This is a genomic window from Bradyrhizobium sp. SRL28 (assembly GCF_018596315.1).
Classification (GTDB): domain Bacteria; phylum Pseudomonadota; class Alphaproteobacteria; order Rhizobiales; family Xanthobacteraceae; genus Bradyrhizobium.
Window position 1 is genome coordinate 1 of sequence record NZ_JAHEAG010000001.1, and the last position, 57,671, is coordinate 57,671.

Below are 57,671 nucleotides of genomic sequence, written 5' to 3' on the forward strand. Positions count from 1 at the left end.
AAATCGACGACGATCGCCTCGATGCGCTGACCAATGAATTTGCCGACCATACGGCACAGGAGACGATCGATCGGCGCGTCTACTTCAAGGAATTGTTCCGTCTGCAGGGTGAACTGGTAAAATTGCAGACCTGGGTGCAGCACCACAAGCTCAAGGTGGTGGTGATTTTCGAGGGGCGCGATTCCGCGGGCAAGGGCGGCGTCATCAAGCGCATCACCCAGAGGCTCAATCCGCGGATCTGCCACGTCGCGGCGCTTCCGGCGCCGAACGAGCGTGAGCGCACCCAATGGTATTTCCAGCGTTACGTTTCGCATTTGCCGGCCGGCGGCGAGATCGTGCTGTTCGACCGTAGCTGGTACAACCGCGCCGGCGTCGAGCGGGTGATGGGCTTCTGCACTGAAGACGAGGTCGAAGAATTCTTCCGGTCGGCGCCGGAATTCGAGCGTATGCTCGTGCGCTCCGGAATCATCCTCATCAAGTACTGGTTTTCCATCACGGACGAAGAGCAGTATTTGCGCTTCACGATGCGGATTCACGATCCGCTCAAGCAGTGGAAGCTCAGCCCGATGGATGTGGAATCGCGCAGCCGCTGGGAGCAATACACCAAGGCCAAGGAAGCGATGCTGGAGCGTACCCACATTCCGGAAGCGCCCTGGTACCTGGTCGAAGCCGACGACAAGAAGAAGGCACGGCTGAACTGCATCGCGCATCTGCTCGAGCAAATTCCCTACCAGGAAATCAAGCGCAAGCCGGTGGTACTGCCGCCGCGGGTACGCAACCCGGAATATAGCCGCGGGCCGATTCCACCCGAAATGTACGTGCCGGAGCGCTATTGAGCGGCGGACTGCGCGCGCCGGGGATACGGCTGACGACATACGGCTGCGCATTTCGGATGCCGCTGGAAATCTCGATCGCGACGAAGACGAGGCAACTACACGCATTTCAAGCCGCGGTTGAGAGAGAAAAAAATGAAGGCCCGCACTGGAGATACGGGCCTTCCTTGATGTGACCTCGCACTTCATGTGCGATCGAAGTTGAAGTGGCGTTGTGTGCTTTTACGCCGCCGCCAGCTTGTTCTCGACCAGCTTGATCCAGTATGAGGTGCCGTACACGATCGCCTCGTCGTTGAAGTCATAGGCGGGGTGATGGAGCCCTGCGCTGTCGCCGTTGCCGCAGAAGATGAAGGCGCCCGGCCGGGCCTCCAGCATGTAGGAGAAATCTTCCGCGCCCATCAGCGGCGGCATCTCGTGGACGTTCTGGGCGCCGGCCACTTCCCTGGCCACCTGCGTGGCAAAGTCGGTTTGCTCGGCATGGTTCTTGGTCACGGGATAGCCGCGCTCATAGACGAGATCGATCTTGGCGCCGGTCATCTTGGCTACGCCCTCGCACACCTCCCGGACCCGCTTCTCGACCAATTCGCGCACTTCCGGGGTCAGGGTGCGCACAGTGCCCCGGAGTTCGGCGGTCTGCGGAATCACGTTGCGGGCGTTGCCGGCGTGGAACTCGCAGATCGAGATCACGGCCGAGTCCAGGGGATCGAGGGTCCGCGAGACGATCGACTGCAGGGCGGTGATCACCTGCGAACCGACGAGCACGGAATCGATGCACTTGTTCGGGCGGGCGGCGTGCCCGCCGAGGCCCTCGATCTTGATGTCGATCGAGTCGGTCGCGGCCATGACGGGACCCGGTCGGATAGCAAAGGAGCCGACCGGAATCCCGGGGCCATTATGCATGCCGTAGACCTGCTCGATGCCGAACCGGTCCATCAGACCGTCCTTGATCATGGCGGCGGCACCCGCACCGCCCTCCTCGGCCGGCTGAAAGATCACGACCGCGTCGCCGGCGAAATTCCTGGTCTCGGCGAGGTATCGCGCTGCACCCAAAAGCATCGCGGTGTGGCCGTCATGGCCGCACGCGTGCATCAGGCCCGGCGTCTTGGAAGCGTGAGGCAGATTGGTCGCTTCCTCGATCGGCAGCGCGTCCATGTCGGCGCGAAGCCCGATCACCCTGATCTCGCCCTTGCCGGGCTGCTTGCCCTTGATGACGCCGACGACGCCGGTGCGGCCGAGGCCAGTGGTCACCTCGTCACAGCCGAATTCGCGCAGGCGGTCCGCCACGAATGCTGCAGTGCGATGGACGTCGTACAGCAATTCGGGATTTTCATGGATATCGCGGCGCCAGGCCTGAATATCGGGTTGCAGATCGGCGACGCGGTTGACGATGGGCATGGGATTTCTCTGGCCTCAAAGGTTGGAACGCTAGTGCTTCTGTAGCATGCAAGCCGCGGTCCACCCAGCACTCTGCCGCAGAGCCCCTATCCAACCGGGAGCTTGGCCGACCAGGGCTGGAAAGCCTGGCTAAGCCTTGGGGGGTCCCAAAAGTGAGGGGCCTGCACATTTGGGCGTGACCGGGGCATGAATTCATTAGCGCGAAGCCACAGCCGTATCGACGCGAGCTGGACGAAGACAAGGTAATTCGCCGCGAGCTTGTGTACCGCGCGTTGCGACGCGACGCCACTTGAGCTTGCTGAAGAAGCGTTCGAAGAGATTGCGAGCTCGATAGAGGACTGAAACAGGTCGGCTTGGCGGGATGTTAGCCCATGCTCCCTTGTTCAGAGCGAGTTCTCTGATCCAGTCAGCGTCATAGCCACGATCGGCAAGCATCGATCCTAACTTCAGGCGAGACAGAAGTTTGTCGGCTAATGACCATGGCTGTGCAAAAACGCGAAAGATCGAAACACGGCGAGAATTACATTCTTCAGTTTGTTCTCCATGAATGCGTTTGCGAGTTTGACCGCTAAGACGGCTTTGAACGAATAACTTCTACTATCGCCGCCGAGCGCCCTGGCGTTTTCACACAGCCTGGCCCCTTCGGCGACATTGAATGTGAGGGCGACCCGCCGTTGGAGTTAGCCGAGACGCGAGCGAAATGAGCTGTCTTGAGCTGCCCACAAGGCGTCATCAAAGATAAACGCAGGCATCCAGCAGACTGATGGGTACGTATTCTTTTATCATACGGAGAAAAACACTTCGATAACAATTCTGCCGAATTGAGGCCGATTGCCTGTCAGTTTTTGAAAGATCAGCAAACGTTTTGCGGAGTGTTCTCAAGATGTGCCCCCGCATCATGAACCCTTCGCAAAGATAACGATGAAATCTGCGGTCTGATTTATTCAATTTCGCTGTAAGTTGATTATGCTTTTCATCGGTCGAGATGCTGAGAAAGTCGATGCATAATTCTTCCGATCTGCACCGCCCTGTTTTCTTTTTTCCAGCGACCAACAGAACTAAAGCCGCGGTGGTGCAGCCCCACCACCTTAAAGTCCTTTCCTAGTAGCGGAGAGCCTGACGCGCCTCCGATGGTGTCACACTGGTGGCCGATATCTGTGTCGGGATAAGTGCCTTCCGCATTCAAAGTAGACACTGAGCACTGCTTACGAGCGATTTGCTTAGGCTCACCCGCCGGATGTTGGATTAGGTAGGCTTGTTCGCCCTGCTCAACGGTGCGATTGGTTAGCTCAAGCCAGCCGTATTTCTTACCTGGCTTCGATCTGAGCTTAACCAACGCGACATCGAGCGTTGCATCAAAATCTAGCAGCTCGACACAGTCGAACTGCTCTCCTTCGGCAAGGCCCGAATCAGTCAATTGATATCCGAAGATGGCGATGGCATTGTCAACGCAAGTCTCCCTTCGATCTATGCAATGATGATTGGTCAAAAACTTCTCATCACTGATGAGAAAGCCGCTGCACGTAAGAGACTTCCCGTTTGCGGAAAAGACTAGCTTTGCTACAGCCCCGCTAGGCATGAAAACTTGGGGCACATCCTTGTACTTGATGATTTCTTCGAGTTCAGGTGGATCATGTACTAGCGAGTATTTGACGGCGTGCTTCTCCTGAAATGCGATCTCGTCGATCCTAAAGCTTAAACCGATTGGCAAGCCTTCCGATTTAACCTCCAGATTGATGGTATCTCCCTTGACAACTGGCGACCAAAACGCCCCACGCGCAAAATCATACTTATTATACGCACGGACCCGCCGCATATTTCGATCGAGCACCGCTACCTCGAACTCCACGCTCGAATGATCTTTAATATCCGCGAAATGCACTCTCAAAAAGGTGGCAGTCGGCTTCACAAAAATAGCCTTCCACAAAAATGGTTCGGGAGCGCCACGGGGAGAAATTGCGAACGGCTCATTGACCTTTTCGGTGGTGCCCTCGGCAAGCGGCTGCTCTGCCCAGATAATCGAAGGCGTTCCTACCACCGCGATGATTACGAGAACAGCTAGTATGCTCCGTAACGACTTGCTCACCTATTTGACACTTGAGGTATAACGAACAATTTCGCTCGTCCGGACGGATTTGGGAACACCGCCAAGGATAAATGTCATTGTATCGGTGTCTTTATCTGGAACAAGATTGGTTTCACGAAGGAGGCGAGAGTCCGAACTTTTGTCTGCATTGAAATACACAGTGAAGACTTGTCGATTTTGATCGAAATGTACGGCACGAACAACTTCGACCGGCATCTGCACTACGCGTCCATTCTCGCGATCGCGAAACTTTGCCGTTGAACCGGCCTGAAAAAATCCGGCAACCGCTTTTCCGGCGTCTGCTGTGCTAAGTAGTAGGGAACCTGAGTCACCATCAAGCGTACATTTCGCGTTTAACCGTCCACCGAATAGTCGGTCACCCAGCGCGCCAACATGATCTGAACAATAAACGAGCCGGTTCTTAACTTCTTGTGGGCTGAGCTTTCTGTACTTTCGCATCAGCAGAGAAGCGACCGCGGCGACTTGGGGAGCAGCAAAGGAACTGCCTGACATTACCCCATATCTACCAAATGCCACGGTACTGAAGACATCTTCGCCAATCGCGGCAACATGGACGCGAGATCCATAGTTGGTCTGAAGTTTTCCGTTGGCTGCCGTGTAGAGTTTTGGAGAGTCGACACTCCTATTGAGTGCACCAACCACGATGACGTTTGGCAGATCAAAGCAGGTGGGGCGCTGATCGCAGATGTACGATACGTCTGTACCGTAATTTCCCGCTGCCATCACAAACAACGTTCTATCCTGTTGGCTAATGATCGCGCTCTGGACCGGATCTTGAATACCTCGCTGAGGGTCAAGCATGTATCCGAAACTGAGGTTCACTACCTCCGCATTGGCATTGGGCATTTTCTCGATGTTAGTGGCCAGAGCAATTAGCTCGGCAGGGTCCGACAGCTTAGAAAAGTCAACCTCGTACGAAATCAGGTTTGCGTAGGGGTTCAAGCCGAAATTGTGACCCGCTGGTAGCCTTCCGGCTATCAGTCCCGCGATGTGGGTTCCGTGATCGACATCTCCCGTTGTCGTCTGTTCGTTGCAACTGCCTGCCGCTGCGCTCTGACGCGTGCTGAGGTTATGGACTTGGAAGCGAGCCCCCTCGAAGGCGCAGTGGCTATTGTCGACCCAGCTGTCAAAAATGCCAACTGTCGCGCCCCTAAGCAGTGACGGATACTCCGCCAATGTACGGTATGGGAAGACGATAAGGTTGCTAATGTCCTTCTGATGTTTATCGAAATCTGTTGGAAACAATGCGCTGATTTTCGCTTGGGGAGGAGTTTCCGCTTGCCATCGAATACTATTGCTTGCACCTCCAATACTATTTGGTCGCAGATTCTTAATTACTGCAGATTTTTCCGGGATGCCCTGCACGCTAGTATCAGATCCAATAGTGGCTCCGATAGAGGCTCCGAAGTTCTTAACCTTGAATGAACCGTCGAACGATGGCGTAAGCTCTAGCGCCTGGCCAGGCCGGTCCTCTCTCACGGGAGGACCGGAATACACGCCTTCCTCGGCAGACGAAATGTCGACCGTTGCGCGGGCCGCCACGACAGGAAGCGAGAGATTGCCAGTGAAAGTCTTTGAGTCGTTAGTTAAGATCGCCTCGTCCAACTTTCGGTTGTATTTAAGGATACTTTGTCGGCATGCGGAATCATAGTCGATGCAACCGCCTAAAACCTCAGTCACCAAATAACTTATCGGCTGCTTTGGTCCAACGGGTACCGGTACCCATTTGGGAATCATGGTAAGCCGAATCGCGGGAAGCACCAAAGAATCTCCACGTTTCAGCTTCCAAAGAGTAGGCGACGCAATAAACCCAAAAGAACTTGATCCTGATGCGCGAAGCGTGTGGCTCCGCTGGCATATATTAGCGTTCAAGTCGCAAACTAAACTATCGATTGCTTCAGGAAATTCCGGTCCGACCAGGTTTCCATTGTCACGCAGCACTTCTTCAATGTTGTCAGATTGGGCGATTACGTTTCGCCGAAGCGAAAGTCTTCCCGTGGTATAAAGTGTTGAGTAAAGCTCTGAGAGCTCGCGTGCGAAATCGTGCGCGCTCGAACTCGCCGAGGTCCACAGAACCTTGTCATCATCGTCCTGGGGACGGTTGGCATTTCCCGCGTAGGCGGAACAGGCACTCAAGGTCACCGCAATGGCGATCGGTGCCAACGTGAGAAAGCTGCTTTGCTGCTTCATTTGCCTGCCCTCTTGTCGCAAGGCTCTGTCAAAACTTGGGGTCGTCCTGGCACTCCGGGGCCAGAGCCAATAGCCAATTCACATTGCCCTCGGACAACGATTAAAAGTATCAGCGCTGCGCGGAGCTTGTCGAGCCGCGCGCGAGCATATGTACTAAACTTGTAGCAACACTATATTGGAGAGTTGCAGAATCAAAGGGAAATATTCTAGGTTGTTGTGGAGGTTGAGCCCTATAGCGGGCACAGTCGATTGTTCGACGCCTCCTCCAATAACCGTAGCGTGGCATTGACTCACCGTTTTTCAAAGTCAGCCTTTCGTCAGGGAGCAAGCCCATGATCGCACGGCGTACATTTCTCGCTTCCGTCGCTGTTGCTACCGCAATGCGCGTGCCGTGGGCACGGGCCATGCCGACGTTATCCGAAGAGCAAATCAAGCTTATCGAGTGGATGGACGAAGCGACTGGCGTTGGCAAAGAGGTGGCGAGCGGTGTTTTGAGCGTCACTCGTTTTGCCGATGCCTTTTGGTACTTAAACAAGAGAATCGACTGGACACCTTCCCCCGGACAAACTTTGCCATCAGTGTCAGTTCCCGCGGGTTTTGTAACCGACTTTGCTAGTATCCCGCGTGCGCTATGGACCGCTCTACCCCGTGACGGTGATTACGTATGGGCCGCCATCGTCCACGATTACCTGTACTGGTATCAAACGACCACGAGGGAAATTGCTGACAGCGTGCTAAATGCGGCGATGATTGACTTTAAGATACCTGCGGCGAATCGCGTTGCGATCTACCAGGGCGTTCACTTGGGTGGCGAGTCTTCTTGGATTGGAAACTCCAAACTTAAGTATAACGGTGAGAAGCGTCTCCTGAAGCGCTTTCCGGAGAATCCAACGATATCTTGGGAGGACTGGAAGAAGGTACCCGATGTGTTCGCAGACTGACTCGGTCATAGATCAGAAGTCCTGCTACAAAATTCTCTGAGCTCTAAAGGGCAGGTAATCTCGGAAGAGTTCTTGCCACATTGGCCGAGACGATGGCTAAGAAGACTGCGTCCCGGTTTTGCCTCAGCGGGATTTGGCGGCGCTTGAAATGTCGGTGAACGGCCTCACGCCGCCAGCGTGTTCTCGACCAGCTTGATCCAGTAGGAGGTGCCGAACACGATCGCCTCGTCGTTGAAATTGTAGGCGGGGTGATGGAGCCCTGCGCTGTCGCCGTTGCCGCAGAAGATCAGCGCACCCGGCCGCTGCTCCAGCATGAAGGCGAAATCTTCACCAGCCATCAGCGGCGGCATCACATGCACATTGGCATCGCCGGCGATTTCGCGGGCTGCCCGCGTCGCGACATCCGTCTGCTCGATATGGTTGACCGTTACCGGATAGCCGCGATCGTAGGTCAGGTCGATCCTGGCGCCGGTGATCTGCGCCACGCCGGCGACGACCTCGCGGACCCGTCTTTCCACCATTTTCCGCACTTCACCGTTCAGGGTCCGGACGGTGCCCGCCAGCTCGGCGGTCTGCGGGATCACATTGCGGGCGTTGCCGGCGTGAAATTCGCACATCGAAATGACCGCCGATTCCAGCGGATCTACGCTGCGCGACACGATCGACTGCAGCGCCGTGATCAACTGCGCGCCGACCAGGACGGAATCGATGCATTTGTGCGGACGCGCGGCGTGACCGCCGAGCCCCTCGATCTTGATGACGACGGCATCGCCTGCGGCCATGATCGGACCGGGCCGAAGCGCGAACGCGCCGACCGGAATGCCCGGACCGTTATGCATGCCGTAGACCTGCTCGATACCGAAACGGTCCATCAGCCCGTCCTTGATCATCGCGACGGCACCCGCACCGCCCTCTTCCGCCGGCTGGAAAATCACGACCGCATCGCCGGCGAAATTGCGGGTCTCGGCGAGATAGCGCGCCGCACCCAGCAGCATGGCGGTGTGGCCGTCATGGCCGCAGGCGTGCATCAAACCCTTCGTCCTGGAAGCGTAAGGCAGATTGGTCGCTTCCTCGATCGGCAGCGCGTCCATATCCGCCCGCAGCCCGATGACCTTTACGTCACCCCTGCCGGCGGGCCTGTTGCCCTTGATGACGCCTACGACGCCGGTGCGGCCAAGACCGGTAACAACCTCGTCGCAGCCGAATTCCCGCAACCGGTCCGCCACCAATGCCGCCGTGCGGTGCACGTCGTAGAGCAGTTCCGGGTGTTCATGGATATCCCGGCGCCAGGCCTGGATGTCGGGCTGAAACTCGGCGACGCGGTTGACGATGGGCATGCGGAACAGGCTTTCCGGGTTGAACGCTTCTGTCCCTGTAGCATGCAAGGTGCGGTCCAACCAACGCACCCTGCCGCAGAGCCCCATCCCTGCACCTTGATGTGTCGGCTATGTCCCCGAACACCCGTCGGCTATGTCCCCGGGCTGAACACTTGTCCCGGCCATCCACGTCTGACTAATAAACGCCCAGGAAAGACGTGGATGCCCGGAACCAGTCCGGGCATGACGGCGTCAACGGGTGGAAACTGAGAGATGCCGAAACGGCTTGAAGGCGATTTCGACTATATCGTGGTTGGCGCAGGAACAGCCGGCTGCATCATGGCCAACCGGCTGTCGGCCGATCCGAAAAACCGCGTGCTGATCCTGGAGGCCGGCGGCAACGACAACTGGATCTGGTTTCACATCCCGGTCGGCTATCTCTTTGCGATCGGCAATCCCCGCTCGGACTGGATGTTCAAGACCGAGCCGGAGCCCGGGCTCAACGGGCGGGCGCTAGCCTATCCCCGTGGCAAGGTGATCGGCGGCTCCTCCGCTATCAACGCCATGATCTCGATGCGCGGACAGGCCGCCGATTACGATCACTGGCGGCAACTCGGCCTGACCGGCTGGAGCTATGACGACGTCAAGCCGCTGTTCAAGCGGCTGGAGGATCATTTCCTCGGCGAGAGCGAGCATCACGGCACCGGCGGCGGCTGGCGCATCGAGGCGCCGCGGCTGTCCTGGGCCATTCTCGACGCGGTCGGCGACGCTGCCGAGGAAATGGGCGTCAAGCGCATTCCGGATTTCAACACCGGCGACAACGAAGGCACGAGCTATTTCCACGTCAACCAGAAGCGTGGCCGCCGCTGGTCGTCCGCGCGCGGCTTCCTCAAGCCGGTGCTGAACCGCAGCAATTTGCGGCTGGAAAAGAACGTGCTGGTCGACCGCCTCATCATCGAGAATGGCCGCGCGGTCGGCGTGCGCTTCATCCAGGGCAATGAAGTGGTCGAGGCGCGCACCAAAGGCGAAGTCGTTTTGTGTGCGGGCTCAATCGGATCGACGCAGGTGTTGCATCGATCGGGCATCGGGCCATCAGACTGGCTGTCGCCGCTCGGCATCGATGTCGTGCTCGACAAGCAAGGCGTCGGGCGCAATTTGCAGGACCATCTGCAGCAGCGCGCGATCTACAAGGTCGAGGGTGTGCGTACGCTGAACGAGACCTACTGGTCGCTGATGCGGCGCGGCCTGATGGGGCTCGACTATGCCTTCCGCCGCCGCGGGCCGCTGACCATGGCGCCGTCGCAACTCGGCATCTTCACGCGCTCCGATCCGCATCGCGAGCGTGCCAACATCCAGTTCCATGTGCAGCCGCTGTCGCTCGACAAGTTCGGCGATCCCCTGCATCGTTTTCCCGCCATCACCGTGAGCGCCTGCAATCTGCAGCCGACCTCGCGCGGCACCGTGCGCGTCCGCTCGGCGAAGCCTGACGAGGCGCCGTCGATCGCGCCGAATTATCTCTCGACTCACGACGACCGCCAGGTGGCAGCCGATGCCATCCGCACCACGCGGCGGCTGATGAAGCAGAAACGGCTTGAGCGATATCGCCCGCAGGAATATTTGCCCGGCCCCAGCGTCGGCGACGACGACGTCTCGCTGGCCAAGGCCGCCGGCGATATCGGCACCACGATCTTCCATCCGGTGGGGACCGCGAAGATGGGGACGGCGAGCGATCCGCTTGCCGTCGTCGACGAGCGCCTGCGCTTCCACGGCATCGCGGGCTTGCGCGTGGCCGATGCTTCCGTGATGCCGACGATCACGTCGGGCAACACCAACACGCCGACGGCGATGATCGCGGAAAAGGGCGCGGCGATGATTCTGGAGGATGGGCGATAATCCCTCCCATGACGAACGCCAAACGGATTTCGGTCGGACCTGTCGGCGAACACATTGCGCTCGCCCGATGGGGCGAGGACGGCTCGGGCAAACCGCCCGCGCTGCTGTTGCACGGCACCGGCTTTGTCGCCGAGGTCTGGGATGAGGTCGCCCGTGAACTGGCGTCGCGTTACACCGTCTATGCGCTCGACCGCCGCGGCCATGGCGACAGTCACAAGCCGGCGGCCGACCGCTATCACTTCCAGGATTTCGCCGAGGATTTGTGTCGGGTGATCGAGGCGCTCGACCTGACGGATATATTTGGTATCGGCCACAGCGCAGGCGCCACCGATCTCCTGCTCGCGGCGAAACTTTTGCCCAAGCGCTTTTCGCGCCTGTTCGTGATGGAGCCGACCGTCATGGATCCGCGTGCGACCCGCGCCGATGGCGCCGGGTTGAGCGACAGGTCGACGGCTGCCGTGCAGAGCGTGCTGCGCCGCCAGGCCGAGTTCGACAGCGCCGAGACGGCGTTCCAGCGCTATCGCGCCGCGCCTGCGTTTGCGACATGGTCCGAGTCCTCGCTCTGGGCCTACATCCGGCATGGTTTTGCCCCTCTGAGGGACGGCCGGGTACGACTGCTCTGCACGCCTGAGATCGAGTCCGCCATTACTCTCCGGATTTGTGAGGCGATGGAGCAGGTCTACACCGGAGACGACCGCGGCAATCCTTTCGCATGGCTGACCGAGATCGACTGCCCCGTCTGCGTTGCGACGACCGAACAATCATGGCCGATCTATAAAATGATGGCGTCACGGGCCGTGGCGCTGATTCCGCAAGTCAGCGAATGGAGTTTTGCCGGGGTCGGTCACTGCGTCGGCCAAGAGGATCCAAAACTCCTGCTTGGTGCCCTGCAAATATTCGAAGCGAAAGACCGCTAGATCCTCCGGCTACAATTCTCCTGCTTCTTCTTGTCAGCGCTTTACGCGAGGCGTCCCCCTGGCTGAAATTTTCGCGTGCGTCCGCGCGGAAAGCGCAAGATCGTCGTTGGTGGCAAGCAACTCAAGGAAGGGAATGGTCGTCCTGACGACAATCCGATCCCGCCACTGATCGATCAGTTCGGCCAGCTCCGTTGTTTCCAGCGGATCGAGTTCATTGCGCATATGATAATATCCGACGAGGTAGAGTTTCGTCGCGGACACGCCGATGCTCTTTTGCACCAGCGCAAATGCATCTTCGTTCCGGATCTTCTGCGGGTAGACTGGAAAATAGATACGACCCGTGTTCCTGGTGCCCAGAAACGGCCCTTTTAGACAAACGGATATCGAACCTATTCGATCAAGCAAATCTTGAACCACCGCAGCGTAGCGATCGAGATCGGTCTCCGGAACGCCGCCTGCAAGCGTTGCATGCAACTGCAACCGGCGGCGTTCGCAGAGCTCCCACGCAATCTTTGGCGCGAAGCTCGATGACTTTATGGCCAACTCAAGCGCCTGAACCTGGTCGGATTCGAGAAAGGCATCCGCGGAAATTGGCATCACAAGCGCATAGCGCGTCTTCTCATAGGTGCCGTTTCGATAATCACGCCCGTCGACCTCGCTGATGACTGCGGGGTGCCCTGCATTCACGAGGGGAAGGTGCGCAAGCCGGTACCCTTCGTCGAAGACGACACGTTCGCCGGGCTGGAATGTCTTTCTCGCCGACCTATAGGCCATCATCTCGTCGTCGCAATAGGTTATGGGTGGCATATGTCTTTGCTCCGCCGTCGGATCACTCTTGCCGACTCCCATACAGCAGGAAAACTGCCGCGCCGCCATGTTTGCGGAGGATAGCGGTCGAAGGTTGGGAGTACGTGAGCGCTCCATCCAGTGCAGCCGCGCGGCTGTCTGGATATGCCCATGGCCGGAACGGTGTCGGTCGTCGTAGGCCGCGCTCTGAATATCGATGATCCCAGGCATGGCGAAGAGGCCCGTGCCGTGATTGCCGAGAACGGCGGGAGCGATAGCGCCCCCGCTGTTACGCGACAAGTATCAGCAAGTCCATTATCGCACTGTGCGACGATGCCGTGGCGTGACCGGCAGGCGATCCGGTGCCGGTACGGGCGAGCCATAATACGCATACGCGTTCGCCGAAGCGGGCGGGCGAACCGCATACCTGCCCGCGAGGACGTCCGCGTTGGGATGATAGAACGCGAAGGCGCCGGGCTCTTGTATCGCGGCCTGCGCGAACACCGGTGTTGCAATGGCCGTCGCAAGAAGCGCGGCCGCAATGGCTGGAATGAACTTCGTCATGGCGAGTATCCTTTCGTGGGACCTCATTCATGTGGGCGCGGCAAATGCGAAAGTTAGGCCGGTGCCTGCACCCATCACCGCGATGTGAGAAATCGCGTGCAATCCGTGCACGGCGCGAAGATTTTTCCTTCCGACGGGTTTGGAGAAGCACAGGCCTATCGCTGCCCGGCCTTTGACGAACTGTCTTTTCTCGGCCAAGCGTCTGGCTTGATCGCGGCGCTTTGCGCTTCTCGAACGCTGCTACGCTTGCGGGGGATAGCGCTCGAAGGTCGGCAGCTCGTGCGCGCTCTCAATCCAGTGCAGCCGCTCGGCTGTCTGGATATGCACCGTTGCGGGGACGGCGTTGGGGTCGTCGTAGGTCGCGCTCTGAATATCGATGACCCCGGGCAAGAAGTTCGCATTGGTGTAGAAGAGGCCCGTGCCGCAGTTGGCGCAAAACTGGCGGCGGCCATGTTCCGAGGACTCGTAGACCTTGGGCTGCCCCTTCGTCACCTTGACCGCATCCTCGGCATACATCGTCCAGCCGACAACCGGCGCGCCGGCGTGACGTCTGCAATCGGTGCAGTGACACAACGCATGAACGATGAGTTCGCCCTCGACCTGATAACGGATCGCGCCGCAATGACAGCCGCCAGTGATGTTGCTCATGATTTCCTCATTACGTCCGCTCGAAAGTAGCCCCGGATGAAGCGCAACGTAATCCGGGGATATATCTATCGGCCGGAGAGACACTCCCGGATTGCGCTTCGCTTCATCCGGGCTACGAGCTTGCGACTTACGCCGACTTGCGCACCGCGTTGTCGACCAGCGTCTTGCCGAGCGACCAGATCGCGCCGGGGACCTTGTGGCTGGCGGCGATGACGTCGTCGAACGACTTTTCGATCCAGCTGCAGTCTTCTTCCGTGATCACGAGCGGCGGCAGCAGCTTGATGGTGTGGCTGCCGTGGCCGGAGACCTGCGTCAGGATCTTGTGATCCTTGAACAGCGGCACGGTGATGAGCTGGCAGAACAGGCCCTTGTTGGCGGTCTCCAGCAGATTCCACGAAGCCTTCAGTTTCAGCGATTTCGGCGGACCGAACTCGATGCCGATCATCAATCCCTTGCCGCGCACTTCCTTCAGCAATTCATAGCCAGGCACCATGCGGGTCAGCGCGAGGCGCAGCTCGGCGCCGCGCTTGGCGGCCTGCTCGACCAGCTTTTCCTGCTTGATCACGTCGAGCGTCGCGATGCCGGCGGCCATCGCCAGATCATTCTTCGCAAAGGTCGAGCCGTGCACGACCGCGCGATCCATCTGGTTGAAGATCTTGTCGAAGATACTCTTGCGCGTCAGCAGCGCGCCGACCGGCACGTGACCACCTGACAGCGCCTTCGCCAGCAGCACCATGTCGGGCTCGACGTTCCAGTGCTCGACTGCGAGGAATTTTCCGGTGCGGCCGATGCCGGTCTGGATTTCGTCGGCGATGAAGATGGTGCCGTATTTCTTGCACAGCGCGGCCGCGCCCGGAAGGAATTCATCCGTGGGCAGGTTGACGCCCTTGCCCTGGATCGGCTCGACGATGAAGGCCGCGACCTGGCGCGACGACAGCGCCTGCTCGAGCGCGGCGAGATCGTTGAAAGGAATCTGCGTGCATCCCGGCAGCAGCGGCTCGAATCCGCTGCGGAAGTTCGCATCGTCCATCAGCGACAACGCGCCGTATGACAGGCCGTGGAAGGAATGGGAACAGGAGACGATGCCGGGACGGCCGGTCGCGCCGCGCGCGAACTTGATCGCCGCCTCGACGGTCTCGGCGCCGGAATTGGCAAAGAACACCTTGTCCAGATATGGCACATGTTCCAGCAGGCGTTCCGCCAGCACGCCCGCGAGCGTGGACACGTCAAGTTGAACGAGATTGGGAAAATTGCTGTCGAGCACGCTTTTGAGCGCCTCACGCAACGCCGGATGATTGCGGCCAATCGCAAAAACGCCAAATCCGCTCAGTAGATCGAGATAGCGGGCCCCGTCACGATCGAACAGGTATTGACCTTGACCCTTCTGAAAGCCCACATCGTAGCCGATGGTCTTCAGCACACGGACGAGTTGCTCGTTCAGGTGGCGCGCATGCATGGAACTTCGCTGCGCCTGCCGCTCTACAAACAGCCCGGAAACGTCTAGATATGAATCTGGCATTGGCTACATACGTCGGTTGATGGCCGTTTCGTCAACTGAAAACGCTAAATGCGGCGTTTTGACCCCCGCTTGGATCATCTACTTAAACATAGGTTCGGACCATGTTGCACTGCCCAAGAACGATCGCGCGTACAATAGTTTATTCGGGAATCTTTTTAGCCACAGGTGTTAATGCGGCGCTGGCCGCCGACCCCACCGGTGACTGGAAAGTGGCCGATGGTGTTGCCAACATCCGCGTCGCCCAATGCAGCGGTAACATGTGGGGCGTAGTCGCCTGGGAAAAGATGCCGGGCGGCAAGGACAAGAATAATCCGGACGCCGCAAAGCAGAGCCGGCCGACGCTTGGCATGCCGATTCTGATCGACATGAAGAAGAAGCCCGGCGTCGATGCCTGGGAAGGCCAAGTCTACAACGCCAAGGACGGACAGCTCTACAGCTCGACGATCAAGCCTGTCGGCACCGATCAGCTCGAGATTCAAGGCTGCGTGCTCGGCTTCCTGTGCGGCGGTGAAACCTGGACCCGTGTCGCGCCGCCGATTCCATCGAGCCCTGCCAACAGCATGGCCAAGGGCGCGCCGAAGGGTGCACCCGGCGCGGCGCCCAAGAGTACTGCATCGGGTGCTAACCCGACGACCGCGGCACCGGCTCCTGCGCCGGCGGCACCGAAGACCACAGGTGCAGCGAATCCCGCATCAGCCAGCCCTGCAACCGCGCCGAAGGCCGCGCCCGCTCAGAAGCAGGCGGCCGGCCAGCCCGCCGATATCGGCGATATCTGCCTACTCCCCGACATCGCGCGGTTTGCCCATTAGCGCGGGCTGGAACAGCAGCACCGCGGCCAGCGTGATGATGAACGACAGCGCCAGCAATTTGCCCATGCTGGCGGTGCCGGGATGACTGGATAGCCACAGGCTTCCGAATGCGGTCGCGGTCGTCAGCGCCGAGAAAAAGATCGCGCGCGTCAGGCTCGACTGCAGCAGGTTCGTTCTGCCCTCGCGCCAGGCGGTCACGTAATAGATCTTGAAGGCCACACCGACGCCGAGCAGCAGCGGCATCGCGACGATATTAGCGAAGTTGAGCGGCAGCCCGATCAGCACGCAGAGCTCCAGCGTCACAGCGCCCGCCACCAGTAGCGGCACCATCGTCATCAGCACGTCGGTAACCCGCCGCAGCGCCAGCCAGAGCAACAGGCTGATCACGACAAGCGCCCAGATGCCGGCGTGGATGAACGCCTTCACGATAGTGTCGCCGGATTTGAGAATCGACACCGGCCCGCCGATCGCATTCGGCTCGGCCGCCAGCACCGCATCGGCGAAGCGGCGAAGATTGTCGTTGTCGTTGGGATCGCCCTTCGGCAACGCCTCGACGCGGATCAATCCGTCCTTGGACTTCCAGCTATTCAACAGTTCCGGCGGCAGCGTCTTCAACGTTACAGGGCCTGCCTGCATCGTGTTCTTGAGCTGATCGAATACGATCTTGAGCGGGGAAACGAAAATGCTCTGCGCCTTGTCGCGCGTCGCCTGGTTGCTTCCGGCCAATTTCGAAAGCGCGTCCGCCAGCCTTCGTGAGGCAACCGCGCCCGGCCCCTTGCCGTCGCCCGCGGCCTTGCGCAGACTGGTGACCGAACTCTTCAGCGCCTCCACATTCTCTTCATCCGAGGGCGCCGCATCGACCGAATCGGGAGTGAGCGCAGGCCCCACCACCCTCGCCGCCTTCGCGATCAACTGCAGCTTTGCCGGCTGATCCTCGGGGACAAAACTGTCGATCGACATCACGCGCAGGACTTCCGGCAGCTTTTCCAGGCGCGCCTCGATCTTCTTCGCTTCCGCTTCCGAAGTGGTCAGCACGTTGATGGCGTTGGCGCCGGTGTTGGGGTCCTTGCGCAGATCGAGGAAGGTCGCGATCGATTCAGCCTTCGGATTGCGCAGGTTGATCGGGTTGAAGTCGAACTTCATGAAATAGAGCAGCGGCAGGCCGGCCACGACAAGCAGCAGCGTGCCAACGACGATGATGACGCGGTGCCGTTCGAGGAATTCGTCCACCGGCGCCAGAAACGCGTAACCGACAGGCTCGCTTTCGCCGGGCGGATGCAGCAGCTTCAGCATGGCAGGCAAGGACGTGATGCTGGTGAAGAATGCGATCATCATGCCGGCGCCGGCAATCTTGCCGAGCTCGGAAATGCCCTTGTAGTCGGTCGGCAGGAAACACAGGAAGCCGGCGGCGGTCGCCATCGCGGCGAGCGACAGCGGGACCGCGCAACGGCTGGCCGCGCTCTCCAGCGCCAGGGCCAGATCTTCGTTCTTGAACCGCTCGGAACGGTAGCGGACGCTGAACTGGATGCCGAAATCGACGCCGAGGCCGACGAACAGCACCGCGAAGGCGATCGACAGCAGGTTCAGCGATCCCACCATCATCAGGCCGACGGCGGTCGTGAGCGAAAGGCCGATGAACAGGTTCACGAACACCGCGAAGATGATCTTCGACGAGTGCAGCGCCATCCAGAGAATCACGAGGACGATGAGGACGGTTGCGACACCGTTGAGGATCGCACCCTCCTGCACGGTCGAATATTCCTCATTCGCGATCGGAACCGGGCCGGTCAGCCGCACCCGCGCGCCGTACTGGCCGGCAAAATTGAGATCGGCCGCGGCCTTCCGGATTGCGTCGGTCGCATCCTTGCCGGGTTCGAGTTCGCTGTAGTCGAGCTTCGGCTTGAACTCGATGAAGGCGCGGCGGTCGGCGTCGGTCAGAGGCTTGTCGCTGACCAGTTCGCGCCAGGAGAACGTCGCCGTCCCCTTGTTCACGATGTCCTCGACCGTCTGGCTGATCTGGTTGAAGGGCCGTTCGGTATTGTCGAGCTTGACCTGTCCGCGCTTGACGCCGGCAAGCCCGGTCTCCAGCGCGCCGGTCAGGCCGCGGATCGAGGGATCGCCGGCCATGATCTCGATCAGGGGGGCTGCGGCTTCGAGCTGGCCGGCGACCTTGCCGACTTCCTCCACCGGCAGGAACAGCAGGCCGTTCTTTTCGAAGAACTCGCCGGAACCCAGCGGCTGCACCGATTCGAAATGCTTGGTGTCGCCGGAAAGCTTTGTGAAGAGCGCCGTGCTCGCGGCACTGGCGAGTTCGGGCGTCGGCGCCTCGACCACGGCGAGAATCAGTTTTTCGCGGTCGAACGCCTGCTCGAACTGTTGGTCGCGCTTGCGCCAGTCGAGGTCGGGTGAAATCAGCGTGTTGATGTCGGTGTTGATGGCGAAATGCCGGGCGGCATAGAAGCTCGCTCCGATCGCCAGAAGCAGCGAGAGGACGACGACGAGAGTGGCAAACCGCGTACAGGTTCTGACAATGGCGACGACAATACTGGTCAGCACTTCGTTTCTTTCTAAATCTCAAGGAGAGCTGGGCGAAAACGCCCGCTGTCTAGCGGAGTTCCCGAAGCCGATCTAATGTTGTTTTGGTTACTTCCCCGACGGTTCAAACGAAGCCGCCAAAACGGATCGGAACAGGCGTTCGGGGCCGGTATAGCCCGTCCCTGTGGGCGATAAAGTGACGAACCGGTGAGGAGCGACGGTTCCTCGCAGCGCATTTTTGGTATTTAGTTACCCATTTCTTGGTAACCATTGCGCGATGCACCTTTTCCTGCCGCACAATTTTTGACACATAGTCCTGCGCTTCCATCTACTTGGGTGGGGATTACCTACGGGTTCCGGTCATGGTGCGGATATTGCAGATCCGGATGTGACCGGCTGCACGGAGACCTTCGGGTGAATTTGCGAATTCTGGACCTGGTGCAACAAGCGTATTGGACATCCCATGGAAGTGTATCTAGCGCAGCCCCGCGGATTTTGTGCGGGCGTCGTGCGCGCCATCGAAATCGTTGAGCGCGCGCTCCAGAAGTACGGTCCGCCGGTCTACGTCCGGCACGAGATCGTACATAACAAGTACGTGGTCGAAAGCCTCAAAGCCAAGGGCGCGATCTTCGTCGAGGACCTGTCCGAAGTTCCGCCACGGGCGGTAACCGTGTTCAGTGCCCACGGCGTGGCCCGCAGCGTCGAGGAAGAGGCCGCCGCCCGCGGCCTGCCCGTCCTCAATGCCACCTGCCCGCTGGTCACCAAGGTCCATAATCAGGGCAAGCGGTATATGTCCAAGGGCCGTACCCTGGTACTGATCGGGCATGCCGGCCATCCCGAGGTCGAGGGAACCATGGGCCAGGTTCCCGGGCCGGTTCTGCTGGTCCAGAACGTCGACGACGTGGCGGCCCTGCCCCTGCCGACCGACGCGCCGGTGGCCTATATCACCCAGACCACCCTCAGCGTGGACGACACAAAGGACATAATCGCCGCCCTTCAGGCCAAATTTACAGATATTCAAGGCCCCGACATCCGGGATATCTGCTATGCGACACAGAACCGCCAATCTGCGGTAAGGGATCTAAGTAAGCTGGTGGACGTCATTTTGGTGGTGGGGGCCGCCAATAGTTCCAACTCTAACAGGCTCCGCGAAATCGGCACCGAGGTCGGCGTCGCGAGTTATCTCATTGCCGACGGGAGCGAGTTGAACCCCGATTGGCTGAAGGATGCAAAAGCGGTCGGCATTACGGCGGGCGCATCGGCGCCCGAAGTTTTGGTCGACGACGTGATCGAGGCTTTGAGGCGTATCGGACCCGTCAAGGTATCGGTGCTTCCCGGCCGGGAGGAGAACATCGAGTTCCGGCTTCCGGCCGAACTGACTGCGGGCTGATCCACTTCACGATTCCAAGTCTGGGCTCCCAGCCCAGACCCAAGTCCAGAAAGAAAATCTCTCAATGGCAATACCGTTTTTCAAGGAACTGAGTATCGGCGGCTATCTGATCAAGCAGAAGCTGCTTGGCCGGAAGCGCTATCCGCTCGTGCTGATGCTGGAGCCGTTGTTCCGCTGCAACCTCGCCTGTGTCGGCTGCGGCAAGATCGACTATCCCGACGCGATCCTCAACCGCCGCATGTCGGCGCAGGAATGCTGGGACGCCGCCGACGAATGCGGCGCGCCGATGGTGGCGATTCCCGGCGGCGAACCCTTGATCCACAAGGAGATCGGCGAAATCGTGCGCGGCCTCGTGGCGCGCAAGAAGTTCGTCTCGCTGTGCACCAACGCACTGCTACTGGAGAAGAAGCTCGATCTGTTCGAGCCCTCACCCTATCTGTTCTTCTCGGTGCATCTCGACGGATTGAAGGACCACCACGACAAGGCTGTGTCGCAGAAGGGCGTGTTCGACCGCGCCGTTTCCGCGATCAAGGCCGCGAAAGCGCGTGGCTTCACCGTCAACGTCAACGCCACGATCTTCGACGGCCATCCGGCGGAAGAAATCGCCAAGTTCCTCGACCTCACGACCGAACTCGGTGTCGGCGTCTCGATGTCGCCCGGCTACGCCTATGAGCGCGCACCGGACCAGGAGCACTTCCTCAACCGCACCAAGACCAAGAAGCTGTTCCGCGACGTGTTCGCGCTCGGCAAGGGCAAGAAGTGGAACTTCATGCATTCCGGCCTGTTCCTGGACTTCCTGGCCGGCAACCAGAGCTACGAATGCACGCCGTGGGGCATGCCGGCCCGCAACATCTTCGGCTGGCAAAAACCCTGCTATCTGCTCGGCGAAGGTTACACCAAGACCTTCAAGGAACTGATGGAGACCACGGACTGGGACACCTACGGCACCGGCAAGTACGAGAAGTGCGCCGACTGCATGGCGCATTGCGGCTATGAGCCGACGGCTGCCAACGCCGCGCTGGTCAATCCGTTGAAGGCGATGTGGGTCGCGCTGCGCGGCGTCCGCACCACGGGTCCGATGGCGCCCGAAATCGATCTCTCCAAGCAGCGCCCGGCGCAGTACATCTTCTCGGCCGAGGTGCAGAAGCGCCTGTCCGAAATCCGCCGCGACGAGGCCGCCGCTGCCGCGGCCAAGCAGCAACAGAAAGCTTCCACCGCCGCCTGAGCGGGATGGCGATAAAAGATTAGGGCCTCGGTTCTTTGGGAACCGAGGCCCTTTCTTTTTTGTTTGACGCCCTTCGAAAATCCCGAAGCCGGGTGCCCCTGCGGATATCAGATCGCCGCGGTGGCGAGCCCCTCTTCACCGTGCAGGAAGCCGCGGCAGCCGCGCAGGGAGCGCAGCGCGCGATTGAAATCGAGTCCCGTGGAGACCAGCGCGCGCAGCGAGGTGGGATTGCGCGCCACCCCGCGCAGAACCTTGCCGAGGTCGATGTCGCCATTCGGCTTGATGGCGCTCTTGGCCAGCGCCGGAAGCGCCCGGCTGGCGGGATCGGAGATGACCCGCAGCGCCGCGAACGGCAAGCCGGCCTCAGCCGCATAGGCTGCGGCAATATGGCTTTCCATATCGACCGCTGCCGCGCCCGTCTCCGAATGCAGCGCGGCCTTGCAGGCGGTCGCCGCAATCACCTGTTCGACGCCGGCCAGGCCACCGCGGACCACGCGCCGGCGGCGAAGTGCCGCACGGGCGATCAACTCTTCATTCAACGCCAGACCAGCCAGAAAACGGGTGTCGCCGGCCATAACCTCGGTCGCTACCACTACGTCGCCCGATTTCAGCGACGGATCGAGCCCGCCGGCGACGCCGAACGAGATGACGCCCCTGAAAGTGGTAGAATCCAGTGTTGCCAGCAACGCGCGCAATTGCTGCGGGTCGCTCGAACTGCAGATCACGATCATGCCTGGCCCGGCCGCGATGCGGGCCTCCTGCACCAATCCTGTTACGATCAAAACCGGCCGCGGATCATTCAAATTACGATCAACCAGATTGTCCGCAGTCGCGGCGGCCCCCGCCCCCAAAATCACATCCCGACCCCTACCACCCTGCTGTTGGTGCTTTTCAGATTCCGATACCGCGCCAGCGCCCAGAGCGGAAAGAACTTCGAGTAGCCATGATACCGCAAATAAAACACCCGCGGAAAGCCCGTAGCCGTGTAACGCGCCTCGTCCCAAAGCCCTTTCTCCGTCTGTGTGGCTTTTAGGTACTCCACCCCTCGCACGACCGCGGGGCTCTCGACCTCGCCGGCCGCCATCAATCCAAGCAAGGCCCATGCCGTTTGCGAGGAGGTCGACGGGGCTTTCTCATATCCCTTGTAATCGAGTCGGTAGCTGACGGCGTCCTCGCCCCAGCCGCCATCCTGGTTCTGGATCGATGCCAGCCAGTCCGCCGCCTTTCGAATCATCGGATCCTGATGGTCCACCCCTGCGGCATTTAGCGCACAGAGCACCGACCAAGTTCCGTAGACGTAGTTGAGGCCCCAGCGGCCGTACCATGACCCTTCCGCGAGCTGGGTGCGGCGCAGATAGGCGATCCCGTCCGCAACCGCCTTGTTGGTCTCGGCAGTCTCGCCGAGCTGCGCCAGCATCGAGATGCAGCGCGCGGTGACGTCCTCGGTCGGCGGATCGAGCAGCGCGCCGTGATCGGAGAACGGAATGTTGTTGAGGTAGTATTCGAGGTTGTTGACGTCGAAGGCGGCCCAGCCGCCATCGCGGCTCTGCAGGCCCTCGATCCACTCGCGGCCGCGCGAGATCGCCTCGTCGTATTCCTTGCTGCCGGACGCCCGGCGCGCGCGGTCCATCGCCATCACCACCACGGCGGTATCGTCGAGGTCGGGATAATGCGCATTGTTGTACTGGAACGCCCAGCCGCCCGGACGGACATCGGGAGCCTTCGCCGCCCAGTCGCCTTTGAGGTCGAGCACCTGCCTCGGCTTCAGCCAGTCGAGGCCTTGCTCCATCTTCTTGATCGTATCTTCGCCGCCAGCTTCCGCCAGCGCGTGGCAGGTCAGCGCGGTGTCCCACACCGGAGAGACACAAGGCTGGCAATAGGCCTCGTGCTCGCCGATCACCAAGAGCTTGTCGATGCCTCTGCGGGTGATCGCACGCGGCGGAAAATCCGGTCCCTTGCCGAGCGCCTCATACATCATGACGATGTTGGCCATCGGCGGATAGATCGCGCCCATGCCGTCTTCGCCGTTGAGCCGCTCCTCGGTGAACGCGAGCGCGGCATCGATCGCGCGCTGGCGCAGCTTCTTCGGAAACAACGGCTCGATGACCCGCAGGATCTTGTCCAGCGTGCTGAACAGCGTGAACCAGCCCCAGCTCTGATGCGGCGCCTTCGGCGTCATCCCGACCGACTTGGGATCCTGCAGGAACAGCTCGTCGATGCCGACGCCCCTCGGATTCTTCGCCAAAGGCTTCAACGCCGCCATCACCATCAGCGGCACGATCGTGGTGCGCGCCCAGTAGGAAATCTTGTTGAGATGGAACGGCGACCAGGTCGGCAGCAGCATGATCTCGATCGGCAGCACCGGCACCGCGCGCCAGCTCAGCACACCGTAGAAAGCGAGCAGGAAGCGCGTGAAAACGTTGACGCGGGCAGCGCCGCCGTGGCTGCGGATCGCCTCGCGCGCGCGCACCATGTGGGGCGCATCGACGGAATCGCCGATCATCTTCAGCGCGAAATAGGATTTGACGCTGGCGCTCATGTCGAACGGGCCGTCCTGCACCAAGGGCCAGCCGCCATGATTGCCTTGCGTTCGGCGCAGATAGTTCGCGATCTTGGCTTCGAGTTCGCTATCGACGGGCTCGGCGAGATAGTGCCGCAGCAGGACATATTCCGACGGTATCGTGCTGTCGGCTTCCAGTTCGAACACAAAGTGTCCGTCAGATTGCCGATAGCCGAGCAGCGCTTCGGTCGCCGAGGAGATGCTCTTCTCCAGCGCGACGTGGTCGACTGTCGCGACGGGTTCGCCTGCAATTGTTTTGTCGATGGAAAGCATATCGCTAGCATCCCTCTATTCGCGCGCGGGCTCTGTGAAGCCGGTCACGCAACTCCTGTAGGCCTCAAGGCCTCGCCAGGACCAGATCGGCGGCGCGGTCGCCCGACCGTATCGATCCTTCGATGGTTGCCGGCAAACCGGTATCAGTCCAGTCGCCGGCGAGAAACAGGTTTTTGAATGATGTCACCGCCCCCGGGCGCAGCGCGTTCTGCTCCGGCGTGGCCTCGAACGTGGCGCGGCGCTCGCGCACGATCTGCCAGGGCGGCAGCGGCAGATCGCCCTGCAGGCCCGCGGCCTTGCAGACATCCCGCCAGATCGCCAGCGCGAGTTCTTCGCGCGGCATGTCGACGAGGCGGTCGCCATTGCTGATGGTGACAGACAGCCGCTGCGGGAATGCGAACAGCCACTCCACGAGGCCGCCGACGACGCCGAGGATCGGCGCGGCATCTTTCGGCGGATCGAAGCGGAAATGCGCATTGACGATGGCGCGGAATTTCGAGGGCGTCTTCAGGCCCGGCAACAGCGCCGCCGCCGGGCGCGGCGGCACCGCGAGCACCACGACGTCGTCGGGGCCGAGCGCAATCGTGTCGCTGCCGAATTTCAGCTCGCCGACGGCGTTGCCTGTCGTCGCGAATTCGCGCAGCTCATGGCCGAGCTGGATCGAGGCACCCCTGTCCTGCAACAGCTTGATCGCCGGGTCGACCAGAACCGCGCTGAGCCCGTCGCGCGCGATCAGCGGCCGGCAGGCCTGTCCGCCCGCCAGCAGCGTTTCCCGCACGATCGCACCGGCAAGACCCGCCGAACCTTCGGGCGGATCGACGTTGAGCGCGGCCAACAGCAGCGGCTGCACCAGCCGATCGTACAGCGTGCCTTTGCAGGGGATCGTGTCGCCGACCAGCTTGCCGGTGCCTGCCCAGACCAGCGGCGCCAATGCGAGATAATCGAGCAGCTTGGTATCGGGGACACGGCGCGCCTCGTCGAACACCCATAGCGGCAATTTGCCGTCGCCGAGATCGAGCTGCCAGCGCTGGCCGGTTGAGATGTCGACGAAGGGAAACTGCGCCAGCTTCGGCCCGACCAGCCCCGCCTCGGTGCCGATCGATCTGGCGTAGGCCAGCGCATGGCGATTGCCCGACAACAACAGATGGTTGCCGTTGTCGATGGTGAGATTGGTGGCGGCGTCGAAATAGGACCGGCAACGCCCACCGATCTGCTGCGTGGCCTCGTGGACGTGCACCCGGTAATTGGCGTTGGCCAGCCGTACGGCCGCCGAGAGGCCGGAAACGCCGGCGCCGATGATATGAGCGTTTTTCTGCATCAGATGATCGCGTAACGGAGAAGGATGGCAATCTTCGCCCATTTGTGGACGCGGACCGGCTCGCGCGGGGCGGCAAAGCCCCGGGCCAGCAACAAGTCCAGTATCGCGCGGTAATATTTCGACATGATCCGCGGTGCGCGCACCACGCGCCGCGAATTGCGCTTCATGATCTCGTCGGCCTTTTCGAAATGCTTTTTCGCCCGCTCGGCCAGCGGCAGGCATACTTTAGGAAGTGCGCGATCGGCGATCACCTTCTGCGGATTGTCGCTGGTAATGCCGGCGAGCAGCAGACTTTCGCGCGGCAGATAGAGGCGGCCGAGGCCGGCGTCTTCGTCGATGTCACGCAGGATGTTGGTCAATTGCAGCGCGCGGCCGAGATGGTGGGCAAGCAGGATGCCGTCTTCCTCGGGCATGCCGAACACCCTGACCGACAGACGCCCGACGGCGCTGGCAACGCGATCGCAATAGAGATCGAGCGTGGCAAGATCCGGCGCGCGGATGTCCTGCGGCACATCCATCTCCATGCCGTCGACGATGGCGAGATAATCCTCGCGCTTGAGGCCGAAGGTTTTCACCGACGCAGCGTAATCCTGCACGCGCGGCGGCGGATTGCCCTGATACAGCGCGTCGATGTCGTTGCGCCATTGCTGCAGCGCGGCCAGCCGTTCAGGCCGCGGCCCGTGCGAATCGGCGATGTCGTCGACCTGACGGCAGAAGCTGTAGATCTGGAACATCGCCTCGCGCTGGGCGCGCGGCAGGATGCGCATCGCGGCATAGAACGAACTGCCCGACGCGGTGGTGCCGTAATCTGCGTTGGCCGCCGCCGTCTGCAACGTCATGCGCCGGCCGCCGGTTTTGTCAGGGGACGGCGTCCCGCGGCGCGCCGGATCATTTCGCTGACCATGCCGCCGATGCTCTGCGCGAGCAATTCGGGCTTGCTCAGGTGCACCCGCTCGCTGAGGGGATCGCGCACCTTCAGCATGCCGACGATCTTGTCGGCAAAGGCCTGGATCACTGCAATTTCGAGCCCGAGCCGGAAATCCTTCACCTCGGCGCTGAGCGACTTGCTTTCGTTGAGCAGGGTTTCGGTCCGCACCGCGAGCGCACGGAGGCATTGCAGCAGCGCCGGCTGCGACTTCGCCTCGCCCAGCATCTCGACGGTGGCGCCGCTGGCGGCCAGCGCATCGCGCGGCAGATAGACGCGGTTGAGGTTTTTGTAGTCCTTGGCGCAATCCTGCAGATGGTTGTTGATCTGCAACCCCGCGCACAGCGCGTCCGAAGCGGCCCAGGTCGAGGTGCTCTCGCCATGGACGTCGAGCATGAAGCGGCCGACCGGCATGGCCGAATAGCGGCAATAATGAATGACGTCGTCCCAGTTCTCGTAGCGCAGCTTGGTGACGTCCATCCGGAACGCGACCAGCACGTCGAGCGCATGGCGCGGCGCCATCGCGCGCTCGGCAAAAGCGCGACGCAGGCTGACCGCCTCCGGTTGCGTGTCGCCCTTGCCCAGCAGTTCCGCCTCGAGCAGGTCGAGATAGCGCAGCTTCTCGTCCGCGCTAAGGGTCGCGTGATCGGCGATGTCGTCGGCCGTCCTGACGAAATTATAGAAGCTCAGGATCAGCGCCCGATGACGCGGATGAATGATCCACGACGCGACCGGAAAATTCTCGTCGCGGTGGGTCTTTCCGGATCGCAGGTCGCTCGCACTGGTCATCAAAACTGGCTACATCAATCGGAATTGGCGGCATGCGCCGATGCTCGGCGCCCGCGAGGAGATCGCGCCCCCATATAGGGGAATACGCCGCCAAAACCAATGCTATATGGGCTGATCAGCCCCGTCCGTGACACGCGTCATAGAGCCGAAAATGGCTTTTCCGCGAGGGTTAACGGACGCGAGCCGCGTCTTATTGGCCGTTGTTCTTGAGAACCTGGTTGCAAGCCGGGCTGATCTTGGACCGGTTTTCCTTGAGGCACGCCAGGATGGTGAAGTCGCCCTGGTCGATGACCGGACGACAGAACTTCTGCACGTCACGGGTGCAGGCCTTCTGCTCGTCCGCCGTTCCGCTGCGCTGCTGCGCGAATGCCGCATTCGATGAGACCGAGATCGACAACAAGGTGAGGGCCAGGAGAGATTTACGCATCGTATTCCTTCATTTCGGCAGCAAGAACCCTGTTCCCCGATTTGCGCGTCGACATTCGCCGGAACGGATTTGTTGGATAGCAGGCGCCGCGTAGCGCAGCGACGAGCACAGGACAAGCATGGCAAATGCGGCCAAATTTACGGCGATCTCAGCACCTTAAATAACCGACTGAAATTTAACGTGTATTTTTGTCACAGCATCATTGGCAATTGGCTGTTGCAGACGATGCGGCGCATAGCTAGATGCTGCGCCGACAGGACTGGTGTGAACGGTTGATTCTTCTTGGCCGCGTGTGGCCTTTTTTCCTGCCACTACCGCCGAAACAGCACCCTGTCATTTGAACCTAAGATACTGCGGGAACACTAAATCTTCGATGCGGCGAGACGTATCTTTGCAAAGAACGTCTATTTGATGGGAAAACTACAATGAAACTGTTTGGTTCCAGCTTGTTCGGTCAGGCTCTCGCAGCTGCTGGCGTCGGCGCCGCGCTCATGTTGTCGGTCACCGCAAGCCATGCCCAGGCGGGAGGCCCGTTTGCCGGTTTCGACGGAAACTGGGCCGGCTCGGGCACGGTCGCGCTCTCCAACGGCACCACCGAGAACATCCGCTGCAAGGCCGACTACAAGGTCAACGCCAGCGGACTCGGCCTGAAGCAAAATCTGCACTGCGCCAGTGACAGCTACAAGTTCGATCTCTCCAGCGACGTCACCAGCCAGGGCGAACGCATCTCCGGCAATTGGAGCGAGAAGAGCCGCAACATCTTCGGCAATCTGCAGGGCACCGCGGGTGGCGGCCAGATCGAGGTGTTCGTCGAGGCTTCCGGATTTGCCGCAAACCTGAATTTGAAGACCACCGGCAACAAGCAGTCCGTGCAGATCGACTCCAAGGGCGAAATCCGCGGCGTCAAGATCACGATGACGAAGACCTGATCTTGCCCCTTCGAAACAGCATGAAAGGCAGCGCCCCGGCGCTGCCTTTTCATTTTGCGGCCAGCTACGCAGGATCAGCCGAATTTCCAGGCCCAATGTGCGTCGCCGCGGTCGCGGCGTTGCGTCACTTCGACGCGCATGAAGCGATCATGCGCGAGCGCCGCCCCCACCCACAATTCGTTCCAGGCATCGAACACTTCAGGCGACAGCGTTTCGCGTTCCGCCATCAGGCGCCACGACGTCTGGCGCACGGTGGCGGTCGAACCTTCCAGCTGCAATTCCGCATCGTCGTCCTGCCCGCGGGCGAGCCGGGCGAAGGCTTTGGCGAAGCCCGCTGCGCCCGCTTCCACGCCGCCTAACAGCGCAGCGACCTCGTCGAAAGTATGCATCCCGACGAGCCGCGCCGCGGCGCCGGCGAGATGGCCGCCCTCTTCCGGACCGAGCACCCTGATCGTTTCCGGCACGATCGAGGTGACGTACTCCATCGCATAATTGCGAAGCACCTTCTGCAGCCGTTCCTCCGGCCAAGTGTTCCCGGGCAGGCGCGGCGCGAGATCGGCCTGGAACGGCGGACAGCGCTCGCCGGGCGAAAACTGCAGCCGCTCCTCGGGCGCGAGATCGTGATCCCACTCCTTGTAGTACCCCTCCAGCCCCGGCTGGCCGTCGACTGTCTGCCCCGTGCAGACGAAGCCGAGCCTGGGATTGCCGAGCACGACGCCGTTGTTGGCGTGCCATCCGCGCAGCATCGCCCGCGATACTTCCGAGGGGATGCCGCAGATCGCGGTACCGGACCAGATCCAGCGCGGCGGCGGATAACGCACCCAGGCCTTGCGGTCGCTCTCATAGACATACTCGACCTTCACGCCGCCGACCTGGTTCGACAGATAATGGTACTGGGCGCACGCCACCGCATGCGGAAGCTGGTCGAGGCCGAGCTTCTTCAATCCGGGAAGGAAGCGCGCCAGTTGCTGCCGCCGGAAGGTGCGGAACACCACCTCGGCGGCGCGGGCTGCGCCGGCCCGCGAGGCCAGCATCAGGATCAGCCCGGTGAGATAGGAATGATAGACGTGTTCGACCGCGCGGTAGGCGGCGGCATCGGCCGCAGGGCGGACAGCTGATCCTGCAGACGTCATTCCTCAGGCCCTCTTCGGCTGCCGTTGCCCGGCAGCTATTGTTTGTTCTGGAGCCTTATCGGTTCTGATTGAATCAGAACCGATAAGGCTCTCGCTTTTTGTTTTGACGCGTTTGCTTTACGCGAACCGGGATTCCACCCCCCGGATCACGTCCGAGGGCATGCTTCGCGCGAAAGCGCTATAGCAGCGCCTGTTATCCGGCAGGCTTGTTCTCCACCGGCTTGGTGTGGTCGATCCCGCGAATCTTTTCCGAGAGATTGATCAGGAACATCGAGGTCGGCCGCAGGATGAAGAGGTCCGCGACCAGAGCCGCGATCATCGAGAACGCGCTGAGCCAACCGAACAGGCGCAGCGACGGCAGGTCGGAGAACACGGTGACGACGAGACCACAGGCCAGCACCACCGTGGTCAGGATCAGCGCCGGGCCGACCAGCACGGTGGCGCGCTCGACCGCCAGCGCCGAGCCGACGCCCGGCTTGCTCTCCAGCCGCAACCGGTTGAGGAAGTGGATGGTGGCGCTCAAGCCGAGGCCGAACGACACCGTCAGCGCGACCACGCTGGCGAACTGCAGCCCCTCGCCCATGATCCACAGCACCGTGCCCGACGCCACGACCGGGAAAATGCCGGGCAGGATGCAGGAGAACATCACCACGACCGAGCGGAATGCCAGTCCGATGAAGATCGCGACCAGCAGGAATTCGATCGTCAGGCCGTGGTTGAGTTTCGAGATCATGTTGGCGCTGTTGCGCGCGGCGATCGCCGACAGGCCGGTGACCGCGATTTCGAAGCCGGGATGCTCGGCCCTCACCTTGTCGAGCGCCTTGTCGAGCTTGTCGATCACAGGGAGGATTTCGCTGGAATCAAGGTCAGGAACGCGCCCCGAAACCACCACGGCATCCTGATCGGCCGAGATGAAACGGCGGACCAGATGCTCGGGGATAACGCTGACATATTCCTTCAGGGTCGCGACGTCGTTGCTGCCGGCCTTCTCGGCAAGCCAGCGGCGCAGGGTTTCGAGCGACCAGACGTTGCCGACGCCGGCCGATTTCTCGACCATCGAGTGAACCTCGGCGATCGTCTTCAACGTGTCCGGCGCATAGAGCGAGGCGCCCTTGGGGAATTCGATCAGCACGTCGATCGGATTGGCGCCGGTGAGCTTGGCGTCGAGGCGGCTCGACGCCGCCACCGCCTGCCGCTTGTCCGGCACCTGGTCGGCGAGGCGATAGCGCGGCTCCAGCGTGGCGTAGATGTAGCCGAGGCCGGCGACGAGCAGCAACGCGAGCAGACTGAACAGCCCGGGGCGGCCGACCATGCGCACCGCGATCCAGTAGCAGAAATTGCGCAGCGCCTGCACACCGGCATCCGCGCTCTGGAACTTGACGGCGAAGATCTTTTCATTGCGGACGAACAGCACGCCGAATACCGGCACCAGCGACAGCACGGCCACCAGCGCGATGATCGTGGCGGCAAGCCCGGCCTCGCCGAACTTTCGGATCAATTCGGAGTCGGAGAACTGCAGGGCGATGAACGATATGCCGGCGGTGCCGTGGGTGAGCACGCAAGCCGGGCCCACCACCAGCACCGCGTTGGTGAACGCGGTCAATTTGTCCTGGCCCGCGATCAGGCGGTCGCGCGCGGCGAAGGTCAGCTGCATCGAGTCCGAGAAGCTGATCACCATGATGAGCGGCGTCATCACGTTCAGGAACATGTTGAGATTGAAACCGGCCCAGCCGAGGCCGCCGAGCGCGAGCAGGATTGCGATGATCGGCGGAAAGGCCGCGACCACCATGAACGATATCTTGCGGAAGAAGATGATCGCAATGATACAGCCGGCCAGAATGCCGAGGATGTTGTAGGTCAGCCCGTCGCGCTTGACCGCGTTGCGGATCTCGAGCTGCATCACGGGAACGCCGGAGAGCTGGGCGTTGAGACCGCTGCCCGACAAATCGTCGGCCATGATCTTCCGCATTTCGCCGACCACCCTGCCGAGCTCGTTGCTGGATACGACGCTCGGCTCCAGCGACAGCACGATCAGCGCCAGCGTGCCGTCCTCCGACAGCAGCTTGCCGCGAATGATCTCGTTGGATTTGACGGTCTCAGTGAACTTCTCGTAGGCGGCGCCTTGCGGCAGTTCGGGCGGGAACAGCGCGGCCGGGAGCTTGCCGGGCTCCGGCGCCTGACGCGCCGAAAACAGCGAGACCAGACCACGCACGCCCTCGACCAGTTGCAGGTCGGTGACCATGTCGCGGATCTTTTCGAGGTTCTCGCGGGCCAGCAGCGTCTTGCCCTCGACCACGACCAGCACGTCGAATTCGGTCGCCGGGAAGCGCTTGGTCACGGCCTCGTATTGCTTGTAGTCCTTGGAATCGGAACGGAACAACTGGCTCAAGGAGTCGTCGATCTTGATCCGGTAGATGCCAAAGATCGCAGCCACGACCAGCGCGGCGAGAATGATCATGGACAAGATCGGCTTCTTGACCGCGATCAGCCCCATACGCTCGAGCCCGAAGGCGATACTCTTGCCCGGCGGCGGCGGTTCCTCGATGGCTTCGACGTGAACGCGACTTTCGGAGTTCTTGTCGAGCATACCCTGTCCAGTTCTCACGTCGGCCTGTTTGTGCAGCTTGGTTTTATGCAGCTTGGTGGCGCGAATGCGGCTTTGCCAGCCCCCATCCGATCGGCGCTAGCCATTGAAATCACGCGGTAAATTAATCGGCGCCGTTTTACAGGGCCGAACCCCATCCGGCAAGCACGCGTGGGCCGGCAAATCGGCACGAAGATGACGAAAATGCGCGTTAAGTCTCTGATTTGCCACACCTGCCGGCACGACCTTGGGGCGTTCCGGCTGGTAACGCCAGCGGCAGTCGCAACGGAGCGACGCAACCAGTTTCGGTCAATTTTTCGGGAAACGGCTCAAGCGAGGAGCCTGCGCCTGAAGTGACGCTGCGCTCAGTCCTTCTTCTTCTCCGCTTCCGTCCCGGCGCGCAGCGCCGCCTTGAACGCAGCGCCGAACAGGCCGCGGTACTGGCTCGCATTGACGTTGGAAATGTGCGCGGTGTCGCGGAAATTGGCCTGCCCGTTCCGGACCAGATAGCAATAGCCGTGCTCGCAAACGACGGACAGTGGGTCCACCACAACGAGATGCGGATTATCCCGATACCGATCGAGAACCTGCGCGATCTCGTTCCGGAAGGCGCTCATCGTAAGCCCAGGGCTGGCCTCGACCTTCCATTCATCGATGGCCTTGCCGGCGCGCATCTGGTTTTCGATCCATCGCTGCGGCAGGTCGAAGCCGATGTGCAGTAACGGCATGATGAAGACGACGGTCTTGCCCGCCGAAAGCAGTCTGTCCACCAGAACGGAAACCTCAGGCGCACTTCCCCAGATGCTTCCAAGCACGACGATGCTCGGCTCCGTCTGGCCCAACACGAAATCCAGCGTGCTGCGATTGAATTGCCGGCACGGCGGCTGATCGCCCGCGTTGACCGCCGCATCGTCGACGAAGGCCCTGCACGCGCTCTGCGTCGCTATCAGTCCATGGATTCCGTTGCCGAGCGCAGCCGACGAAACCGGCTCGAGATATTGGTTGGCAAAGGAATCTCCCCACAGGATCGCGGACGGCCTGCCCGTGACTGACGCGCTGCCGAAACTGCAATAGATCTCGGAGGCCTTCTTTGTAGAATTTGCGTTGCGGAAACATTCGTCGCGGGGCGTGCTGGTTCTTCGCGCGAGCTCAGCCGACAGCAAATATTCCGGCAGCCTGCCTGGAAAACCATGGTTCAGGAAAGCCAGCGACACGAAGCTTGCCAGCAACGCGAACGAGACGCCTGAACCCGCCAGCAGCCGGCGCGGCGTCCAGAACTCCCGCCGAATTCTCACGGGTTGCTCGACGTAGCGGTAAGACAGCGCGCCGAGCGCCAGCGAGGCCAGCACCATCATGGTCTTTTGCGCGCTGCCGACGTCATAACCGCGCACCGCCAGCCAGCCCAGGGCGAACACCCAGATCGGCCAGTGCCACAGGTAGATCGAATAGGACCAGTCGCCGATACGCTGGACCGGAGATAGCCCAAGCAGGCTGCCCTCGCCTGCCCCCTTTCGGGCCGCGACGATCATGGCTGCGCCCAGGATCGGCGGAATCGTGAGCACGCCAGGCCATCGCGCTTCAGGCAAGGGATAGACAACGCAGCCCGCGACCAGCACCCAGCCGGCGAGCGCGACGAGCGGCGATTGCAGCCATGAGGGATCGGCGGTTCCTTCGGATCGGCGCCGGATCTCTGCTGCAGCGATCAATCCGCCAGCCAGCGGCTCCCAGGCTCTCGCCTGCAGGGAGAAGAAGAACGATCCCGTCGCATCTTGCTGGCTTGCCCACAGACACCACGCCAATGACAGGGCCGCGAAGACCTGCAGCGCAACGACCACCGCATTGATCCCTGACATGGTGCGCAAAGCAAGCCGCCAGACCAGGCCAACGATCAGCGGCATGAAGAAATAGAACTGCCACTCCAGCGACAGCGACCAGGTGTGCAGCAGCGGTTTGGTCTGGGCCGCCATGGCGAAATAGCCGCTGTCGCTCTTGAAGGCGAAGTTCGACAAGAAGGTCAGCGCCGACAGCGCCTGGAGCAAATGCCGCAGATATTCGGCCGGCAAGGTCACGAACCAGCCGACGATGACGGACGCAATGGTGAGCACCGCAAGCGCAGGATAGATCCTGCGCATCCGCATCATCCAGAAAGTCCACGGTGAAAAGCGACCGAGCTTCAGCTCGTTCAGCACCTTCGCCGTCATGAGGTAGCCGGTGATCACCAGGAAGACGTCGACGCCGACGAATCCTCCGGCGAATCCCGGTATCTGGAAGTGGAAGCCCACGACGGCGATTACCGAAAGCGCCCGCAGCGCATTGATGTCCAACCGGAACCCGTCCGGGCTCGCATGCTTAGCCGCCGCGCCTGATGTCGCCCCCGCTTTCTCCATAGCCTGTCTCTGCCCGCTCCTCGCCCGCTTATATCAGGCGCGAGTTGGCTCACAACGGCAACGCGGCCACACGTCGAAACGTTTTCGGGTTCAATCGAGAGGTCTGGCGGAGATCAGCGCGGTTCCACTTTCGTCCTTCAGCGCCACGCCGGTGATCTGGCGCGCGATGCCTTCACGCACCAGCCACGCGATCTTGAATGCAGCCTCATCGTAGCTCAGGCCCGCACTGTGGATGTTGGACACGCAGTTGCGCTTCTCATCGGTGAGGCCGATGCGCGGGGCAAAGGTGAGATACGCGCCGAGGCTGTCGGGCGCCGACAGGCCGGGCCGCTCGCCGATCAGCATCACGACCATCCGCGCGCCGAGCACGGCGCCGATCTCGTCGCCCAGCGCCACCCGCGCACCCGATGCGACCACGACATGGCCGAACTGGATCCGCGTCTCCGTCAGACGCGGAACTAGATGGCGAACCAGTTCGGCGGCGTGGACATTGACGGCCGCCGGCGACAGCCCGTCACCGATCACGATCACAACCTCGCTCGCGCCGCCGCTGTGCGTTTCCAGCGCGCGCCGTGAATCCGCATCCAGCATGCGTCCGAGATCGGGACGGCGCAGATAGTCGCGCCGGTTGCGCGCCTGGCTGGAAACCTGGCTGGCCTGGAGGCCGAGGCCGGCCAATCCGGCAACCAGATGCGGCGCGTCGAAAGCAGTGTGAACGGCATCGCGCGCACGTGCGTGGTCGAGCGTGAAGGCAAGCAGTGCGTCGGTCGGCATGCTCGCGCCGGAGCGGCCGAGCCCGACGCGCGCCGGCGTCAGCTCCCGCAAGGCTTCGAGCGAGAAGGCTTCGAGCGGGCGGGGCGGCGGCGCCGGCGTTTTCATGGGCTTTTACTCGGCGGGGACCGAGGCTTCGCGCAGCCGGATCGAGTAATTGGATGCGTTCTGCTGACCGACCGATGCGGCCCGCGCGAACATGATCAGATGATGTCCGATCATCGCCGGGCCGATCAGGCCCTCGATATCGCCGCGACGCAGCCGTCCCAGCGCGAACTTCCAGAACACCCGCTTGTAGTCGCCGAGCACGCCGACTTTCCAGAAGATGTTCCGCAGCATGATCAGGCCGCGCTTGATGTTGGCCCAGCTCTTCTGCTCGGCCGTGACCGGCACCTTGATCCGCTGCGCATAGGTGTAGTCGCATTGATACTGGTAGCGCGCGAACAGCTTTTCCGGCTGATAGGCGACTTCCATGCATTTGCGCCAGGACTCGATCACCTGATCGTAGGGCAGCAGGAACTGGACATTGGAGTCGCGGCCATCGTCGTCATTGACGAGGCGGCCTTCCTTCTCCAGCCGGTCCCACAGCGGCGTCTTCGGCAGCGCCTGCAGCAGATTGATCGTGAGCAGCGGGATCTGCGACTCCTCGACGAACTGCAGCAGCGCGTCGCCGGTTTCCGGCTTGTCGGTGTCGAGCCCCATGATGATGCCGGAGACGACTTCCATGCCGAAGGAATTGATGGTTTGGATGCCTTCCAGGATCGGGACCATCATGTTGTGGTCCTTGTGCATCGCCTTCAGCGCCTCGGGATCGGGCGTCTCGATGCCGCAGAACACCGTCACGAAGAACGCTTCGCGCATCTTCTCCAGAATCTCGGGCCGCTTGGCGATGTTCAGCGTCGCTTCGCAGGCCAGCCGCATCACGTAGCCGGTCCGCTTCTGCCATTCGACCAGATGCGGCAGCAAATCCAGCGCCGCCTTGCGGTTGCCGATGAAATTATCGTCGACGAAATAAACGGAGCCAGTGACCCCGCATTCGCGCAATTTGTCGAGCTCGGCGATGATCTGCTCCGGCGATTTCAGGCGCGGGTTGCGGCCATAGAGACCGGGGATGTCGCAGAATTCGCACTGATAGGGACAGCCGCTCGAGTACTGGATGCTGCCGAGGAAGTATTTCTTGACCTCCGCCAGCTCGTAGGCCGGGATCGGAAACTCGGTCATCGGCAAGCGATCGTTGGTCTTCAGCACCACCTGCTGCTCGGGGCGCGACGGGTCGCGCGCCAGCCGTGCGATCAGCTCGTTGGTGGCGTCGCCGAGTTCGCCGACATGGAGATAGTCGAACGAGGGATAGTAATCCGGGCACGCGCTCACCGAGGGGCCGCCGATCGCCACCGCGAGATCAAAGGCATGCGCGCGGCGGCAGATGTCGTTCATCTGCTGGCGCTGGATGTGCATGCCGCTGACGAACACGGCCTCGGCCCATTCGAAGTCTTCTTTGGTGGCGGGGCGAATGTTCTCGTCGATGAAACGGACCGGCCAGTCCTCCGGAAGGTAGGCCGCGATCAGCAGCAGGCCCTGCGGTGGCATGAACGCCTGCACGCCGTCGGTCAGGGGATAGGCGTGCTCGAATGTACCGAAAGAAGACGTATAGCGCGGGAAAACGCACAGGATGCGCCGTACTGCTCCGATGCCTTCAGCTCTCATCAAATTTCCTCAAGGCTGACATGAATTTAAGCACGACATTGAAAGCTGGGCCAGAAATTCTTCAACATTGTGACAGTCAATTCTAACTGATTGTTGGCTCTAACTCGCTGTGGGTTCAATTGGTTGCAGGAAAATTTGCAGGCTGCGGGCTGCAGGCCGGCGTTCAAGCGATCAGCCGCGCGGCAAATTCGGGCAGCAGACCCGCATTGCCTGCAAGCCGGAAATCGCCATCCGCGAGGCCTGAGCGAACCAGCCAATCGTCGAATTCCGGCGCCCGCTTCAATCCGAAGAGGTCGCGGATATACAGCGCGTCGTGGAACGAGGTCGACTGATAGTTCAGCATGACATCGTCGGCGCCCGGCACGCCCATGATGAAGGTGACGCCGGCGGCGGCCAACAGCGTCAACAGATTGTCCATGTCGTCCTGGTCGGCTTCGGCGTGGTTGGTGTAGCAGACGTCAATGCCGAGCGGCAGGCCGAGCAACTTGCCGCAAAAGTGATCCTCGAGGCCAGCGCGGATGATTTCCTTGCCGTCATACAGATATTCCGGACCGATGAAGCCGACGACGCTGTTAACCAAAAGCGGATCGAACGCGCGCGCCACCGCATAGGCCCGCGCCTCGCAGGTCTGTTGATCGACGTTGTAATGGGCGTTGGCCGACAGTGCCGAGCCCTGCCCGGTCTCGAAATACATTACGTTGTCGCCGACCGTGCCGCGGCGGAGCGACAGCCCGGCCTCGCGCGCCTCGCGCAACAGCGCGAGATCGACGCCAAAGCTGCGGTTGGCAGCCTCCGTTCCCGCGATCGACTGGAACACCAGATCGACCGGCGCACCCTGCCCGATCAATCCGAGCGTCGTGGTCACGTGAGTAAGCACGCAGCCCTGCGTCGGGATCTGCAGCCGCGAGATGATGCCATCGAGCAGCCGCAGCAGTTCTCCGATCACGGCCGGATCGTCGCTGGCCGGATTGATACCGATGCAGGCATCGCCCGATCCAAGCAGGATGCCGTCTAGGATCGAGGCGGTAATGCCCTTGGCGTCGTCGAAAGGATGATTGGGCTGCAACCGCACGCTCATCCGCCCCTTCAGGCCGATGGTGTTGCGAAACGCCGACGTCACCGCGCATTTCTTGGCGACCAGGATCAGATCCTGGTTGCGCATCAGCTTCGAAACGCCTGCGGCCATTTCCGGCGTGATCCCGCGCGAGACCTTCGCCAGCGTTTCGCTGGTTGCGGCATCGGACAACAGCCAGTCGCGGAAGCCGCCGACGGTCAGCGAGGAAATCGGCGCAAAGGCCTGCGCTGCATGGGTATCGAGGATCAGCCGGGTAACCTCGTCATCCTCGTAAGGGATCACGGCCTCGTTGAGGAATTGCTTGAGCGGCACATCGGCAAGCGCCATCCGCGCCGCGATCATCGCTTCCGCGCTTTCGGCAGCGACGCCGGCAAGACGGTCGCCGGACCGCGGCGGCGTCGCCTTGGCGAGCAGCTCGCGCAAGTCACCGAATACGTAGTAGGTGGCGCCGATGACCTGGCGATAGACCATGCTGACTTTCCTGCGTGCGGACCCGCTTCGTTGCCTCGCTAATCTATGCCGCACGGACAGCCAACGCTACAGCAGCGATCCCAGACAAATGTCGGCACGATCCGGCTTCACTCAAAGCCGTGCGCGGGGCGGACGGGACCCAGCCGCCGGTGTCCCGCCTCTGGCTAATCCAGCGTACCAAAATGGCGGATGGAAAAGCTTATCTCATAGGCCACCGCGCTGAGCGCAAACAGCAAATGGAATTTTGGGTTGCGCGTTCTCGCGGCTATCGCGGACAGCAGTATGAATACGCCGGTCGCGACGAGATACTCCGGTCCCAGCGATCGCAGATGCGCCTCGCCCTTTATCAGGGTGTCGATCACATCGAGCGCTTCGGTCAGGGCCGCAAAGCCGAAAAACCAGCGGCGGCGGGAGAGAAAGTAATCCTGATAGCCCTTATATTCATCGAGATCCTGAGGAAAAAGCAGGGCGCTCAGGAAATAGTACATCGATGCGTACACGCAAACGAAGAAATAGAGACCATAGGTCCAGTGCTGGATGTGGCTCAGCCGAAACTCCCACCACCAGAACGTAACCACGTTCAGGAGCGCCCAGGCGACCCAGCACAGGTGTACAGGCCAGATCCGGTAGCGACCGGGGTGCTGGACCAATGCCGCGATGCCGCTGACCAAACGCGTGACGCTGAGCCCGAGGATCAGGGCGATCAGCACGCGCACGTGAAGATAGAGATCGAGATTGGCCGGCAAGGCCGCCGCACTTTGAGCCATCAGTCCCAGTTCTCACTCACAATCGAAGCCGCGCAGAGCCTTGTTGCAGCAAGCGTCCTGCGCGCAGGATGATTCCAGACGATGGCATGGGGTTTGCGCGTTCGCCCGTCCGGGCGAGACGCACCGGACCGCTCCGTCCTCGTGCTCGCTGTCTAGCTTGATTCGATCAAAAAATGCTCTGCCAACGCCAACCCCCTTCAGAAGAAGGTTTCCGCTTGCTGGCGGCAGCCGGGCGCGGCCCTTGCGCGTTGGCCGTCAGAACACGACCTCCAATTGCACTGGCATACCAGGGCCCGTTACAGTCGCGTGTGGCTGCCGAATATTCCCGACGAGGCAACTTGCCACAGCCTTCTAATCGACTGAAATTACTCGATTATCCTGACTTAGTTGCAGTTCCCGGAACTTCGCGCGTTAAGACAATCTCCATCAAACTTCAGCACAATTTGCCCATACCGAAGGCAATCGCTGGAAACCTTCCCGGCGCGCCGATACGGCTGAATTGTAAATCCCGTACTCGTTTTTGGTGGCGCCATGGCATCCCGGTTTTCGCTTGCAGCCAAGTTGTATTCGATCTTCGCGCTGTTCGCGCTGCTGGTCGCCGCCATTACCGCCCTGTCCGACTACAACACCCGCCAGAATGCCGAACTCACCGAAGCGGTCTCGACCGCCAGCCGCGCCGCGCTCAATGTCGAGCGCATCAACTCGCTGGTCTATGCCGTCGTGATGGAATCGCGCGGCGTCTACATGTCGACTGATCCGGCGGTGGTGAAAAAGTACGGCGACGGCTTGCTCAAGTTCAACGAACGCATTCTTGACGTCGTCAAGAACTGGGAGGCGCTGGTCCAGGCTGACGACGCCCAGCAGTTTGCCACCTTCAAGAAGCGCATCCAGCAGTTCGTCGATTTCCGCAAGGAGCTCGTTCGACGCGGTGTCGAGATCAATGCGGCGGCAGGCCGCGAATGGGGCGACAATGACGCCAACCGAGAAGTGCGGACGGCGCTGAACAAGGATCTGGAAGCCCTGTCCAAGGTCTATGCCGAACGCAGCAAGCGACTGGTGCAACAGACCGACACCAACCACACGATGGCCTTTGTACTGACCTGCCTCGGTGTCATGGCGCTGGCGGTGGTCGTCATCGGCGTGCTGATCATCGCCCGCTCGATTGCGCGGCCGCTTTCGGTGATCACCGCGACCATCAAGCAGGTCGCCGACGGCGCCGAAGGCGTCGAGGTTCCGCACACCGGCCGCTCCGACGAGATCGGCGCGCTGGCCCGTGCCATCAAAATCTTCCAGGAAGCGATGGATCGCAACCGCAACCTCAATTCGCAGGTGGTGGAGGATTCGAAAGCGCGCGATGAACGCACCCGCCACATCGAAGCCTCGGTCGACGCCTTCCGCGAAGCCATCGGCGGCGTGCTGCGCGCGGTCACCGACAATGCGACCTCGATGCGCGGCACCGCCCAGACCATCGCCAGCGTTTCATCTGACGCCAGCGGGCGCGCGGTAGCAGCCTCCGGCGCGACCGAGCAGGCCTCCAGCAACGTTTCCGCCGTCGCCAGCGCGGCCGAAGAACTTTCCGCCTCCGTCGAGGAAATCGGCCGCCAGGTGCGCCAATCGGCCAGCGCCGTCGAGCAGGCGGGCCAGCGCACCGAGAGATCGGTCGCCGAAATCGAAGGACTTGCAGCCGCGACCCAGCGCATCGACGGCGTGCTCAACCTGATCCAGGCGATCGCCGAGCAGACCAATCTCCTGGCGCTCAACGCGACGATCGAAGCCGCGCGCGCCGGCGACGCCGGCCGCGGCTTTGCGGTCGTCGCCCACGAGGTCAAGGCGCTGGCCGAGCAGACCGCCAAGGCGACTGCGGAGATCGGCCAGAACGTCGGCCTGATCCAGACGTCGACCAAAACCTCCGTCGAGGCGGTCCGCGAGATCGGCAACGCGGTGCGCGAGATCAACGAGGTGACCTCGATCATCGCGAGCGCGATCGAGCAGCAGGATGCGGCAACCCGCGAGATCTCGTCGAATGCGCAACTGGCGGCACAGGGCAACGGAACGCTGGTCGTCAATATCGGCTCGCTCAGCGACGCCATCGGCACGACGAACACGGCCGCGGCATCCGTCCTCACCGCATCCAGCGAACTGACGGCTACCGCCGAGACGCTCTCTCGCGAAGTAGAGAAGTTCTTCCGCAATTTGCGCGCGGATTCGTCCGACCAGGTGCGGCGGACCGGCACGTAAGCGAATAGGCTGGCGGTTCGCTCAAGCCCTTGAGTGAAATCTCATGATCCGAGGCCTCGGTTCGGGAGCTTTAATCATGCCTGGCTCGACTTTCGCATCGCGCGCCCTCCTACCCAAGCTCAGGTGTTTCATGCGGCGCAAGACTCTTCGCAGGGCCCACGACCTGCTTGTTTGCGAGGCGAACGGCGGATTGGGGATCGTGCGTCGGCAAATATACCGTCGGATGAGCTTGGGAGAAAGTTCTGATCGAGTTCAATGTTGAACTGGAAATACCCTCATCAGCACTGACGCCGTCCACCATACCGGCGAGCATCAGACGCTCATTGTAGGAGGTATCTCCAGCAAGAAAAAACATCGTGCCGTCCTCCTGCTGTACCAGGACTGAGAGATGATTCGCGGTGTGACCTGGTGTGGCCACCGCAACAATGTCCCCGGCCTGCGTCAATCGTCGGCTGCGAGCAAATGGACCAAACGGCTCCGCTGCCAGTTCAAGCGCTGTTGGATCGAACCAGGAGGGCCAACGATTCGGAAAGTATCCGCGTATACGCCCTGCCCATCCGCTTGCCGTTCGAAGTTCGCCGGAGGCAACAAGGATTTCGCTATTTTGGAAGTGCGCCAGACCGCCATCATGATCCATGTGCAAATGCGTGAGAACGACCTTTTTCACATCATGCGATCCGATGCCGAGGGCACGTAATTGCGGGCCGATCTCTTCCTCACGATCGATCCGAAACGAGACTTCCCATCGGGCGAAGGGGTGATACGAAGCGCCCGTTTCGAGCAAATGCGCTCCTTGGCCGGTGTCGACTACGATAACGCCTTCCTTGTGCTCGATCGCCCACGCGTATGTCGGCAACCACTCGGTCCAGTCCCGATCGGTGAATATGGCAAGACGGCGTGCGAAGCCGTGTCCTTGCCCCTCGACCTGTGCAGTTTTTATTTTGACGAAACCGGTTTGGATCGCGTGAATGCGCATGGAAGCACCTCCTTGGTTTTAAGCAGGAGCATCGCGAGCTTCCACCCCATCGATGCTGTTTGCCGACTCCAAAATGGCGACCCGGCTACCTAAATGGAATTGGCCTAATACGTTGAATTGATATACAAAAATGTATGGCTAAGACGGACCCCGGTTGGGAGCTTTACCGATCGTTTCTCGCAGTGATGCGGGAAGGAAGTTTATCGGGCGCCGCTCGCACGTTAGGGCTCGCGCAGCCCACCGTCGGTCGGCATGTCCAGGAACTGGAATCGTCACTAGGCACTGCGCTCTTCACGCGAGGCCAAAGCGGACTCCGGCCCACCGACGCGGCCCACACGCTCGAGCCTTATGCCCAGACCATGGCCGGTGCAGCCACGGCCCTGATCCGAGCGATCTCGGAAAAGAGTTTCGAGGCTCGTACAGTGGTGCGAATTGCCGCCAGCGAAATTATTGGGGCGGAAGTGTTGCCGCCGATTCTCACCGATTTCCGTGGCCGGCATCCTGGCATTGTTGTCGAGCTGTCCCTGTCGGATCGCACGGAAGATCTGCTGCGACGGGAGGCCGATATCGCGGTCAGGATGATCAGACCGAAACAGGGCTCTCTCGTTGCCCGGCGTGCGGGAAGCGTCACTGTGGGGCTTCATGCGCACCGCCGTTATCTCTACGAGCGCGGCCAACCCGGCAATATGGCGCAGTTGTCACAGCATGCGATGATAGGCTTCGACCGGGAAACGACATCAATCCGCGCGTTGCAGCGCGTCGGGCTCAAGTTGAGACGCGACGATTTCGCTTTTCGTACCGACAGTCACCTCGCCCAGCTTGCTGCGATCCGAGCAGGTTTCGGGATCGGCTTATGTCAAACCGCCATCGCGCGACGGGATCCAGATGTGATCCGCGTGTTGCCCGATAATTTTGGATTTAATCTGGAAATTTGGATCGCTATGCACGAAGACCTACGTGCGACCCTTCCCATACGGACCCTCTTCGCTCATCTGGCCGCAGCGCTCTCCGACTATGCGCGGACGAAGCGGAGAGGTGAGCGGTGATACTGGGGCATGATCCTTTCCCGAAATGAATTCAAAGGCGGCGGGGATCGGCGTGACATGCAACACGGCGCGAACGTTGCACAATGCCGCGGCGAGGCCGGCCGCGCTCACTCCACCGGGAGCACGTCCACGGCCACGCCAAGCTTCTGCTTGCGCGAGCCGACAATGATGCCGTCGACCGGCGAGACGTCGGAGAAGTCTCTGCCCACTGCCAGAATGATATGATCGTTCTCGACCATGATGTCGTTGGTCGGATCGAACCCGACCCAGCCGAGTTCCGCGCCGCACCACACCGAAACCCAGGCGTGGGTGGCGTCGGCGCCCTGCAGGCGCGGCTTCCCGCGCGGCGGAATGGTGCGCAGGTAACCGCTGACATAGGCCGCCGGCAGGCCCAGCCCGCGCAGGCCCGCAATCATCACATGGGCAAAATCCTGGCACACGCCGTGGCGCTTCTCGAACACCTCCTGGAGCGGCGTCGAGATCACCGTGGCCTTCGGGTCGTACCTGAAATCGTTGCGGATGCGGCGCATCAAATCGGCGGTGCCTGAAAGAATGCCGCCGCCCGGCGGGAAACTCGCCGCGGCATAGGCGGTGACCGGCGCCTGCACCGGCACCAGCGCGCTCGCAAAGACATAGCCTATCGGCGAAGCCGGGCCGAGACTGGTGGCCTCGAACGCCACATCGCGGATGTCATCCCATGACGGGCTCGGCGCGGCGCGGTCGGGCACCTGGCGCGACACCGAAACCCGCGAGCGGGAATCGATCCGCAAATTGCGATGTGCGGCCTCGATCAGCACGCTCTCGGTATGGGTTCCGAAAAAGTCGTGCCGCACCGTGCGTTCGGCCGGCCGCGGCCGAATCTCGACCGAATGGGAGATCAATTGCTGCCCGTCGGCCGACTTCGGCTCCAGCCGCAGCGAGCACCGCGCAAAACTCACCGGGCTTTCGTAAGCGTATGCCGTGACGTGACGGATGTCGTAGATCACGCGAGACCCGTCAGCTTCTCCGGCCGGCTCGCATTGGGCCCGTGCGGGAAGTAATGCAGGCCGATGGCGTCGGCGAGATTGAGCAGGTCCTGCTCCAGCGCGAACAGGGTTTTGACATCCAGCGTCGCGGCCTCGGCTGTCGTCAACATCGCCTGCAATGCCACCGCCAGCCGCTGCGGCCGCTCGATCAGGCCGTGCTCCTTCAGGCTCGGGAGTGCGGCGATGTGATCATTCAGCGTCGCCACCTGAAACGCCACCGAGCGCGGATTATAGGGATCGAGCACCGCGAGATCGCGCACCGGCGCCAGTGCCGGGCCGACCAGATAGCGCGAACGATAGGTGATCTGGCAATCCACCAGCGTCAGCAGAACGTCGAGGTCTTCTTCGCCGGCTTCGTCATAGGCGAACTGCCGCGCGAACCGCGCGGTGTTGATGGCGCGCTCGACACGGCGGCCCATGTCGAGGAAGCGCCAGCCGGCGGCGCGATTCATGTTTTCCTGCGCCAGGCCGGCAAGGCTTGCCAGTTCCTGCAGCGTCAGTTCGGCGGCGCTGACGACGCTGTCATCGTCGTCGACCTGCAAGGCGAGACGCTCCACCATCTCGGTGATGATCTGCCAGGCGTCGGGCGAAAGCCGCTCGCGCAACGAGCTCGCGGTACGCTGCGCCGATTTTGCCAATGACAAAGCCGAGCCGAATTTGTCCGGGCTCTGCAGCGCCTCGGCGACGACCCTTGCGGGGTTGGTCCGCGTCGCCTGCGAGGTCGCGCCCCAGGTCACCAGAAGCCGCTGGATGCGCTCGACCGAGGGCAGCGTGGTCGACGATCCCTTGACGGGGTCGCGCATCGGCGCACCGAGCGCGCGGATCAGCCGCAGCGTCGCCTCGGCACGCTCGAGATAGCGGCCGAGCCAGAACAGATTGTCCGCGGCGCGGCTCGGCACCACGCCGGCGATGCGCCGGATACGCACGGCTTCGGCAGCTGGCAGCAGCGTCGAAGCCGAGACCGCCTTGTCGGAGACAATCCAGACATCCGCCGACCGCGCCCCGTCACCCATCGACACCGCGCGCGCATCCGCCTGTTCGGCGATCCGGCAGAAACCGCCGGGCAGGATGGTCCAGCCCTGGGGCGTTGCCGCGGCAAATACCCTGAGTACGAACGGGCGCGGCGTGATCCGGCCCTGCTCCCACACCGGCGTTGTCGACAGCCGCACCAGTTCCTGGCCGACATAATCGATGCCGCGATCGGCGATCGCGCTTCTGAGCCGGTCGCGCTCGGCAGACGACAACTCGCCGGCGAGCACGGGACCGTTGCCGGAAAAGCCCGGAACGGGCCGGCCGTAGGCGCCCTCGATCGCGAAATCCTCCAGCCGCGACAACACTTCCTCGCGCGCGGACTTCTGACCGCACCACCATGTCGCGATGTGCGGCATGATCAACCTCTCGCCGAGCAAACGCCGGCACAGGCTTGGCAGGAAGCCGAGTAGCGCCTTCGCCTCCAGCACGCCGGAGCCCGGCATGTTGGCGACGACGACGCCGTCCTTTCGCAGCACATCGATCAGGCCGGGCACGCCGAGATGCGACGAGGCGTCGAGTTCCAGCGGATCGAGGAAATTGGAATCGACGCGGCGCAGCAGCACGTCGAGCCGCTTCAGGCCGGCGACGGTACGGATGTGGACGCGATCGCCGCTGACCGCGAGGTCGTCGCCCTCGACCAGAAGAAAGCCGAGATAGCGCGCCAGCGTCGCGTGTTCGAAAAAGGTTTCGCTGAAGACGCCCGGCGTCAGCAGTCCGATCCGCGGCTCGTCGCGATCGGCGCTGGCGCGCAGTGAATCCCGGAACGCCTCGAAGAACGGCGCCACGCGCTCGACATTCATCGACTTGTAGAGATTGGAAAAGGCGCGCGACAGCACCAGGCGATTTTCCAGCGCGTAGCCCGCACCCGACGGCGCCTGCGTGCGGTCGTTGAGCACCCACCAGCGCCCATCGGGGCCGCGGCCGACATCGGCCGCATAGAGGTGAAGATGGCGGCCACCGGGCGGTTTGACGCCGCAAACCGCGCGCAGATATTCGTTGCTGCCGGCAATCGCAGCCGCCGGCACCGCGCCATCGGTGACCAGCCGGCCCTCGCCATAGAGATCGCGCAGCACCATTTCGAACAATTGGGCGCGCTGGGCGATGCCCGTGGTCAGTTGCTGCCAATCGGCCTCGTCGATGATCAGCGGCAGATGGCTGAGCGGCCACAGCCGGTCGGCGGTCTCGCCGGGCGCGCGGTAGGTGACGCCGGCCTCGCGCAGATGGCGGTCGGCGGAGGCGAAGCGCCGCTCGATATCGGCTGGCGAAAGTGCGGCGAAGGCATCGAAGAAACGGCTCCACGCCGTGCGGGGCGCGCCGTCCTCGCCGATATATTCGTCGGGAATGCCTGGCAGCCGCGCATAGTCGCGCGTCCATTGCGCAATCCGGCGCTGGCCCGGACGGGCCTTGCTTTCCTGATTGCTGCCTTGGTCTGCCATTCCGATTCCCCGAGAGCGTCGCTCCCGATTAGATCAGGAGCGGCGTCCTCAAGTCGAGCGTCAAGGGGAATTCATTTGTGCGTTCCTCGGGCGCGGGCTCGATTCTGCCCGGGGTGTGGCCGTGGTCCTGAAACCGGGCCAGCCGACGGGCTTCCGCCTCATAGGAATTGACCGGCTTGGTGTCGTAGCTGCGCCCGCCGGGATGGGCGACATGGTAGACGCAACCGCCGAGCGAGCGGCCGTTCCAGGTATCAATTAAGTCAAATGTCAGGGGGGCGTGGACCGGGATGGTCGGATGCAGCCCCGAGGCCGGCTGCCAGGCCTTGAAGCGGACGGCCGCGACCGCCTCGCCGGCGCGACCGGTGGATGTCATCGGCATCCGCCTGCCGTTGCAGGTGACGACGTGACGGCCTTCGACGAAGCCGGTCGCCTTGACCTGCAAGCGCTCCACTGAAGAATCGACATAGCGCACGGTACCGCCGGCCGAGCCTTCTTCGCCGAGCACGTGCCAGGGCTCCAGCGCCTGACGCAATTCGAGCCCGACGCCGCCATGATGGACGCGGCCGAACACCGGAAAACGAAACTCGAGTTGCGCCGAATACCATTCCGGCGAGAATTCGTAGCCGGACTGTCTGAGCTCTTCGAGCACACCCAGAAAATCCTCCCAGAGGAAATGCGGCAGCATGAAGCGGTCGTGCAGCGCTGTGCCCCAGCGGACGAACTTGCCCTGCTGCGGTTCGCGCCAGAGCTTGGCGATCAGCGCGCGGATCAATAATTGCTGCGCCAGCGACATGCGGGGATCAGGCGGCATTTCGAGCGCGCGGAATTCGACCAGGCCGAGACGGCCGGTCGGCCCGTCAGGCGAATAGAGCTTGTCGATGCAGATTTCGGCGCGATGGGTATTGCCGGTGATATCGACGAGGATGTGCCGGAACAGGCGGTCGACCAGCCATAGCGGTGCCTCGATATCAGGCGGCGGCACATGGGCCAGCGCGATTTCCAGCTCATAGAGCCCGTCATGGCGGGCCTCGTCGATGCGGGGCGCCTGGCTGGTCGGGCCGATGAACATGCCGGAGAACAAATACGACAGCGACGGGTGGCGCTGCCAGTACAGCACGAGGCTTTTGAGCAGATCAGGGCGGCGCAGGAACGGCGAATCCTGCGGCGTCGAGCCGCCGACCACAATGTGATTGCCGCCGCCGGTGCCGGTGTGACGGCCGTCGACCAGAAAACGGTTGGCGCCGAGCCGGACTTTGGCGGCGTCTTCATACAGGCCGAAGGTGATATCGACCGCCTCGCGCCAGTTTTGCGCCGGCTGAACGTTGATTTCGATCACGCCGGGATCGGGCGTCACCTTGATGACCTCGACGCGCGGATCGTAGGGCGGCCCGTAGCCTTCGACATGAACCTGGAGCTGCAGTTCTTCGGCGGTCGCTTCCACCGCCGCGATCAGTTCGAGGTAATCTTCAAGCTTCTCCACCGGTGGCATGAACGCGCACAAGACGCCGTCACGAACCTCAACTGATGTCGCCGTGCGAACCGGCTTCGGTTTTGGTTTGGGCTTCTGCGCCGGCTTCGCCGGCACGCCGTCGGCTACAGCGTCCTTGTCTTCAGTTGCAAGTTCGAGCCGCGGCTCCATCGGATCCTGCTCGACGACATAAGGGTATTCTTCCGGCGGGACATGCGGCAGCGATGCCATCGGCAGCCGTAGCCCGAGCGGAGAGTCGCCCGGTATCAGGAACAGATGGCCGCGCTTGAGCTGCCAGCGCTCGCTCATCCAGCCCTTCATCGATCCTTGGGCGTCCTCGCCCGCGTGCTGGATCGGCAGCACAAACCCCTTGGGTTTGTTGAGCCCCTCATCGAACACCCGCGCCATGCGCGAGCGCTCTTCCGCGTCGGCCAGCTTGGAGTCGCTGGGATCGACGTTGACCGGAAGTGCCGCTTCCTTCTGCAGCCAGTGTACGGAATCTTCATAGGCCGGCATGACATAACCGGCATCCAGCCCGAGCCGCTTCGCGGTGCCTTCCATGAATCGTTGAGCGTCTTCGATTACCGCCTTGCGCGGGTTGTCGATTTTCGCGATCAGCCCGGCATTCTTCCAGATCGGCACGCCGTCCTTGCGCCAATAGAGGCCGAAGGCCCAGCGCGGCAGGCTTTCGCCCGGATACCATTTGCCCTGCCCGTAATGTAACAGCCCACCCGGCGCAAAGCGGGCGTACAGCTTGCGGATCAGCTCATCCGCCAGTGCCTGCTTGGTCGGGCCGACCGCGGCGATGTTCCATTCCGGCGATTCCAGATCGTCGACGGAGACGAAGGTCGGCTCGCCGCCCATGGTCAGCCGCACGTCGCCCGCCCGGAGATCGGCGTCGACCTGTTCGCCGAGCGCATCGAGACGCGCCCAGGATTCGTCGGAGAACGGCCGCGTGATCCGAGGCGCCTCGCGAATACGCTTGACGCTCATCTCGAAACCGAATTCGACATTGGCGAAGCCTGCGCTGCCCGAGATCGGCGCCGCCGAGCGATAATGCGGCGTGGCGGCGACGGGGATATGCCCCTCGCCCGTCAGCATGCCGGAGGTGACGTCGAACCCGATCCACCCGGCACCCGGCAGATAGACCTCGGCCCAGGCGTGCAGATCGGTAAAATCGCTTTCGACCTCGCGCGGCCCCTCGACCGGATCGATGTCGGGACGCAATTGCATGAGATAGCCGGAGACGAAACGCGCCGCGAGGCCGAGGTGCCGGAAGATCTGGATCAACAGCCACGCCGAGTCGCGGCACGATCCCGAGCCAGAGGCCAGCGTCTCTTCCGGCGTCTGAATGCCCGGCTCCATCCGGATGACGTAGCTGATCTTTTTCTGCAGTTGGGCGTTGAGGTCGACCAGAAAATTGACGGTGCTGTCGGCTTCGCGCGGAATCTCCTTCAGGTAGGCGGCGAACAACGGCCCCTGCTCTGACGTGGCGAGATACGGCGCGAGTTCGGTCTTGAGATCGCTGGTGTATTGAAACGGAAAGGCACTGGCGCTGGGCTCGACGAAGAAGTCGAAGGGGTTGACGACCGTCATCTGCGCGGTGAAGTCGACTTCGATCTTCAGCTCGGACGCCTTCTCCGGAAACACGAAGCGCGCCAGCCAGTTGCCTTGCGGGTCCTGCTGCCAGTTCACGAAATGATTTGTTGGCGTGACCTTGAGCGAATAGCTCAGGATCGGCGTGCGCGTATGCGGCGCCGGGCGCAGGCGAACGGTTTGCGGGCCGAGATCGATCGGTCGGTCGTATTTGTAGTGCGTGACGTGATGTAGTGCGACGTAGATCGACACGGACCGGAAACTCCAGCGGCTTTTTTAAGCAGAACACTGGTTCCGGGTGGGATCAAGCATTAACAACGGGCACGGAGTGCCTACGGGAAGTGCGGAATTAACTCCTCGTCGTCCCCGCGAACGCGGGGACCCATACCGCGTGATCTATCAATGAGGCAATGTGGCTGCCACCTTCCGCAAAACCGCGGCCTGTGGTTATGGGTCCCTGCTTTCGCAGGGACGACGATAGAGTGTGCGTATTCTCACATCGTCGCCCCAAGCACCCATGGCGCGAACTCGGCGCCGCCGAAGTCAAAACTCTCGCTCTTGGTCGGCTGGCCGGATGCCGTTTTCAGCATCAGTTCGAAGATGCGCTGGCCGCATTGCTGCACGGTTTCCTCGCCGTCGAGGATGGTGCCGCAATTGACGTCCATGTCGTCTTCCATTTTCTTGTACATCGGCGTGTTGGTGGCGAGCTTGATCGAGGGCGCCGGCTTGCAGCCGAACACGCTGCCGCGACCCGTGGTGAAGCAGACCATGTTGGCGCCGCCGGCCACCTGCCCAGTCGCCGCGACCGGGTCGTAGCCGGGCGTATCCATGAACACAAAACCCTTCTTGGTGATGGGCTCAGCGTAATTGAGCACGTCGACCAGATTGGTGCTGCCGGCCTTGGCCATCGCGCCCAGTGATTTCTCCAGGATCGTGGTGAGGCCGCCGGCTTTGTTGCCGGGGCTCGGATTGGCGTTCATCTCGGCGCCCTCGCGCCTGGTGTATTCCTCCCACCAGCGCATCAGGCCGACGAGCTTTTCGCCGACTTCTCGGCTGACCGCGCGCCGGGTCAGGAGATGTTCGGCGCCGTAAGTCTCGGGCGTCTCCGAGAGGATCACGGTGCCGCCATGAGCAACCAGGAGATCGCTCGCCGCGCCCAAGGCCGGATTGGCCGAGACGCCGGAGTAGCCGTCGGAGCCGCCGCATTGCAGCGCCACCGTTAGCTCGCTCGCCGGCACCGGCTCGCGCTTTACCTTATTGGCGTCCGTCAGCGCTTCCTTCACAAAGGCGATGCCGGCCTCCACCGTCTTGCGGGTGCCGCCGACTTCCTGGATGTCCATCGCGCGCAGGCGGCCGGCGAGTTTCTGTTCCTGCATCAGGCCGCCGATCTGGTTGACCTCGCAACCGAGGCCCAGCACCACGACGGCGGAGAAATTCACATGCCGCGCGTAGCCGCCGAGCGTCCGGCGCAGCAGCGCCAGCGGCTCGTCCTGCGTCATGCCGCAGCCGGTCTTGTGGGTCAGCGCGACCACGCCGTCGACATTGGGGAAATCGGCCAGCGGGTTGTCGCCGGTAAATGGATTTTTCTTGAACATGTCGGCGACGATGCCGGCAACATGGGCGCTGCAATTCACCGAGGTGAGGATGCCGATATAGTTGCGGGTCGCCACGCGGCCGTCGGCGCGGCGGATGCCCTCGAAGGTCGCGGGCAGATCGAAATTCGGCACCGGCTTGACGTCGACGCCATAGGCATAGTCCTTGGCGAAATCGCCCATGCCGCAGTTCTGGGTGTGCACATGCTGGCCCGGCGCAATCGGCGCGGTGGCAAAGCCGATGATCTGGCCGTAGCGGCGGACCGGCTCGCCCATGGCAATCGGCTTGATCGCCACCTTGTGGCCCGCCGGGATCCGCTCGACCGTGGTGACGCCATCGGCCACCACCATGCCGGGCGGCAGGCTCGAGCGCGCGATCAGCACGCCGTCGTCAGGGTGCAGGCGAATGACGGGTGCCGGGGTCATTGGGTACCTCCTCAGGGTTGGTGAGCAGCGAGTGGTGAATCGAACGATCCCTACTCGCCACTCCCTATCGCGTCTTCGCTACTTAAGCCTTGCCAGCGGAATCCTTGCGGGTCTGGTTCACCTGCATCTTGGCGTAGGTCATCATCAACCCGCTCTCGTTCGACAGCGTTACGAGCTTGAAACCCATGTTGATGGCGCGCACCGCCCCCTCGGCGCCGGAGCAGTGGATGCCGGGATTGAGGCCGCGCTTGCCGCACTCCTTGATGATCTTCTCGTAGATCTTGAGGATTTCGGGTTCGTCGCGGTCGAGCTTCGGCACCAGCCCATAGGAGAAGCCGAGATCGGAGGGGCCGATATAGACGCCGTCGATGCCCTCGACGTCGAGGATCGATTCCATGTTTTCGACCGCGGTCCTGGTCTCCATCATCGGCAGCAGCACGATCTCGTCGTTCGCCGTCTGCTGATAGGTGCCGGCCGAACCGTACATGCCGGAGCGGATGGGGCCGTTGGAGCGCGTGCCCTTCGGCGGATATTTGGCGTACTGGACCAGGTTCTTGGCTTCCTGCGGGGTGTTGATCATCGGGCAGATCACGCCATAGGCGCCGCCGTCGAGCACCTTGCCGATGATGCCGGGCTCGTTCCAGGGCACGCGGACCATCGGGGTCACCGGGTGGCCGTTCATCGCCTGAAAGCATTGCACCATCGAGAGGTAATCCTGCACGCCGTGCTGCATGTCGACGGTGACGCTGTCGAAGCCGCATTGCGCGATCACTTCAGCGGAGAAGCCGGAGGGAATCGCGAGCCACGCGTTCACCACGGCCTTGCCCGAGGCCCATACTTTCTTGACGTTGTTGGTAGCCATTGATCGCTTTCCCTTTGTGATCGTTACGATTGTTGGAGTTCGCGGAGTTGATTAGCTGGTAGCGCGCTGAATGGCGGTCTCGCTGACGCCGACCTCGCGGGCGGTGTTGACGATCGCAGCCCAGGTATCATCCGGCAGCGGTACGCCGTTCTTCGTTCGCTCGGCGCGCATCTTGCGTTCGGGATCGCCGGGGACCAGCACGGACTCGACGCCGGCGATCGGCTTGGTTTCCCGAATGAAGTCGGTATAGCGCGAGATTTCGCCGTCGAAGTAGTTGGTCGTATCGATCACCTTGGGGTCGATATAGAAGGCGAGCATCCCGTTGGCGAATTGCCGGCCGCCTGACGTCGCGCCGGTGCCGGTGAGCGCGCCGCCGAGCAACTCGCAGATGAAGGCCAGCCCCGAGCCCTTGTGCTCGCCGAACGCGCGGATCGCCCCCGTCCCCTGGGTATGGTCGCGCGGCCCGTCCGGGGTGTAGGGACCATAGAGCACGGACGGCTCCTCGCTGAGCGTGCCGTCGGCATCGACCAGCGCACCGGTCGGCAGTTTCTTGCCGCCGCGGCTTGCCACCAGCACCTTGCCTTCGGCCACGATCGAGGTGGCGAAATCGAGCACGATCGGATCCTGCCCCTGGCGCGGAATGCCGACGCAATAGGGCGCGGTCGAGAGCCGCTTCTGAACCCCGCCATACGGCGCCACCAGCAGCGAGCCCGCAGCGTTGACAAAATGAACCGACACCAGCCCTTCGGCAGCGGCCATTTCCGCCCAGTCGCCGACACGGCCGATGTGCCCCGCGTTGCGCAACGCGACCGCGGCTAACCCCGCCTTCTTGCATTTTTCGATGCCGGTCCGCACGGCGAACGGCGTCACGGTCTGGCCATAGCCGAACTTGCCATCGACCACGGCGAGCGACGGCGTATCGACGACAATCTCGGGGGTCTGGTTGGGGACGACGTTGCCGGTCTTCTTCCAGCGGATGTAGACCGGAACCCGGATCACGCCATGGCTGTCATGGCCCGTGAGATTGGCAGTGGTCAGATAGGTCGCGATGCGCCTTGCTTCCTCGGGCGAGGATTCCGAATGAGAAAAAACCTCGGCGACAAAATCGATCAGGTTGTTGACTTGTATGGTGACCATTTTCGGATTTCAGCCTTGTCCTAGCGCCGGGGCGGCCTGTGTATTGGCGGCGAACCCCAAGACTCCCGCGCCGGTTTTGATGACCGGCTTGGCCGGCACTTTGAGCGAAAAATCGCGCGTGTGTCTACCATTAGACAAATGATTGCAATCATTTGCCCGGCCGTTATGCATCGGGCCGCTAGCATCATGCAAATTTGCGCTTACTCGTCGGCCTCGGCGTCTGCCTCACCGGCCACTTCCATTTCCGCAAGGCCGCGCTCGAGCTCGGCCAGCATATCCTGCAATTCGGCAAGCTTGCGGGCGCCATAGCGGCTGGTGATCTCGGCGTAGATCGCCTCCGAGGTCGGCGCGACGGCCTCGATCAGCTTCAACCCCTTGGACGAGATCGACACCTCGCCGCGGCGCAGATCGGCCTTGGCGGTTCGCCGTTCGATCAGATCGCGTGCTTCGAGGTCACGCAGGATTCGCGACAGGCTCGGACCCAGCAAAAAGGCGACACGGGCCAGTTCGGTCACCTCGATGGTGTCCACGGCCGTCAGCGCGCGCAGGATGCGCCATTGCTGCTCGGTCAGGCCGTGGTTGCGCAAGGACGGACGGAACTGCCGCATGACCGCTTCACGGGCGCGCAGCAGCGACATCGGCAGCGAACGCGAGAATTCGCGCATCGGCGCGCGGCGGGCTTCCGTCGTTACCGCCGGGTCCGAACGCGCTCCGTTCGGCGATTTCTTGCCTGCCATCTTCAGTGGTCCGCCATCAGGAATCGTCGCTTCCGGAAAGGATAAAGTTTTGCGGCGCAACACGCACCAAATCAGTTTGCAGCGGACAACTTAACATGTTAAACAAATTTCAGCACCCGCTTTTTGCTGAAGTAGCTGGACGCCCATGGCCCTTTCCAGAGACGAAATCCGCAAGTCTGCCGAGCGGCTCGATCAGGCCGAAAAGACCCGCACGCAGATCCGGCAGCTTTCGCTCGAACATCCCGGCATAACGATCGAAGATGCCTACGCTATTCAGAAAGCCTGGGTCGAGATGAAGGTCGCCCAGGGCCGCATCGTGAAGGGCCACAAGATCGGCCTGACCTCGAAGGCGATGCAGAGCGCGCTCAATATCGACGAACCGGATTCCGGAATCCTGCTCGACGACATGTTCTTTGCCGATGGCGGGCTCGTCCCGTCAGACCGTTTCATCGCGACCCGTATCGAGGCCGAACTCGCCTTCGTGATGAAGTCGCGGCTTTCGGGGCCGGACTGCACGATGTTCGACGTGTTGAACGCGACCGATTTTGTGGTGCCGGCGCTGGAGATTCTCGATACGCGGGTGGAACGCGTCGATCCGCAGACCAAAGCCACCCGGAAGATATTCGACACTATCGCCGACAATGCCGCGAATGCCGGCATCGTGCTCGGCGGTCGTCCGATCCGGCCGATGGATGCCGACCTGCGCTGGATCGGCGCGCTGTGTTTCCGCAACGGCCAGCTCGAGGAAACCGGGCTCGCGGCCGGCGTCCTCAACCACCCCGCTACCTCAGTGGCTTGGCTTGCCAACAAGATCGCGCCGAACGGGCTGGCGCTGGAAGCCGGGCAAGTGGTGCTGGCGGGATCGTTCATCCGCCCGATCGAGACCCGCAAGGGCGACACGATCCAGGCGGACTACGGCCCTTACGGTTCGGTGAGCTGTTACTTCGCCTGATGCGTTAGGAAGATTGGAGCCATCGCAACATGCCGCACTTTACGATTGAATATTCAGGCAATCTCGATCGCCACGTCGACATCGGCGCGGTCGTGGAGCTGGTTCGCAAGGCCGCGGTCGAAACCGGCATCTTCCCGCTCGGAGGTATTCGCGTCCGCGCCGTCAGATGCGAGCACTATGCGATCGCCGACGGCCGCCAGAATTACGGCTTTCTCGACATGGTGTTGCGGCTCGGCGAGGGCCGCGACCTCGCCACGCGCAAGAAGGCCGGCGAACATATTTTCAAGGCCCTGTCGGCCTATCTCGACCCGGTGTTTGCGAACGAAAAGTTCGCGCTGTCGTTCGACATGCAGATCAACGACAAGGAAACTAGCTGGAAACGCAACAACATCCACGAAGCTCTGAAGGTGGAGACTGCGCATGGATAAAGTGAGCCCCAAGGACATGTTTCAGGCCAACCACGACCGCGCAGCTCCCCTGCTCGCCAAGTTAAAGAGCGAAGGCATCGGGCACATGATCGACGGCAAGACCGTGCCGTCGGTCTCCGGCCAGACTTTTGAGACGAAGTCTCCCGTGGACGGCGCGGTGCTGGCGTCAGTGGCGCGCGGCAATGCCGAAGACATTGACCGTGCGGCAAACGCAGCCGCGCTCGCCTTCAAATCCTGGCGCGACATGTCGGCCACGGCGCGGAAGAAATTGCTGCATCGCGTGGCGGACGCCATCGAGGACCACGCCGACGACATCGCGGTGCTGGAATGCATCGATACCGGCCAGGCGCACCGCTTCATGGCCAAGGCCGCGATCCGGGCGGCGGAAAACTTCCGCTTCTTTGCCGACAAATGCGCCGAGGCGAGGGACGGCCTCAGCACGCCGAGCGAGGAGCACTGGAACATCTCGACCCGGGTGCCGATCGGCCCGGTTGGCGTCATCACGCCGTGGAACACGCCGTTCATGCTGTCGACCTGGAAGATCGCCCCGGCCCTGGCCGCCGGCTGCACTGTCGTGCACAAGCCGGCGGAATGGTCGCCGGTGACCGCCGACCTCCTGTCAAAGCTCGCGAAACAGGCCGGCCTGCCCGATGGCGTGCTCAACACTGTCCACGGCATGGGCGAGGAAGCTGGCAAGGCGCTGACCGAGCATCCCGCGATCAAGGCGATCGGCTTCGTCGGCGAGAGCTCCACCGGCTCGGCCATCATGGCGCAGGGCGCCCCTACCCTGAAGCGCGTGCATTTCGAGCTCGGCGGCAAGAACCCGGTGATCGTGTTCGACGACGCCGATCTCGACCGGGCGATGGATGCGGTTGTCTTCATGATCTACTCGCTGAACGGCGAGCGCTGCACCTCCTCCAGCCGGCTTCTGGTTCAGGAGGGCATCGCCGGAAAATTCATCGAAAAGCTCACAGCCCGGGTAAAGGCGTTGAAGGTCGGCCACCCCCTCGATCCCGCCACCGAAATCGGGCCGCTGATCCATGAGCGGCATCTCGCCAAGGTCTGCAGCTATTTCGAGGTTGCCAAAAAGGACGGCGCCACCATTGCGGTCGGCGGAAAGCCGCATGATGGCCCCGGCGGCGGGCATTATGTGCAGCCGACGCTGGTCACCGACGCAAATTCAAAAATGCGGGTGGCGCAGGAGGAAGTGTTCGGCCCGTTCCTGACTGTGATCCCCTTCAAGGACGAGAAGGACGCGATCGAGATCGCCAATGGCGTGCAGTATGGCCTGACCGGCTATGTCTGGACCGGCGACATGGGCCGCGCGCTACGCGTCGCCGATGCGCTGGAGGCCGGCATGATCTGGCTCAATTCCGAAAACGTCCGCCATCTGCCGACGCCGTTCGGCGGCATGAAATCATCAGGCATCGGCCGCGATGGCGGCGACTACTCGTTCGACTTCTACATGGAGACCAAGCACGTCTCGCTCGCCCGCGGGACGCATAAGATTCAGAAACTCGGCCTGCCCTCATCCTGAGG

43 protein-coding genes and 1 pseudogene are annotated in these 57,671 nt (G+C 61.9%); 13 read left to right on the top strand and 31 right to left on the bottom strand.

Annotated elements, in window-relative coordinates; genetic code table 11:
* Positions 1-836, top strand: an 836-nt coding sequence (ppk2, locus tag KIP88_RS00005; RefSeq protein ID WP_214485777.1) for a polyphosphate kinase 2, incomplete at its 5' end; no start/stop codon positions are given.
* A gap of 219 nt (positions 837-1,055) precedes the next feature.
* Here the strand turns inward: ppk2 and KIP88_RS00010 are convergent.
* The 4 genes and pseudogenes from KIP88_RS00010 to KIP88_RS00025 form a co-directional block, all read right to left on the bottom strand.
* Positions 1,056-2,228, bottom strand: a complete 1,173-nt coding sequence (locus KIP88_RS00010; RefSeq protein ID WP_214485778.1) for a M20 aminoacylase family protein — start codon at positions 2,226-2,228, stop codon at positions 1,056-1,058.
* Between the two features lie 182 nt (positions 2,229-2,410).
* Positions 2,411-2,702: pseudogene (locus KIP88_RS00015) on the bottom strand (IS5/IS1182 family transposase); the annotation flags it as partial.
* 499 nt (positions 2,703-3,201) lie between these two features.
* Complete coding sequence (locus KIP88_RS48105) at positions 3,202-4,314, bottom strand: serine protease (protein WP_214485779.1); 1,113 nt, start codon at positions 4,312-4,314, stop codon at positions 3,202-3,204.
* Positions 4,315-6,525: a S8/S53 family peptidase gene (locus KIP88_RS00025; RefSeq protein WP_214485780.1), complete on the bottom strand. Its 2,211-nt coding sequence runs from the start codon at positions 6,523-6,525 to the stop codon at positions 4,315-4,317.
* Between the two features lie 332 nt (positions 6,526-6,857).
* On the opposite strand from KIP88_RS00025, the gene KIP88_RS00030 reads away from it, so the two are divergent.
* Positions 6,858-7,466, top strand: a complete 609-nt coding sequence (locus KIP88_RS00030) for a DUF1353 domain-containing protein (RefSeq protein WP_249790438.1) — start codon at positions 6,858-6,860, stop codon at positions 7,464-7,466.
* 164 nt (positions 7,467-7,630) lie between these two features.
* Here the strand turns inward: KIP88_RS00030 and KIP88_RS00035 are convergent, their stop codons facing one another.
* Positions 7,631-8,803 carry a M20 aminoacylase family protein gene (locus tag KIP88_RS00035; protein WP_214485781.1) on the bottom strand — a complete coding sequence of 391 codons (1,173 nt, stop codon included), beginning with the start codon at positions 8,801-8,803 and terminating at the stop codon, positions 7,631-7,633.
* A gap of 252 nt (positions 8,804-9,055) precedes the next feature.
* On the opposite strand from KIP88_RS00035, the gene KIP88_RS00040 reads away from it, so the two are divergent.
* Both KIP88_RS00040 and KIP88_RS00045 read left to right on the top strand, forming a co-directional pair.
* Entirely contained in the window at positions 9,056-10,675 is a 1,620-nt protein-coding gene (locus tag KIP88_RS00040) for a GMC family oxidoreductase (protein ID WP_214485782.1), read from the top strand.
* A gap of 8 nt (positions 10,676-10,683) precedes the next feature.
* Positions 10,684-11,592, top strand: a complete 909-nt coding sequence (locus KIP88_RS00045; protein ID WP_214485783.1) for an alpha/beta fold hydrolase — start codon at positions 10,684-10,686, stop codon at positions 11,590-11,592.
* A gap of 33 nt (positions 11,593-11,625) precedes the next feature.
* On the opposite strand, the gene KIP88_RS00050 is transcribed toward KIP88_RS00045, so the two are convergent.
* The 4 genes from KIP88_RS00050 to hpnO all read right to left on the bottom strand — a co-directional run bounded on the left by KIP88_RS00050 (position 11,626) and on the right by hpnO (position 15,109).
* On the bottom strand, positions 11,626-12,609 hold the full coding sequence (locus KIP88_RS00050; protein WP_214485784.1) for a hypothetical protein: 984 nt from the start codon (positions 12,607-12,609) through the stop codon (positions 11,626-11,628).
* Positions 12,610-12,693: 84 nt separating this feature from the next.
* Positions 12,694-12,942, bottom strand: a complete 249-nt coding sequence (locus KIP88_RS00055; RefSeq protein ID WP_214485785.1) for a hypothetical protein — start codon at positions 12,940-12,942, stop codon at positions 12,694-12,696.
* A gap of 240 nt (positions 12,943-13,182) precedes the next feature.
* Positions 13,183-13,590, bottom strand: coding sequence for a GFA family protein (locus tag KIP88_RS00060; RefSeq protein WP_214485786.1), 408 nt, complete (start codon positions 13,588-13,590; stop codon positions 13,183-13,185).
* Between the two features lie 127 nt (positions 13,591-13,717).
* Positions 13,718-15,109 (bottom strand): aminobacteriohopanetriol synthase HpnO, encoded by a 1,392-nt coding sequence (hpnO, locus tag KIP88_RS00065; protein ID WP_214485787.1) that lies wholly within the window; start codon positions 15,107-15,109, stop codon positions 13,718-13,720.
* Between the two features lie 101 nt (positions 15,110-15,210).
* Here hpnO and KIP88_RS00070 point away from each other — a divergent pair, with 101 nt between their 5' ends.
* On the top strand, positions 15,211-15,918 hold the full coding sequence (locus KIP88_RS00070) for a DUF2147 domain-containing protein (protein WP_214485788.1): 708 nt from the start codon (positions 15,211-15,213) through the stop codon (positions 15,916-15,918).
* Here the strand turns inward: KIP88_RS00070 and KIP88_RS00075 are convergent.
* On the bottom strand, positions 15,886-18,474 hold the full coding sequence (locus tag KIP88_RS00075) for an MMPL family transporter (protein WP_214485789.1): 2,589 nt from the start codon (positions 18,472-18,474) through the stop codon (positions 15,886-15,888). The genes KIP88_RS00070 and KIP88_RS00075 overlap by 33 nt on opposite strands.
* 442 nt (positions 18,475-18,916) lie before the next feature.
* Here KIP88_RS00075 and ispH point away from each other — a divergent pair, with 442 nt between their 5' ends.
* Positions 18,917-19,843, top strand: coding sequence for a 4-hydroxy-3-methylbut-2-enyl diphosphate reductase (gene ispH, locus KIP88_RS00080; RefSeq protein WP_214485790.1), 927 nt, complete (start codon positions 18,917-18,919; stop codon positions 19,841-19,843).
* Positions 19,844-19,907: 64 nt separating this feature from the next.
* Positions 19,908-21,068 (top strand): adenosyl-hopene transferase HpnH, encoded by a 1,161-nt coding sequence (hpnH, locus tag KIP88_RS00085; RefSeq protein WP_214485791.1) that lies wholly within the window; start codon positions 19,908-19,910, stop codon positions 21,066-21,068.
* 107 nt (positions 21,069-21,175) lie between these two features.
* On the opposite strand, the gene KIP88_RS00090 is transcribed toward hpnH, so the two are convergent.
* The 6 genes from KIP88_RS00090 to KIP88_RS00115 all read right to left on the bottom strand — a co-directional run bounded on the left by KIP88_RS00090 (position 21,176) and on the right by KIP88_RS00115 (position 27,360).
* Complete coding sequence (locus tag KIP88_RS00090; protein ID WP_374226414.1) at positions 21,176-21,925, bottom strand: phosphorylase; 750 nt, start codon at positions 21,923-21,925, stop codon at positions 21,176-21,178.
* Positions 21,922-23,901 (bottom strand): squalene--hopene cyclase, encoded by a 1,980-nt coding sequence (gene shc, locus KIP88_RS00095; protein WP_214485792.1) that lies wholly within the window; start codon positions 23,899-23,901, stop codon positions 21,922-21,924. Before shc ends, KIP88_RS00090 begins: the two co-directional genes overlap by 4 nt.
* 64 nt (positions 23,902-23,965) lie before the next feature.
* Positions 23,966-25,219 (bottom strand): hydroxysqualene dehydroxylase HpnE, encoded by a 1,254-nt coding sequence (gene hpnE, locus KIP88_RS00100; RefSeq protein ID WP_214485793.1) that lies wholly within the window; start codon positions 25,217-25,219, stop codon positions 23,966-23,968.
* Positions 25,219-26,058: a presqualene diphosphate synthase HpnD gene (gene hpnD, locus KIP88_RS00105; protein WP_214485794.1), complete on the bottom strand. Its 840-nt coding sequence runs from the start codon at positions 26,056-26,058 to the stop codon at positions 25,219-25,221. The genes hpnE and hpnD overlap by 1 nt, the downstream gene beginning before the upstream one ends.
* The gene (gene hpnC, locus KIP88_RS00110) at positions 26,055-26,933 is read right to left on the bottom strand and encodes a squalene synthase HpnC (protein ID WP_214485795.1); all 879 of its coding nucleotides are present in this window, start codon (positions 26,931-26,933) and stop codon (positions 26,055-26,057) included. Before hpnC ends, hpnD begins: the two co-directional genes overlap by 4 nt.
* Before the next feature lie 190 nt (positions 26,934-27,123).
* Positions 27,124-27,360 (bottom strand): cysteine rich repeat-containing protein, encoded by a 237-nt coding sequence (locus KIP88_RS00115; RefSeq protein WP_214485796.1) that lies wholly within the window; start codon positions 27,358-27,360, stop codon positions 27,124-27,126.
* A gap of 425 nt (positions 27,361-27,785) precedes the next feature.
* On the opposite strand from KIP88_RS00115, the gene KIP88_RS00120 reads away from it, so the two are divergent.
* Positions 27,786-28,289, top strand: coding sequence for a hypothetical protein (locus tag KIP88_RS00120; RefSeq protein ID WP_214485797.1), 504 nt, complete (start codon positions 27,786-27,788; stop codon positions 28,287-28,289).
* A 74-nt stretch (positions 28,290-28,363) separates the two neighbouring features.
* Here KIP88_RS00120 and KIP88_RS00125 read toward each other — a convergent pair whose 3' ends face one another.
* The 7 genes from KIP88_RS00125 to KIP88_RS00155 form a co-directional block, all read right to left on the bottom strand.
* Positions 28,364-29,422: a hypothetical protein gene (locus KIP88_RS00125; RefSeq protein WP_214485798.1), complete on the bottom strand. Its 1,059-nt coding sequence runs from the start codon at positions 29,420-29,422 to the stop codon at positions 28,364-28,366.
* A 193-nt stretch (positions 29,423-29,615) separates the two neighbouring features.
* A complete protein-coding gene (locus KIP88_RS00130) occupies positions 29,616-32,009 on the bottom strand; it encodes an RND family transporter (protein WP_214485799.1) in 2,394 nt (797 codons plus the stop codon).
* 362 nt (positions 32,010-32,371) lie between these two features.
* Entirely contained in the window at positions 32,372-34,393 is a 2,022-nt protein-coding gene (locus KIP88_RS00135) for an acyltransferase family protein (protein ID WP_214485800.1), read from the bottom strand.
* Positions 34,394-34,483: 90 nt separating this feature from the next.
* The gene (gene eutC / locus KIP88_RS00140) at positions 34,484-35,272 is read right to left on the bottom strand and encodes an ethanolamine ammonia-lyase subunit EutC (protein ID WP_214485801.1); all 789 of its coding nucleotides are present in this window, start codon (positions 35,270-35,272) and stop codon (positions 34,484-34,486) included.
* Between the two features lie 6 nt (positions 35,273-35,278).
* Complete coding sequence (locus tag KIP88_RS00145; RefSeq protein ID WP_214485802.1) at positions 35,279-36,868, bottom strand: B12-binding domain-containing radical SAM protein; 1,590 nt, start codon at positions 36,866-36,868, stop codon at positions 35,279-35,281.
* Positions 36,869-37,031: 163 nt separating this feature from the next.
* On the bottom strand, positions 37,032-38,414 hold the full coding sequence (locus KIP88_RS00150; protein ID WP_214485803.1) for an ethanolamine ammonia-lyase subunit EutB: 1,383 nt from the start codon (positions 38,412-38,414) through the stop codon (positions 37,032-37,034).
* A 164-nt stretch (positions 38,415-38,578) separates the two neighbouring features.
* Positions 38,579-39,160 (bottom strand): hypothetical protein, encoded by a 582-nt coding sequence (locus KIP88_RS00155; protein WP_249790440.1) that lies wholly within the window; start codon positions 39,158-39,160, stop codon positions 38,579-38,581.
* Positions 39,161-39,712: 552 nt separating this feature from the next.
* On the opposite strand from KIP88_RS00155, the gene KIP88_RS00160 reads away from it, so the two are divergent.
* Positions 39,713-41,419 carry a methyl-accepting chemotaxis protein gene (locus KIP88_RS00160; protein ID WP_214485805.1) on the top strand — a complete coding sequence of 569 codons (1,707 nt, stop codon included), beginning with the start codon at positions 39,713-39,715 and terminating at the stop codon, positions 41,417-41,419.
* Positions 41,420-41,528: 109 nt separating this feature from the next.
* On the opposite strand, the gene KIP88_RS00165 is transcribed toward KIP88_RS00160, so the two are convergent.
* Entirely contained in the window at positions 41,529-42,395 is an 867-nt protein-coding gene (locus KIP88_RS00165; protein ID WP_214485806.1) for an N-acyl homoserine lactonase family protein, read from the bottom strand.
* 134 nt (positions 42,396-42,529) lie between these two features.
* On the opposite strand from KIP88_RS00165, the gene KIP88_RS00170 reads away from it, so the two are divergent.
* Positions 42,530-43,441 carry a LysR family transcriptional regulator gene (locus KIP88_RS00170; protein WP_214485807.1) on the top strand — a complete coding sequence of 304 codons (912 nt, stop codon included), beginning with the start codon at positions 42,530-42,532 and terminating at the stop codon, positions 43,439-43,441.
* A gap of 107 nt (positions 43,442-43,548) precedes the next feature.
* On the opposite strand, the gene KIP88_RS00175 is transcribed toward KIP88_RS00170, so the two are convergent.
* The 7 genes from KIP88_RS00175 to hpaR form a co-directional block, all read right to left on the bottom strand.
* Positions 43,549-44,427, bottom strand: a complete 879-nt coding sequence (locus tag KIP88_RS00175) for a transglutaminase family protein (protein ID WP_214485808.1) — start codon at positions 44,425-44,427, stop codon at positions 43,549-43,551.
* Entirely contained in the window at positions 44,424-46,934 is a 2,511-nt protein-coding gene (locus KIP88_RS00180) for a circularly permuted type 2 ATP-grasp protein (RefSeq protein ID WP_214485809.1), read from the bottom strand. Before KIP88_RS00180 ends, KIP88_RS00175 begins: the two co-directional genes overlap by 4 nt.
* Before the next feature lie 28 nt (positions 46,935-46,962).
* Positions 46,963-50,250 carry a DUF2126 domain-containing protein gene (locus KIP88_RS00185; protein WP_214485810.1) on the bottom strand — a complete coding sequence of 1,096 codons (3,288 nt, stop codon included), beginning with the start codon at positions 50,248-50,250 and terminating at the stop codon, positions 46,963-46,965.
* A gap of 242 nt (positions 50,251-50,492) precedes the next feature.
* The gene (locus KIP88_RS00190) at positions 50,493-52,016 is read right to left on the bottom strand and encodes a UxaA family hydrolase (protein ID WP_214485811.1); all 1,524 of its coding nucleotides are present in this window, start codon (positions 52,014-52,016) and stop codon (positions 50,493-50,495) included.
* An 82-nt stretch (positions 52,017-52,098) separates the two neighbouring features.
* On the bottom strand, positions 52,099-52,878 hold the full coding sequence (locus KIP88_RS00195; RefSeq protein ID WP_214485812.1) for an HpcH/HpaI aldolase/citrate lyase family protein: 780 nt from the start codon (positions 52,876-52,878) through the stop codon (positions 52,099-52,101).
* A gap of 51 nt (positions 52,879-52,929) precedes the next feature.
* Positions 52,930-54,015, bottom strand: coding sequence for a malate/lactate/ureidoglycolate dehydrogenase (locus tag KIP88_RS00200; protein WP_214485813.1), 1,086 nt, complete (start codon positions 54,013-54,015; stop codon positions 52,930-52,932).
* A 200-nt stretch (positions 54,016-54,215) separates the two neighbouring features.
* Positions 54,216-54,752 (bottom strand): homoprotocatechuate degradation operon regulator HpaR, encoded by a 537-nt coding sequence (gene hpaR / locus KIP88_RS00205; RefSeq protein WP_249790441.1) that lies wholly within the window; start codon positions 54,750-54,752, stop codon positions 54,216-54,218.
* Positions 54,753-54,897: 145 nt separating this feature from the next.
* Here hpaR and hpaH point away from each other — a divergent pair, with 145 nt between their 5' ends.
* Genes hpaH through hpaE form a run of 3 tightly spaced genes read left to right on the top strand, consistent with a single transcriptional unit; the run spans position 54,898 to position 57,669 of the window.
* Positions 54,898-55,704 (top strand): 2-oxo-hept-4-ene-1,7-dioate hydratase, encoded by an 807-nt coding sequence (hpaH, locus tag KIP88_RS00210; protein WP_214485814.1) that lies wholly within the window; start codon positions 54,898-54,900, stop codon positions 55,702-55,704.
* A 29-nt stretch (positions 55,705-55,733) separates the two neighbouring features.
* Complete coding sequence (locus tag KIP88_RS00215) at positions 55,734-56,132, top strand: 5-carboxymethyl-2-hydroxymuconate Delta-isomerase (RefSeq protein WP_214485815.1); 399 nt, start codon at positions 55,734-55,736, stop codon at positions 56,130-56,132.
* A complete protein-coding gene (gene hpaE, locus KIP88_RS00220) occupies positions 56,125-57,669 on the top strand; it encodes a 5-carboxymethyl-2-hydroxymuconate semialdehyde dehydrogenase (protein ID WP_214485816.1) in 1,545 nt (514 codons plus the stop codon). The genes KIP88_RS00215 and hpaE overlap by 8 nt, the downstream gene beginning before the upstream one ends.
* Positions 57,670-57,671 lie beyond the last annotated feature (2 nt).

What these genes read in the sequence shown, in the direction of transcription:
- KIP88_RS00200 (WP_214485813.1), bottom strand. Translation starts at nt 54,015, where the DNA reads ATGGTCACCATACAAGTCAACAACCTGATCGATTTTGTCGCCGAGGTT.
- hpaR (WP_249790441.1), bottom strand. Translation starts at nt 54,752, where the DNA reads ATGGCAGGCAAGAAATCGCCGAACGGAGCGCGTTCGGACCCGGCGGTA.
- KIP88_RS00040 (WP_214485782.1), top strand. Translation starts at nt 9,056, where the DNA reads ATGCCGAAACGGCTTGAAGGCGATTTCGACTATATCGTGGTTGGCGCA.
- KIP88_RS00030 (WP_249790438.1), top strand. Translation starts at nt 6,858, where the DNA reads ATGATCGCACGGCGTACATTTCTCGCTTCCGTCGCTGTTGCTACCGCA.
- KIP88_RS00070 (WP_214485788.1), top strand. Translation starts at nt 15,211, where the DNA reads ATGTTGCACTGCCCAAGAACGATCGCGCGTACAATAGTTTATTCGGGA.
- hpnE (WP_214485793.1), bottom strand. Translation starts at nt 25,219, where the DNA reads ATGCAGAAAAACGCTCATATCATCGGCGCCGGCGTTTCCGGCCTCTCG.
- KIP88_RS00130 (WP_214485799.1), bottom strand. Translation starts at nt 32,009, where the DNA reads ATGCTCGACAAGAACTCCGAAAGTCGCGTTCACGTCGAAGCCATCGAG.
- KIP88_RS00050 (WP_214485784.1), bottom strand. Translation starts at nt 12,609, where the DNA reads ATGCCTGGGATCATCGATATTCAGAGCGCGGCCTACGACGACCGACAC.
- KIP88_RS00055 (WP_214485785.1), bottom strand. Translation starts at nt 12,942, where the DNA reads ATGACGAAGTTCATTCCAGCCATTGCGGCCGCGCTTCTTGCGACGGCC.
- KIP88_RS00035 (WP_214485781.1), bottom strand. Translation starts at nt 8,803, where the DNA reads ATGCCCATCGTCAACCGCGTCGCCGAGTTTCAGCCCGACATCCAGGCC.
- KIP88_RS00160 (WP_214485805.1), top strand. Translation starts at nt 39,713, where the DNA reads ATGGCATCCCGGTTTTCGCTTGCAGCCAAGTTGTATTCGATCTTCGCG.
- hpaH (WP_214485814.1), top strand. Translation starts at nt 54,898, where the DNA reads ATGGCCCTTTCCAGAGACGAAATCCGCAAGTCTGCCGAGCGGCTCGAT.
- KIP88_RS00135 (WP_214485800.1), bottom strand. Translation starts at nt 34,393, where the DNA reads ATGGAGAAAGCGGGGGCGACATCAGGCGCGGCGGCTAAGCATGCGAGC.
- KIP88_RS00045 (WP_214485783.1), top strand. Translation starts at nt 10,684, where the DNA reads ATGACGAACGCCAAACGGATTTCGGTCGGACCTGTCGGCGAACACATT.
- KIP88_RS00125 (WP_214485798.1), bottom strand. Translation starts at nt 29,422, where the DNA reads ATGACGTCTGCAGGATCAGCTGTCCGCCCTGCGGCCGATGCCGCCGCC.
- hpnD (WP_214485794.1), bottom strand. Translation starts at nt 26,058, where the DNA reads ATGACGTTGCAGACGGCGGCGGCCAACGCAGATTACGGCACCACCGCG.
- KIP88_RS00190 (WP_214485811.1), bottom strand. Translation starts at nt 52,016, where the DNA reads ATGACCCCGGCACCCGTCATTCGCCTGCACCCTGACGACGGCGTGCTG.
- KIP88_RS00025 (WP_214485780.1), bottom strand. Translation starts at nt 6,525, where the DNA reads ATGAAGCAGCAAAGCAGCTTTCTCACGTTGGCACCGATCGCCATTGCG.
- hpnH (WP_214485791.1), top strand. Translation starts at nt 19,908, where the DNA reads ATGGCAATACCGTTTTTCAAGGAACTGAGTATCGGCGGCTATCTGATC.
- hpaE (WP_214485816.1), top strand. Translation starts at nt 56,125, where the DNA reads ATGGATAAAGTGAGCCCCAAGGACATGTTTCAGGCCAACCACGACCGC.
- hpnC (WP_214485795.1), bottom strand. Translation starts at nt 26,933, where the DNA reads ATGACCAGTGCGAGCGACCTGCGATCCGGAAAGACCCACCGCGACGAG.
- KIP88_RS00170 (WP_214485807.1), top strand. Translation starts at nt 42,530, where the DNA reads ATGGCTAAGACGGACCCCGGTTGGGAGCTTTACCGATCGTTTCTCGCA.
- KIP88_RS00215 (WP_214485815.1), top strand. Translation starts at nt 55,734, where the DNA reads ATGCCGCACTTTACGATTGAATATTCAGGCAATCTCGATCGCCACGTC.
- KIP88_RS00060 (WP_214485786.1), bottom strand. Translation starts at nt 13,590, where the DNA reads ATGAGCAACATCACTGGCGGCTGTCATTGCGGCGCGATCCGTTATCAG.
- shc (WP_214485792.1), bottom strand. Translation starts at nt 23,901, where the DNA reads ATGCTTTCCATCGACAAAACAATTGCAGGCGAACCCGTCGCGACAGTC.
- KIP88_RS00145 (WP_214485802.1), bottom strand. Translation starts at nt 36,868, where the DNA reads ATGAGAGCTGAAGGCATCGGAGCAGTACGGCGCATCCTGTGCGTTTTC.
- KIP88_RS00120 (WP_214485797.1), top strand. Translation starts at nt 27,786, where the DNA reads ATGAAACTGTTTGGTTCCAGCTTGTTCGGTCAGGCTCTCGCAGCTGCT.
- KIP88_RS00150 (WP_214485803.1), bottom strand. Translation starts at nt 38,414, where the DNA reads ATGGTCTATCGCCAGGTCATCGGCGCCACCTACTACGTATTCGGTGAC.
- eutC (WP_214485801.1), bottom strand. Translation starts at nt 35,272, where the DNA reads ATGAAAACGCCGGCGCCGCCGCCCCGCCCGCTCGAAGCCTTCTCGCTC.
- KIP88_RS00115 (WP_214485796.1), bottom strand. Translation starts at nt 27,360, where the DNA reads ATGCGTAAATCTCTCCTGGCCCTCACCTTGTTGTCGATCTCGGTCTCA.
- KIP88_RS00010 (WP_214485778.1), bottom strand. Translation starts at nt 2,228, where the DNA reads ATGCCCATCGTCAACCGCGTCGCCGATCTGCAACCCGATATTCAGGCC.
- ispH (WP_214485790.1), top strand. Translation starts at nt 18,917, where the DNA reads ATGGAAGTGTATCTAGCGCAGCCCCGCGGATTTTGTGCGGGCGTCGTG.
- KIP88_RS00180 (WP_214485809.1), bottom strand. Translation starts at nt 46,934, where the DNA reads ATGGCAGACCAAGGCAGCAATCAGGAAAGCAAGGCCCGTCCGGGCCAG.
- KIP88_RS00165 (WP_214485806.1), bottom strand. Translation starts at nt 42,395, where the DNA reads ATGCGCATTCACGCGATCCAAACCGGTTTCGTCAAAATAAAAACTGCA.
- KIP88_RS00195 (WP_214485812.1), bottom strand. Translation starts at nt 52,878, where the DNA reads ATGGCTACCAACAACGTCAAGAAAGTATGGGCCTCGGGCAAGGCCGTG.
- hpnO (WP_214485787.1), bottom strand. Translation starts at nt 15,109, where the DNA reads ATGCCAGATTCATATCTAGACGTTTCCGGGCTGTTTGTAGAGCGGCAG.